Raw genomic sequence first — 57,498 nt, forward strand, 5'->3', positions numbered from 1 at the left:
CAGATTCGTTGTAACAGGTGATTTGATAATCATCGCAAAGCCTCCTTTATCAGCTTTTACGATGATACCATTTGTACATTTTTATTCCGGAACTTTTGTACATATTTAATTATGACATAGCACCTTGGAGAGTTGACCCCTACGAATCAGCACCTCTACTTCTTCTATGGGTAAAAAATTGGAAGGATGACAGGAAATGGAGAAAAAAGTTGAAAGAAAGCTTGGAAGGGTTGCGGAAGGGGAAGGGGAAGGGTTATGGAAAGGACTGACCACGGAAGGACTGTGGGAAGGGTTACAGAAGGATGGATAGTAGAGCGGGGGATGGTAGGATAGGCGGTAGGAAGTGTGCAAAGGGTACGGGTTAGGACTTGGTACATATAAACTTGACACTTTTTGCACACTTTTACCGTTACCCTATCCTACCCTCTTTACCCCTCCCCTAACCATCTGACAGACAGGGGCTATTTCACCTACCGAATTTTCGTTAACTTCACAATCATCTTTGTTGACTAATTCCTTGACTAAAAGTTGACTTTCTTGACTAAATCGTACCACCCTAACCATCCGACAGACAGGGAATGGTTAGCATACCAGTTCGGTTGGGAAAGGTAGGTATTGGTACATCTGAGTCATTGCGTAGCAATGACGAAGAATTAAAGGCCGTAGGCCGAATATATAGATTTGAAACTTTTTGCACACTTTTACACCCCCTTTTCTTTTCCCTCTGGCACCCTGATAACCTCGTATGTACCATACCAAAAAAGTGTGCAAATTCTGTCAAGTTTATATGTACCAATTCATGGGTACTGGGAACCCACCTACCCTGTACCTTGTAACCCTTCCTACACCACCCTTAGATAACCTCTATGTCTTACCTCAAAAAGTGTGCAAAAAATGTAAAGTCTATATGTACCAAGTCATAGACCTGTGGATGCCTGCATACCAAATCATAGAACCAGTCCATACAGAGCTTACAGACCTTCCCCAAACTACCCGTCCCTTTCCTTCCAAAATTTACGCATAGAAGAACTGGTAAAGGTTGTCCCGTTGGAACCAAGAAGGGAAGAAAAGAAACCATGAACAAGGATATGGAAACAGCACTCAAAGCATTACATGACTGGCACAGGGAAGCCTATCTCCCATCCAGTAGTCCCTACTTCAAAGAAGGAGGGGAAGGTCGTCACATCTATGAACACTCTGTCATAAGACCCATGCAGATATTGGACGAGTTAAGTAACAAGCAGAAGTTTCTGTTTATGGAACTGGTACCGGGAATCACGAGAGACCTTCAGAAGGATTTTGATGTCCTTCCACAGTCTCAGCATGGACTGTACTATCCTAAGCACCATTGGAAGGAGATTGAGTCCGAATATGTAAAGACCATAGACATCCTAAACAAGCTCCCGAAGTGTGCAAGTAAGAGTGAGGTGTTACGGGAACTGGAACCCTTACATAACTTCCAGACCAGTACATTAACCCAACTGATTGTACGAGAAGCAGGTCATGAAATGGTGGAACGGTTGGATGCCAAGAAGGCTGAACCTGTGGAGACTGAGGACGAAGAAGAATCTCTGTCAAAAATTTCCTGAATTTCTGTCTGTTTCATAAAAAATTACGCATAGAAAGTATGTAGAAGAAAAACAGGCACAGAAAGGACTCTTTTGCGATGTATGGAGCTTGGCACGTCCATTTTGAATCCCCGAACGACACGGGAAATAATCTCGATGTCATGTTGGATGAGTTTGAGAAGGTGGGGGCAAAGAAGGTCACCGTCACAGAGCATGATGTCTTCACCTCTTTCGTGGAGCTAAAGGACAAGTGTAAGGATCGGTCGGTCAAGGTTGTTCCCGGGGTAGAAGGAACCATGACCGATGAGATCGGTGGATTCTCCCTCCACAATGCTCACATGGTGTTAGTCGCAAAGGACAAGGTGGGCTATCGTTCCCTGTCCAAAATCATCACAGAAGCCAACAAGCACTATTCCCTGCACCCGGAAGACAAGCGTCCCATCATCACATGGGCTAATCTGGAAAAGAACGTTGCCAAGGGGCACGTTTTCTATTCGTCTGCCTGCATTCAGGGAATTTTCGGACAGATCGTAAAGGATTCGAATATCACCAGAGAGGAACAGACCGAGAAGGCAAGAAAACGGTTAGGACTGTCCGAGGAAGAAATGGAACACATCTATGCCTTGGAAGAACAGTTGTCTGCCAACAAGAAAACGAAAGCCTACAAGGACAATCACAAGCTCTATCTCCATTGCAAGCGGTATGAAACAGAGATGGAACGAATTGAGAAACTGCCTTCTCTGTCTATGGAGCAGGTTGATAATCTGTGCTCTCTGGCCTACGAGAAGTTATGTTCCATCTTTGGGAAGGACTATGTGTACTTCGAACTTCAGAACCATGGCATCCGATCTGAGCAGCAGATCTATCCTGCCATCGTTCGGTTACTGGAAAAGTTCCATACCGACAACGTTCTTCTCACGAACGACATCCATGTCGGAAAACTGCACCCGACCGAAGAGGACTTCCTACGGAGAAATGTGGCTCAGTACAGTCGCTATCATGTGGTCTGGGACATTTCCGATGGAGACCGGGAGCTTTACATCAAGGATGATCCTGACCTGATGGATACCATCCGAAAGCTTCCGGACGTACCGGAAGAAATTGTTACAAAGGGCATGGCAAATGTCGAGAAAGTCTTATCCGCTTGCGAAACAGACTATCTGTACGAGAAGTCCGAGGAACACTACCCGAAGTTCTCTGACCACCCGGAAGAGGACTTAAAAGCCATGGTCGAGGTTGGAAAGACCGTTCGATTCCCGAACGGATTCCCGACCGAAGAATATGACAAGCGACTGGCTCATGAACTGGACATCATCTGTGGCATGGGATATGCCAGTTATCATCTCATTGTACAGGACTATGTGAACTGGACAAAGAAGTACGGCTACTGTGTCGACTTCTTCCGTGACCATGGAATTGACTTTACCACCGACCTGACCAATCGAACCATTAACCTTGATAACACATCCGTCACTTATCAGGGTATCGTTCCGACCATGGAAGAACTGGATGAAACCATCGAAGCGTTCCATATCCCGGAGCAGGGAATCAACATGGGACCGGGACGTGGTTCTGCGGTCTCCTCTCTGGTCTGTTACCTTCTCGGAATCTCTGACGTTGATCCTGTGCGGTATCATCTTCTTTTCGAGAGGTTTTTGAACCCCGAACGAAAGAGTATGCCGGACATTGACTGTGACTTTCGCCCTGACCTCCGGGGGAAAGCCATTGAATACACGAAGATGAAGTACGGGGAAAACTCCACCTGCAAGATCATCACAAAGACCTATGGAGCATTGGCAGGAAACATTCGTCTGGCCGCACGGTATCTGGGAACCAAGGAATACAACAACCTTCCCCTGACCGACCGTATGAACGTGAAAGAGAACGTTTTCTTAAAGCCATGGTATAACGATGCCGACCGGTTGGCAAAAGCCATCGACAAGGACGGGAATATTTCCGACACCGCATCTTTTAACAAGCGGGAAGAGGACATCTACCATCTGGCCACGAACCTGTCCGGACTGTTTTTATCCTTTGGTCAGCACGCCGGGGGAAACATTATCAGCCGGGACGACATCACGGACACCATGCCCCTGTTCTGGAACACGAAGAAACAGAACTTCTCCACCCAATGCGTCCATGATGAAGCCGAACAGGCAGGATTCTTAAAGATGGACTTCTTAGGGCTTATCAACCTGAATCTTCTGACGGACATGATGGAGCTGACCGGTGACAACTCGATCATGAATCTGGCTAGACGGGAAGAACTACTGCAAGACCCGAAGATCTATCAGGACATCTTTTCGACCGGAAACACACAGGGCATTTTCCAGTTTGAATCGAATGGCATGAAAGAACTCATGCGGGAATTTCAGCCGGAATGTTTTGAGGACCTGATCCTTCTGGTTGCCCTCTACCGCCCCGGTCCTCTCCAGTACAAGGATGAAATCGTGGCAACCAAGTGGTATCGGAAAGGACAGGGGAAAAAGCCAAAGAAGGCTATCGACATTCCAAACGACACCTTGAATCAGATTCTGGAACCGACCTACGGATGTATCATCTATCAGGAACAGGTCATGCAGATTTTTGAGTTCTTGGCCGGGTATAGCCTTGGTGACGCTGACCTTGTCCGCCGTGCCATGGCAAAGAAAAATCTGGACAAGCTTACCATTGAGCGGGAAGCTTTCCTGCATGGAGATGAGAGCCGAAATATCAAAGGCGTACAGGCAACGTTCGGACTATCGGACGATGACCTTGCCCCTTACAATGCCCTGTTCGATCAGATGTTGGACTTTGCATCCTACGCCTTCAATAAGTCCCATGCGGCCGCATACAGTCTGGTATCCTTCTTCACCGCCTACTTTAAGTGCTATCACCCGGGCGAGTTCTATGCGGTTTCCCTGAATCATGTGGCCAATCTGGACGAGGTCGCTCCCTTTGCAGCAGAAATGCCTTCCTTTGGTATGACCTTGGCACAGGCAGACGTTCGATACTCTCATGCAGACTTCTGGTTTAACGGCACGGACACGATTTATTTTGGATATGCCAGACTGAAGGGAATCAGTAAAGACCTGCAAATTGACAACGAGTGCCAGACCTTACGGGAGTTCTGGATCAAGAACAAGCTGACCTTACCGGTGCTTACTACCCTGACCAAAGCCGGGTATTTCCGTTGCTTTGGAAAATGGAATGACATTCTTTCCTATTTCGAAACGAATGTTCCGATCGGTCTGAAACGTTGGAAGGTCATGCAGTCGGCAAAGAATGAAGAAGAACGGGATCAGAAACTGGACAAGCTTCCGCACTTGGAAGACTTCCAAGCCGAGCCTGTGGTCGAGGAATCGGTCAACGACACACGAACCCGATATGAGAACGAATACCTGACCATGGGACTGGTCTTTCCCGACAAGGAAACCAGAAAGCGACTGTGCCTGACCGATGCCTTCCCGGAAGGAAAGGACCGAAAGCAGGTCGGTGTGGTCATCTGTTTTGTGAATAAGGACAAGCCGATCCATTCCAGAGGAAAACTGATCTATGAGGTCTATCTCATGGATCGAACCGGAACGATCAAGAAGTACCTGTCGGATGAAACCTACGATGCAGCAGACGGCCTGTTTGAGCTGACTGGTTCTCCATGGTGCTTGACATGGGGAACGAGCATTCGGGAAGAACTGCCGACCGAGAAGAATATCCTCTTGAACGGAACAAGACATACCGAGGGGTATCTGAGCCGTTTCGAAATGACGGATGCTCTGTGCCGTGTGAAAAGCGACAAACAGAAGACACAGAAATATCATGTGTTCTACTCCATCGGGTCATCGGTCTATCCCATCGGTGTCACCCTCTCGTCTTCCGAGTGGATGAAACTCCGGCAGATCCTTCCGAACAAAAATCAATGCGATTGTACGTAAAAAAGTGCGAACCGTTTGGTTTTTTCATAACTTTTTATCCATAGAAGTAATGTAAGCAATAGACAAGATAAAAGAGGTAAACGAAATCATGACGAATAGAGAACGTATTGAAGCGATGGATGTCAGACAGTTGGCAGAGTTCCTTTATGACCTGATGAAAAACGGTGCAAGCATTTGCCCCGAACCGGGTTGTGATGGATATTCCTGCGTAGACTGCATGGTAGACTGGCTGAAAGCCGGGAACAATCCCAAGAAGGGAGACGTAAGAAAGCTGATCGGAAGTGACCGTCCGGACAGTTACTATCTGGTGGTACAGGCTCTGGACAAGAAGTCCAAGGTCATGTATGTCGATGGTTCCTTTGCTTGGGTATCGAACGAGGTCTTTCTGGTCGATGAACCGACCGACATGAAGGCAAGTGAGTTTTTGCAGATGGTTGTCGAGAATATGTGAGTTGAAAGAAAAAGGGGTGGACATTATGGTAGACGTGAAGCAGGGAACACAGAAACCGGCACTTGGAACGGTGCGGAAAATCAGGGGATGTAAAGGTTCGGAAGGCTATTACATGATTTCTGATGTTTATGATACGGGTTCCAAGGTACGCTATTCGGATGGTCTAGTCGGTTGGGAAGACAATGACACGATCCTGTCAGACGAGCCTTCCGACATGACCATGCTTGACTTTGTAAGACTGGAAATGGAAACCGTATAGGCAGACATAGACGAGCCTGCCGGTATAAGAGAAAGGAAACAGAATTGAACCTTTCCGAATACAATCAGGTCAAAGATCTGACCTATCTGGATTATTGCAATTATCTGCAAAAAAAGTATGGTGTCGGTCTTTCGGACTACTTCACACCTTCTTTTTCTAAAAATCCGAAAGTTTCTCGAACGAGGGATGGACTGTTTGCTCATCACAAGATGGAAGATACCATGGTGCTTTTGTCTACACCCGAGATTGCAAAGCTTTGTCCGTTTGCATGGCAGACCAAAGAGAATATCGTCTACTGTGACTATTTGGAGCATTTACTTCTGCACGTTCTGATCTGCAAGTACCCATCGCCGCATAAGGTCAAGAATGCCGATGTCGGAATCGGTGGTGTGATTGCCTTTCTTGTACCGGAACTGAATGATCTGTATTCCGGATGGAATACAACACAGGCATGGCGAAAAACCTGTCATGATAAGGTACGAAACGAAAAGGATGTCTATCTTTCCATTCTAAAGACTTTCATTGACTGGGAAACAGAAAATGATTCCTCTTTCGATGTTACCATTCTGTGCCGAAGTGGAAATGCACCGTATGGACTTTGGCAGGAGAAAAAGAATAAGGCAATCTATAGTGAAATCAAAGCACTCGCTCCAAAGAAACGGAAGAAAAGGGAGAAAACGCTATGAGAATTTCTTACCACGGGCAGACCAAAGACTGTAACTTCAGAGTTGCCGAAATTGACTTTAGTAAAGAAGAAGAAAGCATGGTCAGAGAAATTTCTGACATTGCCGATCGGGAAACGGGTTGGAAGAAATGGTCGTTCTTTGATGACTGTGCTTATGTTTCCGTAGACGATAAGAAAGATTACGATGATTTCCGAGACTTCTATTTGGAAACCAAGAAAGCACTAAAGAATCGTGCCGATCGGGACGCACACGACCTGACGAGATAGAAAGTGAATGTCATGAAATATATTATCTGGGGAGAATTTGTCTGGGGTGGAAATCATCACGTCTTCACGGAAGAATATGAGGACAGAGGAGAAGCGGTACAGGAAGCCGACATTATCTGGGACGGTCTGGCTGATGACGAAAAGGAACAAATCGTTTCCCTGTTCGTGTTGGAGTCGGAAAATCCCGACATTAACGCCATTAACCACTTTGACGGCGATGAAGTCAAACGGTACAAATAAGAAAATGTACAAAATGTAAAAACTACAAAAGAGTACATTTTGAAAATGTAAAAAGACGGAAGGAAAAATCATTATGACTGCATTTCGAAACCTTTTGTTGGCAGGACTGTTTGCCTGCGTTTTTGCTACGTTATTTTTGGACAATGAGTCCTACAACTTTGCTCATGACCGGGTGACCGACATCCTGTCGGGAAAAGACCATGCAGGAGACCTTGTATGAAACAAGTCACCCTTATGCACAAGGACACGGAAGTTTGTACCTTTCTTTTGAATGAGTCGGGGGTTTGCAGTCGCATTCTTTCGGTTGACAATCCTTCCCATCTTCCACCCAATTTGACATGGTTGGATTCGGAAGCGGATGTCAATTTCTGGCTATCGAATCGGCGACTGTCCGACCATCGTGCGGATGTGCAGATGTTACAGGATTCCGGGGTAGTAAGTTCCAAGGACTTCACTCCGATCCATTATCTGTCCCTGTACGACTGCTATTGGATTCGGTACAACCCAGACGAACGATTTGAGAATGTGACATTATATCAGCAGCCTGTGATGGATGATGTGTTCTCCTTTATGGAGGATCATGACGAATCACAGGATGTTGTGCTGTCCAGAGATACCGGAAACCTGACCCTGCCCTACCATCGGGAGTGCTACTGCTTGCAGGATGAAGACGATGCCAATATCTTCTACTTCCTCTTTCGAACAGAGATCACGGAGCAGCCGGAATATCTGCTTGGCAAATATCGAGACTTTGTTCCAACGGTCGATGGGGATTATTTTGTCCTGTACGATAGCGTGTACTTCCGCTTTCGGAACATGACCAGTCCTGCCATGGAATACATTTCGGCAAAGGACCTGTTTGATGGATATAACCGAAACCCCTTGTACAAGGGATTGGAACCCGAGACCATTCTGTTTCGGGCGATTGATGACGCAAAGATTCCGGACGCACGGAAGTTTTTGTCCGGCATGATCGCCATGGACGATAAGTACCATATCAGGCGTGACCTGTCCACGTTCGGTTATTTCCGTGATCCCGACACCCTACAATCCTTCGGATTTGCACCATTATTTTTGTGGCCCTAGGCGTGATTCTATCAAATCACGCCTAGGAAAGGGACTTCCCTTTCCATGACAAGGAGAAATCATAATGACAATTCATGAAGCAATCAAACAATATACCTTACAGAACCTTGGTCTGACGGCTGAGGAATATGATGCCTTAAAGGACCAGACCTTCGGCATGAACGAGAAGGTCAAGAAGAAATTCTATGCCATTGTAAAGAATTCTGACCACATCGACATCTTAGGCGACTATGACTGTGATGGTGTGACATCCACCTACATCATGTACAAGCTGATGACGAGTACTTTCCATAAGGACACGGGATTTTTGATCCCGAACCGGATCACCGATGGCTATGGCATCAAAGAAAGCCTGATTGACCGTCTGTATGAACGGCGAAAGGATGCCATCGAAAAAGGGGAAACCTGCACCATTGTGACGGTCGATAACGGCATTGCAGGGGCAGAACCCATTGCCTATGCAAAGAAACTGGGATTCCGTGTCATTGTGACCGACCACCATGAACAGGGACGAAACGAAGTTCCAAAAGCAGACCTTTGCATTGATCCAAAAGCCAAGGACTGCAATCCCTTCGACTATGACGGTTATTGCGGTGCAGGAGTCGCCTATAAAATTGCAGAACAATTCGTGAAAAATCCGAAATTCTTACGACATCTTCGTGCTTTTGCTGCCTTGGGTACGGTCGCCGATGTCATGGAGCTGACGGGAGACAATTACAAGATCGTGAAAGAGGGACTGACCGAACTCTCCAATAAGATTCTTCCGACCCCCTTCCGGCTCTTGGCAGAAGCCTACAACCAGATGCCGAATCGGGAATTTGAATGGGAAGACATTACTGAGAAGGACTTTGGATTCCTGTTTGGCCCGATCATCAACGCCCAGTCCCGCATGGACGATAGCGGAGCGGCCAAGGCAGAGAGCTACCTTCTGCACCCGACCAAAGAGGTTGCAGAGCAGATGGTACAGGTCAATGAAGCACGAAAGGACCTGACCAAGACCCTGTATGCCGACATTGAAAAGAACATTCAGGAAACAGGCTTGAAATCCCCCTTATGGGTTTACGTTCCAAACATCAATGAGGGAATCATCGGTATTCTGGCCGGAAATGTGACCGAACGGTTCGGTGTCCCCTGCATTATCCTGACCGACACGCAGGATGAAAAGGTCTTGAAGGGTTCAGCACGGTCGATCCCCGGATTTAACATCTTTGACTATCTGTGCGGACTGCCCGAGGACTATTTTGCAGGATTTGGCGGTCATGCCGGTGCCGCCGGATTGTCGGTCTATCGGGACAAACTGGAAGAAATTCAGAATCTCCCCGACTTGTCCGTTTATGCCGAGCATGACCATCTGGAGCCGGACTTCACCATTAACCAAGACGAGATGGAAGAATGTTATCAGGCACTTCGGGAGTTTGCCCCCTTCGGACAGGGCAATCCTGCTCCCCTCTTCGGTGTTCACATGAATCCCATGGAAAAGAAACCCTATCTGTGCGGAAGTGACAAGAATACTGCCCTCTTCTTTGGCGACCATGGAAAGGTGACGGTGTTCCGATATAAGGAAATGCTTGGTGACTTAAACCCAGACAAACCATTCCTTGCCGTTGGAGAATTGAATGCAGAACGGTACAAAGGCAATAAGGGAATCAATCTGATCGCCAGCGAACTGGAAGACGAAAAGGTGTTGGAGAAGGTCAGGGAGTCAAACTTGCATATACGTTGATGTGCGTATATAATAAGAACAGAACAAATTAATCTGTTTTTTAGAAGGAAACAACATGCTTTACGCCGAAAAATTGGATGAAGAAACAAAAGAGGATTACGAGACCTATCGAAACGCCTTATCTCGATATCAAAAAGACCCAAGTACAGATATGCACTATGAGCTTTTGTGTGCTTATCAGGATCTCTTTAATGATCTAAAAATGCTTCGATCCGTTCATCGTATTTCAGATGCGGAATTTGAAGCGCTTAGAAGGGAAATTGATAATGCGTGAATTTCTGAACAATATTAATGCTCACATCATGAAAGAAGAATTCAATATATATAGTGGATCGGAAAAGAAGAAAACGCTTTTGATGGATGATGGTCAACGATATATGTTAAAATTCCCAGACCCAACACGAGAAAGGAAATTGCGGCTTTCTTATATTAATAATGCTGTTTCAGAATATCTTGGATGCCATGTTTATCAGACAATTGAAATTCCTGCTCAGAACACATCGCTTGGAATCTATACCACAGAAGCGGGAAAGCAAAAGATTGCATGCTTGTGTCGAGATTTTAGAAATGATGGAATTGTTCTACACGAGGCAGAAAAATTAATCCTATCTTCTATTGATTCTGATGTGCAAAACATTGTGACACCGTCCACGGTAAAAGAACTTCTAAAGAAAACTGTAAATGATTGGCAAACAGCATGGAAAAGGTATTGCGATATGACGATTGTAGATTCCTTAATCGGAAACACGGACCGTCATAATGGGAATTGGGGGCTTGCAGAATATCCAAATCATACAATTGGCATGGCACCCGTCTTTGACTGCGGATCTTCCTTTTCTCCTTTGCTTTCCGATGAAGAGTTATCTGAAAAGGTAGCCAATCGAGAAGCACTCACAGTAAAATCTGCACTACGAGACGAAAATACACACAAGAAATTATCCTTTGCCGAAATCTTAAACGGTCGTGAGCCAGAAATTCTTCGAGCAGAACGAAGGATTATTCCAAAAATTTCTCTTCGGGCAATCAACGATGTGATTGACAGTATCCCTTATATTTCCGAAAGGAGAAAGGAGTTTTACAAGTCGTTGGTTTCTGTTCGATATGAGAAACTGTTGATCCCGGCCTTGGAAAAAGATCTGTCTATTCAAAAGACGGACGAATACAAACAATGGAATTCTAAAGTAATTGCTAAGATTTTTGAACTCCATATTTCGGCACTTTGCCAATTGCCCGAAAATTGTGACACACAAATTACTATTAATCATCACGATTTCGTTGCAAGGCGAAATGGTGATTATCTCTTTCTGATGAACAACCAAGAAGAATGCAATGGTCTCATTCGCCTTACAAAAACAAATTTAAATATCTGTAAATTTGTTCAATGTATGAGAAACTTAGGATGTCCAATTAATATCCACGACATCATTTTAGAGACAAGAAACGAAGCTTCGAATGTTGAAAAATCGGAATGTCAGAATGTAAACGCAACAGGTACTGTTGAAAACAGGGTAGATACCATTCCTACTGCTTCGGCATGCGATCTGCTTGACGAGGAGGAAACCATCGATATGGACGATATCGAGGAAGAACGATGACGAGCCCGTTAAAACGAATCCTATCCGAAAGAGGGATGTCACTAAAGAAATTTGCGGAACTCTCGGGTCTGTCCGCCCGATCCTTAGAACCCTATCTGGCGGGAAGGAAAGACTTCCGGAACGCCAGAGCTTGGCAGGCTGTTCGTGTTGCAGATGCCCTTGGCATTGACATTCATGAACTTTTTTGTGACAAAGAAGAAAAAAGATCCCATGAACTTTAGTTGTGAGGGTGCCGATACCGGGGAAAGAGAGGGATCATTCTGATCGCCAATGAACAGGACGAAGGCCCTCTTCGAAAAAAGGAGAAAGATACATGACAGAACGAGAGATTTTGGAAATGCCAGAGTATATTCGAGACGCAACGCTTCTTTATATCAAACGGAGAAAATATGCAATAAATCATCCGGAATATACCTTGACAGATTGTGATTATGTAGACTATCAGACGGACATCAACAATGCAGAGGTCAATGATATGATCTCTTCGGAAGAAGCATGGCGTCTTCGGGATGAGGTATTGAACGGAACGTATGACAAGGATTGCGAGAGAAACGACCGATACGACAAGAATTCGTTTTGCGATGGTATAAAGATGCAGCACTACAGAGACCACATGGCAGAATTGGAACAGGAACAGGCACTAGATCCTGTGACCTTGGACCGGGGAGACCCTTATCGGAATGTGCGGGATGATGACCAGAACGGTCAGTATGACTACATGGAAGACAGGGACAAGTAAGACAAAAGAGAGGTTTTACACCTCTCTTTTCTTTATGACCGATGGAGTAACGATTCGTTACCCCATGACAATAAAAAAGAGGGACCCAACTCGTCAGGTTCCCTCTAGGTGGTGTCCGAAGACCGCCACCGCAATTCCAATCCTTAATATAGCACAAATTCAGGCAATGTGCAAGGTACTGCCCCATCAAAAGAATCTTTGATCCAGTTTCTCTGCTGCGTTTGGAATAGACGCTTCATGGAGCGGAGAGAACAATTTTGCCAGTTCCTTTGCCGGGCATCGGTAGCTCATGACTCTGGAAGACCGATTGTATTTCCATTGCCAGTAGGTATAAATGTCCGCCATCCAATGCAAGAGAACATCATCTGCTTTTTCGCCCGGATCACAAGCATCCAAAGGAACGCTATGGTAGACCTGTTTCCATCCCTTCATGAGAGCAGACCAGTTTCCCTCATCCATTTTTTGACGGATGTCGGAAAATCGAAGGAAAGCGTCAATTTGCTGATAGATGTCCAAGTCGTTGATTTCGTTCATTTGAATGAACACCAAACGAATCAGATTCATGGTTCCTTCCAGATATTCTTTTGGATAGGCCGGATGTTTTCCACCGGTTTCACATAACAGAAGTCCCATATTATCGCTCCCTTTCTTCTTCTGATGTCTCTTTATCTTCCTCTTTACTTCCAACTTCCCCTTTGATTTCCGGGGCATAATACTTGTAAATTGGATCATATACAAAGTGTGTTTTTACAGCTTCCTGTGCCGTAATCCCGCTTGGCCGGAAGCCATTTAGAACAATCTGAGATGATCGGTTTCGAAGGAACCGGGAAACATCCATTCTGGCTTTGACTTCTGCTTGGTTTTGATAACCCTCAGAGATGCCGAATTTCTGATAACCACGATATTCCAAAGCATCAAAAGCTTTTTGACTTTTAATGAAATATTGCAGTCCAAAATGCCCTTCCCGAAACAGTCGATCCATTTCGTCTACATTGATTTCATTTTGTAAAAAAGCATCCACAATATCAGAATAACTGTCATCTGCACGATAACCGACTACGATGTCTGCCTTAGACAGATCGGCCCTGTATTGATTGGATAGCTCACGTCCCAAGAGCATGGCTCTTTCTCCTCTGGCACCCCGATTTGCCACAATTTCCGCAATCCAAGATAAAGGACCATACTGATCCAGATTAACTACATTTAATTTGGTTTCGTCTACCTCATAAGCATTGACGTATGCAACGGTAGAACTATAAGACATAGCCCAAGCGACTGCCTGTTGAAAGTCTTGTGTGGTATAGAATCCGGAACCATAATCGTTATCCTGTTTTCCAAAACCAAACAGCGGTTTCGCTAAAACATGGTCATTTCCGTGATAAAGAATCATATATTTCCCTTTCTTGCTTGAGTTCCTGTTGTCGTGCTCTTTCTTCCATCAGAATCTGTCCTAACAGGTTTTGTCCATGCCAAGTTCCATCGCTTGCCTGCACCATACCCCAAGTCTTATCATTCCAAGTGTTTCCTTCGATTAGAATGACGTTTCCCGTAGCACAGAGCCTGTCCGACAATTCCGGATGCTGACGAAACTTTTCATGAACCAAGTCTCGCATGACAGATACTTTAACCTTTTCCCAGTCGTGTCGAAGAGGGATTGACCGTCCGAACCGCCGGGCGTCTCCGGGAGATAGAGAGGAGAACTGCTTTTGTAGTTCAGGGTCAGTCGTCTTTTGTGCCTGAAAAGCCACTTCGTTGCTCGGATAGGTGATTCCGTGATAAAGGACAGGGGCAGGATAATAATTGGACAGAAACCAATACTGATCTTGAAAGGTGGTAATAAGTTCCATTCAAGCACCTCATTTCAATTTGGTCATTTGTCATTCAATTTCGTCATTTGCCACGAATATGACAAAATTAAACTTCGTCCTTTGTCTCTTCGTCCACAAACGACACCTTCAACCTGCACCCGAGGACTTCCGCAATCCGTTCCAGTTCGGACTGCTTGAAGTCGCACCGTGTCATCTTGTTGGACAGATTCTGTCTGGTCTGCTTGGTTCCCCTTGCAATGTCCCCCATGGTCATGCCTTTTCTGTGTGCAAGGAATCGGATCTTCTCCGATGTGTTCATTTCCATGTGAATTACCTCACTATTACAAATTGTTTGAAGGAATCTTCATCAATCACAAACTCAGCCGTTTCACCAAGGCGGTTTACGTCCCTTGCGATAATCTGCATCGTTTGGAAAAGGGTTTTTTGTGATGCGACATAAGATTGGATTCTCAGATCGTCAGTACGCAGGCGGATGTTCTTTCCCTTTTTATCCATTTTCGTCATCGTAATTACCATTGCTTGTGCCATCCCTTCTGTTTGGCTATTTCTTACACCTATTATTCTACATGATACACTTTATAATGTCAAGTTGAAACAGAACCTTTCTTTTTTTACCATTTCCTTCCCGCTTTAAAAAAAATAAAAATAAATTCGTAAAAACCTGTCATTTTCTTCTTTTTTTACGAATAGAACAAATGAAGAGAAAGGCACAGAAAGGAGAAATGGTATGAAGAATGAAGCAGTAGAAACCGATGATTTTGCAAAAGATTTTAGTGATGTTCTTCTCGATCAGATCGAAAGCTTTTTACAGCGTGTGCCCTTTCCGGCGTTTTACAAGGCGATTTCAAAGCGTGTGATCGGGCAGGACAACCTGATCCATGTTCTGTCAAATACCTATCATTATATCACTAGCCTGCTCGATGACCTTCCATCTACCGATCATATGCTGCTTGCGGCACCGTCCGGATCGGGAAAGACCGAAACCTATCGGGCATTGCGGGATTACTTTCAAGAGGAGATTCCGAATCTGCCGATCTTCTTATTTGACATGACACAGTTAAGCCCGACCGGATTCCGCGGGGCAAACAAAAACGAAATGCTTGGCACGCTCTTCAATCTTTCGAAGGCTGCACAGACGATACACCCCGCTGCGATCTTCTTTTTGGACGAAATCGACAAAAAGATGAAACCGAACTATGACGGATTCGGAAAGAACGTCAATGCCGATGTTCAGGACGATCTTCTGACCATGTTGGAAGGATCGGCGGTGACGGTGCAGCGTGGAACGATCTTTACGGATAAAGTCCTTTTCATTGGACTGGGTTCCTTCGATGCCTTTCGAAAAGAGCGTGAAGAAAAAACGGCAAAGGTTGGTTTTTCTGCACAGGATTTGTCCGAAGAGGAAAAGCATTTCACCTACGTCACACGGGAAAATATGATTTCTTTTGGTGCATCGCACGAGCTTTTGGGACGGTTCCCTCTGATTGTAAATTATGACCGACTTTCCGAAGAGAGTGTCAATGAGATCATTGCAAAGGAAGTGCATACGCTTTCCAGAAGTTATAGGCGAAAGATCTCTTTGTCTCGTGCTTTTCAGCAAATGTTATTGACACAGGCAAACTCGTCTTTTGGATGTCGTATGATTTCCAGTTATTTGAAGGAAAGCGTTTTATGTGCGTATGAAAAAGAGCTTTTGTCGGGCAAACAGAATCCTGAACATACGGTTTATCATCTGCTTTCCGAGCACGAAGCGGAAGTGATTGCAGAAACGGCGGAGATACGGAAGGAATCTGGTGAGAGTTATTTATAACCCGTGTGGGTGGTGAGAAAACCAACGGTTTCAACCGTAGATGATAGCCAACTCTTTACTTTCCGTCTGAAGACATTGCCATTCTTCTGCATTTTTCCATAGATTTTACGCATAGAAACATTGTAAGGAAAAAGTTCGACTTACAGTCTTTAACTCTGAGCCTTTGCAAAGCAAAGACTCAGAAACAAGCAAAAGGAAGACAAACAAGCAGAATCGAACATAGATTAGGAGAAAATCAAGCTATGAAAGTAAAGACAACAAGAAAAGCGATTGTAAACAGTTCCACAAACATTCGTTGTGCCGGGTATTGCGATCTGGAAGCGTTGCTCAGGAATCATGAGCCATTTGCATATACGACAGGCGTGTATGGTTGGAACTTTGACGCCTACGATGTGTACGGTATCACCATCTGCACGGGCTATCGGAATATGCCGGGCAAACGTCTGGAAGGCATCGAAGAGTATGAGAACAAGGCAAGGGCTATCTGGTCAGACCATGAGCATTACAGGGGAGCTGACGGATATGAGCGTCAGAAAGCCGATGTGGAAAAGTTACTGGAAGAATTTTGTGAGCGGAATCTGGGAAGAACCCATGAGGAAAGTGAAGAAGAAGACGAAGAACTGGAGCGTTAAAGCAAGCGATAAAGGCGAATTCAAGCGATAAACCGTAAAACAAGCGATAAGGGGAGCTACACCATGAATGCAATGAATACCTACGGCTATGCCGTCTTTTATAAAGTGGGGAAACCACCCCTGCACGTTGTCGCAATCTATTCCGAGATCCATATTGCCTTCAATGTCTTCGACAATGCTCGGGACGCAAGCAATTACATTCGGGACAACTGCAACAATGTGACCTACAATCCTGACTTTGACTTTCAGAGCGACTTCGGTGATTTGTTAAAAACTTACCAGAATGCAGACGAAAGTCAGTTGTTCAAGGGTACAAACAACCAGTTGTACATTCACAGCAGGTCATTGGAAGACGATAAGGAAGAAATGGAGAGATAAAACATGGCATACGAGTATGACTACAAAGAAACGATTCGACAGGATATTCGAGAATATCTTTGTGACAATGAGGAAATCAATTCTGATACTGATTTTTAGGAACTGGAAGATCGACTGAACGATGACCTGTTTTGTGAGGATTCTGTCACAGGAAACGGTTCAGGATCTTACACGTTTAATCGGGAGACAGCAAAGGAATATGTAAATGAGAATACCGATCTCCTACAGGACCTGTGTGACGAGGGACTCGTTACAAAAGAGCAGCTTGCCGATTGGTTCATGAATGACGAATGGGAAGCTATGGATGTCAGTATTCGTTGTATGCTTCTCCCGGAGTGCATCCATGAGGTTCTGGAAGAACAACAGGAAGAACTGGAAAATACAAGAGATTGATTGAAGAGGTCAAGGCGATTCCGTAACAAGAGGGAGTGTTATCTGGCACTCCCCTCTTTTGTGCAAAGGACTGTCTTGGCTTACACTTCTGAATGAATCATAATAACTATTCTATTCCATCTTTCGCAAAGTTCTTTCCGTTTCAATTTGACAAGTTATATAAGGAAATGCTATTATGTATGTATTGAAAGGAACGTTGAAAGAACAACAAGAAAGCGAGGGGCAACATGAAAGTGACCGTTACTGTGGACTACATGAAACAGGCTTTTTTTGAAATCGGTTGTGATTCCTATTTTACCGATGATGGGATGAAAGCATTACTGGAACATTATGATGAAGATGCCGAATTCGATCCGGAAGAAATCTGCCGGGACTGGACGGAGTATGGAACGAATGCCGAGTGTTCGTTTAATGATTTAATTATCGACTATGGGTATCTGTACACGGTCACAGAATGGGAGGAAGACGAACTTGACGATGACGATATGACTCCCGCATCTATCAAAGAGTTGTATATGGGAGCTTTGATTGATCGTCTTGGCGAAAAGACAGATGTGTTACATCTTCCAAATGGCAACTACCTTATTTTTGATTTCTGACGGAAAGAAAAAAACAGTATGAAGTACGGTATCTATAAGCTCACGGAATCAAACTATACAACATACTGGGAATACCCGCTTGATCTCAACGAAAAGGCGGAAAAGAACGGGTTTGTGAAGATTGGGGAAACGGATACAAGGCTTGAATCCATGAAAGTAGTACATAAGCTATACAAACGTGCGTATAAACAAGCAAAGCAACGTCTGAATTGTATCAATGCGTGCTGATAGAAAAGGAAGAAAACGAAATGAAGTTAGTCATTGATATACCAAAGGAATTCGAACGGGATTGGGATAACGACAAGTTTCAGGATTGCTTTGGTCGAGTGCTTGCAGATCTAAAAGACGCATCTTTTCTCTCCGGTAACTACGAAAAAGAAACCCTTGAAATGCTCCAATCTGCCTTTCGTAATGCCAAGGAATACGATCGAAGCGAAGATGTATTGATAGAAAGAGATCGATAGAAAGAGAGACAAATTATGACTATTCAGATTACTGGAACGAATGATATGAACTCGGTATTCAACGACCTTGAATTGTTTACAGATTCGTCAGACTGGTCACTCGTGGACTGGTTACTGGCAATCAAGAACAAAGAGGTTGCCTTTGATCCGAAATATTGTGCCGTTAGGATCAACCGCGAATGGCTTAATGTCGTGAACGGCGGGAAGTTGGCACCAAACCTTGACACCGTGATCTACAAGGTAAAGAGCCTTCCTCCTGCTTTCGGTAATCTTCCAAACAAGTATATGGGAATTGACGTAAATTCGGATGAGAAAGAACTGTTTTTCAACACGAATTACGTCACAGACTGACGGTACAAAGAAAACATTGACTGGAACTGCCCTCGCAACAGTTCCAGTTTTCTTACACTTTCCCGTATGCTACAAAAAGTTTCTCTTTCCTTCTTTATCCATTTTCTTTCCGTCTCAGTTTGACAGGTTATATAAGAAAATGCTATTATATATTTGTTGAGAGGAAAGAAAAACGGTTGATTCCACAGAGAGGACAGACAAGATGAAAAATCAGTCCGTGTTGTTGGCGAAAGAAACTGAAGATGGCTACATTTCGCTAGGAACAATCACACTCATGCCAGACAGGTCGAATGACGCTGATAAAACCGACAAGAAGAACAATGAAAGGCAGATGTCAGAATAGATTTCTGACGGAATGGAGTGATAAGCGAATGTAAAGAGGTCGGCATCCCGACATTAACACCGAATGAAATAGCAAAACTGAAATTCATAGAAGGGAAAGAGTAAATGAATGTATGTGGACTAGAGACAGGCGAAGAATGCCCCATTTTGTCGGCAGGTCGAGTGAATGAGTGGTGCATTCCTGTAGTAAGTGGCTATCGTTGCGAGTATTACGAAATATGCGAGTACATGATTAACTATATGAAAATGAACGGAAATATCCAGAGTGTACGGCAAGGAACTGACAATTAAAACAGTTGACCGAGTAAAGAATGCGATTCTGGACTACAAAGCCGAAACCGAGGGCGAGTGGGATGATGATGGATGCCTTGACGCTGCACAAGGTCAGCTCGAAAAGGAAGGCTACAAGGTCGAGTGGATCCAAGCAGATGCAGAAATCTTTATCTGATAGAAAAGGAAGTAAGCCATGCAGTATCGTATTTTCAAAAGAAGCCTTCACAAGAATTGGAAAACCGACTGGGAAGATACCGGAGATGTCATAGAATCCGAACGGGGAAGGGCAGCCATCACCAAGTGGATAGCCAAATGGATAGACGAATGCCCGAAAGCCTATGCACCCGGAAAGATCACTTACGGCGAGAATCGTTGTTGGATGGAAGTTAAGAATCGAAACACCGATCACCTTTTAGACGATGGATTCTTTATGATGGAACTTGCGGTAAGAGTTGCCTGAATTGGAGAAAAACTGATGAAAATTCGTATTGATGAAACAAATCACATTGATTTCGATCGTTCGGTGCTAAAGGACATCGGAAGATTTGCAGACCTGCCAAGTTGGTTATTGGCGATCAAAGACAATACAACAACCTTTCATCCTCTGGACTGTGCCGTCATTAACGGTCAGAAGGTCTTGTGGGTGGTAAGGGCAGGTCAGGTGACAGAGAACATAGACGAGGTTATTCAGACGGTCAAAAGCCTGCCTGCCGATCACCGTAATTTTCCGAATACTTACACGGAAATTCTAGCAGATTCCTTTGAAAGAGCATTGTTTTTCAATGTCAAGTTCTGATGTGCAGGAAATCCTGCCTTTACATTCAAACGTGTATTGTAACAACTGTCCTCTTCTGTTTTTCACCATTTTCTTTCCCTCTCAGTTTGACAGTTATATAAGAGAAATGGTATTATATATCTGTCAAGAGGGGAAGGAAAGGATGCTGAAATGTTGAGATACAGATTTACCGATGGTTTCGAGTGCACAAGCAAACTGGATCAGTCAGAACTTGCCAAACGAATGAACAGACTGGATCATCTGAGGGTGCTGACCGAGGAATACACCGAAGGGGAAGGCAAGACAATTTGTGAGAAAGCACTCAGAGCCTATCACAAAACAAAGAACTTCACCGGGATCATTCATCTGACGATCCATGAAAAAGACTTCCTTGGATACCTGTTGGAAGGGGAACGAACCAAAGAGGACATAGAAACCATTCAGTTTTATTTGAAGGAATAGAGGGAAAAGATATGAAGTTTGTCAGTAATGCAGATTACAGAGAACCTGTGGAGTCCGGAACCATCTTCTGTGCAACGGTCAACGGAATCACGGTTATCATTCATCGGATCATTCACCTTGACGGTTGGTTCCTATCCTGCCACCCGCTCGGGATTGACGACCGGAAATTGGAAGCCGAAACGCTCTCCGGTGCTATTGAAGAATCGAAGGGGATCCTGACAGAATATGTTCAGAAGGTCAACGACTTCCTGAAATGCTACACTTCCGAAGAGTGGGAAATTTCCAGATACTAAGGAATACAAAAACTCATCTGACACGTTTAGAAGGAGAATCCGGTAATCGCATAGCGACTACCGGTTTTTTATTGCAATATTCAAGGCAGTTGTAAGGGAAAAGAAAGACACGACCTTAATCGTTTAGAATGTCAAGTATATGTAAAGATAAAGAGAAAATGGAGATTCGCACAAAAATTGTCAGCTGATGCAAGGTGAGTTGCTATGTTATGTTTGTAAAAAGCAATATGCCTTTTACAATGGAGCTTATGACAAGAAGGTTGTGAATTGATGGAGGAAAAATAATATGGCAGAATTCACAGTAATAGTCAACGGCGTAAAGAAGGCAGAATTCCCAAACATCTTCGGTGTCACCAAATGTGTCAGAGGATTGATAAAGGACCAAAAGGTGGATGCACATTCCATCACAGTCTTGGACTCCGAGGGGCATGAGACATTGCAATGTCTTGTGGATGGATGCCAGAGAGCGTTTGACATTGAGGAAGCGAAGATTGGTGGAAAGGTCGTAACTGGTCTCAGAGCGAGTGACGGAAGGCCTGTAACGGGATTTGTTCTCGGAACAGAACCGGTTCTTTACATTCTTCCAGAGGAAGAGGTTCGTAAGGTTTGTGACTCAGATGAACCACAAATGGAGATTAAGCTTACAGCCGAAATGATACTGGTTAACAGTATCATGGTATAATAGACGGTTCTCAACTATGATGAAAAAGAGATAGAGGAAAGATAAGCACAGAAACAAAGGGCGGTCGGTATGACTGCCCTTGTTTTTATGCACTCTTCTATCCCCTCAAAGCTCAATATCCGTAATAAAACAGTCGTTCCGCTTCCTCAAAGGACAGGCCATACCGGGGATAGTTCAAGACGGCAAGCGAGGACTCCGGAAGATATTTCCATACCGTCCATGGACCATGTTCGTAAGCGTTACTCTCTGTACTCTCGGTGTCCTTTTTTGACCGGGCCATGACACGCATATCCCCGTTTTCATCCTTTCCTGCCTTGATGTCTGTCCAGTCATCCATTCCAACCTGCTTAAAAATCGGTTTTACTTCGTCATAAAGGTCTTTCATCATGATTGTCTTTGTCCTTTCCTAGCGTTCTAATTCTTCTTCTTTTTGCATCAGGCTCTGTTCCGTGACCACCGACACCCTTGCCCCGGTTGTCCGTGTTTCCCGATAGAGGGCGTCAATGAGTTCGCTCTCCGGGTGGGTAGCCTTTTCCCCGCCGTAGGTCGCATCCATGTTAGCTTCCCCGTCACGATTGGAGAACCATGTGAGCTGCCACTTCACGCCCTCATGCACCGAGGGTGACAGAATCACGGAGTCATCGCCACGGTCAAACTCCAGAGCAAGGAACCCGGGCAGGTCGAGAATGGACTGCCATAGAGCTTTCCGTTCCTCTTCGATTCGGTCGGCTTCCTCCTGCTCTTCTTTTGTACCATGGAAGTACACACAAGGATCCGATCGATCGGCAGGGATCAGGAATGTCGTCTCCTTGGTCTGGGTCTCCTTTTCTCGTGTCTGCTCTGCAATTTCCGTAATCTTTTTCACCAGTACACGAGGTGTCGTATTGGCATAGATTCGTTCTCCGAGCCATGTGCCATGCCTTCCATTCACATCGTTTATGACCTTGATTCCGATACCACCCCACTCATGCAGGTTATGGGAATAGTCATCCAGTAGGATGTCATTTTGTCGGATGCCGCCGGGAATGTACTTGGCCTTCGGTACTCCGCAAGGGCAGAAGATCCGATGTGCCTTGTCAATTTCCGGAAGGTCAAGGTCAATTCGCTGATTCTTCTCTGCCAAGGCATAGGGATTTTCCTTGTCGGACAAGACGGCAGACAGGACAGAAACGTCATACCGATCGTCCTTTGCAAGCTCCCTGACTGCCGAAACAATGTTTTTCTGTGGTTTCAGCGTGAGGTAGTAATACTTTTGAAAGATGGCTTCTTCCGGCACGTTCTTTCGCCATTCGTAAAGCGTGCCATCCATGTCAACGAAGATTCTCTGCTTTTCCATGCCTTACCCTCTCTAAAACTTCCGTGGATTGGGATAGACCCGACAGACCACCCGGCCAATGATGTCCTTCCCCTTGACAGGTCCTATCACCCGACTGTCTGTACTGTTGTTTCGGTTGTCTCCCAGAACGAAGTATTCATCCTGCTTCAGCTCGATCGGTTCTTCTGCAAGACCGGGGTCGGCGATGGTGTCCTTGCCATAGGATTCCTTCAGGCGGTTGCCGTTGATGTAGATCACCCCGTCTTTAATCAACACCGTCTCCCCGGGGAGACCGATCACCCGTTTTATGATGTCGTAGTGCTTGTCCTTCCCTTTCGGAACAACAATGATGTCGAACCGCTCCGGGTGATGAACTCTCGGTGTGATTTTCTCGATAATGAGGTTGTCGTTATTCTGCAAGGTGTTCTCCATGGACTGCCCTGACACGATTGTTCGCTGCCCGATGAATCGTACAATCACCAGTCCGATGACGACAATGAGCACACACTCCAATAGGGGAAAGAACACGTCTTTCCAACTTCGTTCTGATTTCTGATTTGTTTCCTGATTCATTGTTTTTTTCCTTCCTACTTCTTCTATGCGTAAAAAGTTATGAGAAAACCAAAAAGAGATACCGAAATCGTAGAAATTATGTGTAACGGGAATAAGAATATGTGTAGCGGGTATCAGAATATCTGTGAAAACATAGAAATATTCGTGATACGCATAGGAATATGCGTGACGGGTATAGAAACGTGTAAAATACGCATAGCGATATTCGGAACACGCATAAATGGGTAAAAAAAGAGCAACCAGAAGAAAAACTCTCCTAGTTGCTCTCTTACCTTACCCAAACAGAACCGTTAGGTCATATCGGTAATGGACCTTTAGCTTCCGTTCCGGGATCCGCTTGCCGATCTCCTTGGCATCGTCCCGATTGATGCTCTTCTTATGGCAGAGCTTGGTAAAAATCAGAAAGGTGGTCGGACGGATGGCATAGGTCTCTCCATACTTTCGGAAATGAATGATGAGATAAGACAGGGCATGACCGTCTGTCTCTGCTTTCAGTAAGGCTTTCACCTGTCGCAGTTTAATAACATTATTGTCTTTGTCACCAAAAGATGCTGACGTACCGCCCACGGACTTTAACTCTACGCAGCACATCTGGCCGTTTTTACAAAGCACGGCATCGTAGGGGCTTTTGATAGAAAATCTGAGGGTTCCACCCGAAGACCCGTTACGGGTTCGAACACTATGGTCGTTCCCTTGGCTTTGAAAGTCGAACCCGGTTGCACTATCATGCAGCCTTAAATAGTACATCCCATTCGCCGAATGCTTAAAATCCTCTTCAAATAATTTGCCGATATTTCTCATATTTGACCTATTCAGATGTTAACAGCCACACGCAGATGACGGGGTCTTGTGCATTATCGAAGAATGACCAATATCCGTCACAAAAAGCGTCTGCATAAATGTAGTGCCCCTTGACGCAGATAAAGGCGTCATCTTCCAAGGTGGTAAGATATTCCCGAAGAGTTGGGCGTTCATTGCGTTTGAAATACAATTTCTTTTTGACAGGGAAAAACTTCCTTACCATGCGGTTGAACCCATCCAAGGACAAATAGCCATCATCCCTCAGTTCATCCGAATAATACTTGTCAAGGTCTGAGCTTTCGCTACGCAAAGGCTCAAAGTCAATAACAACCGAAGGTAGATACTGCTTTTCAATGCAAAGCGAATGCGAAGAGTAACTCACAGAAGAGCAGCTCACAAAGCGAGCATAAGCATTGGCACAAGCGTTGGCACACGCCATCGCAGTCACGCTGCATGGCGTTCCGACCAAACAGTTATCGGGGGTAATTCTCCAACAATGCAATTCCTTATCTCCTTTCTCAAGAACGAACTTTCTTTATGATTCCAAGGACGACAAAGACGACCATCACACCGATCATCTGAGCTTTCGCATAGCGAAAGCGAAGAATTAAAGACCGAAGGTCGAATATCCACTTCCCGGTCAGGGGAAGAAGGATCTTTCCCCTTCGGTTTTCTGCCTGCACGGTCTTGACCTTGGTCGGTTCGCTCTTTGCCTTTGGCTTTACCGTCTCCTTCTTGCTCTGTTCATACCGGATCGCCTTGGCGTCTTCATCGGACACCAGTTTGTCTCCCAAGGCTGCCTGTTTCTTTAAGAGCTTTGCTCCTTCGGTCTGTAACCACTCATTTGATCCGGCAGCCGCATACAGACCATAGGTCTGACCTGCAACGGGCTGAATGGTCTCCTGATAGTAGAGATTCCCGCCGTTGAATCCGTTGGACTTGGTGAAAACGGAGATGTCATAGTCGTTGAAGTAACTATCTGCCGGGATCTGAATGATTCCCTTACAGACATGGTTTTCCATATCATAGTCCGTGAAATGAGAGAAAGTATAGAGAAACCGAATCTTTGTCTTTTGATCCTGAAACGAAACATAGGTGTCGCTTGAATCAAACAGGTCAGAGTCGGGGTCTAAGTACATGGTGAATCCGATATTGGCACGGTCCTTATTCGTAATCGGGAAGGTATTAAGGTCGATACTGGGGTCTTCCTGAGGGAGCTTTGTGCCATCAATGCCATACTTCGATAACTCTGCATTGTACTCGGCATCGCCTGTCTCTGCATGGCTCATGACAGGAGAAAACAGGCAGAGCATTAAGACCAATGCAGGAAGAATGGCTTTCCATCTACTTCTTACTGTCATAAAAATTCTCCTCAGCTCTCGTTAGTATCTCAAACTCTGCATCATCGGTACTGGGAAGTCTAAGGTTCACATAGTCCAGAAAATGTGCCTGCTGAATGGCAACCGGGTAGGAAAAGAAAACCATGTCTAAAACGCCATTCCCACGCAGACTGTACACATCATCGTAGAAGGTACCCAGTCGCATGGTACGGAATAACTTCAGTAGTTCCTTTTCATGGGTAACCGCAAACTGCATCATAGCAGGAGAGGACGCATCGGGAAAGAGAATGGAAAACACCCATTGCACGGCCAGATTGGCTTCCACAAGGTCATGATTCATCTGCCAGACTTCCTTGGACTTGGTATGTTTCAGCGTGTAGAGATACCGCTCCAGAGGATTCTCCGCAATCTCCACCGAATACAGTTCGGGAAACATCTGTGCCAAGAGGTACTGCTTTCTCTGCCCCGTGTCCATGGCAGGGAACTTGACCAGACGGACATACCGCATGAGACCATAGGTTTCCAAAAAGGATTTATCCAGAAAGGATTCTACCTGCTCCGGTTTGAAATGCAGAATATTTAAGAGGGCATAGCGGAGACTCCAAACGGCCTCCGCTGAAGACAGGGTGTTGATCCGCTCCTTCTCGCCCGTGATGGCTTTCTCAATATTTAAGATCAGCGTCTTTTCTTTCTGCATCCCTTAGCCCTCGCTTGAGAAGAAACTATCCGGGATGTCAGGGATGTCATCATCTGACTCGGTGTCTGCCGGAGTTTCGGAAAGCTTTTCCGCAAGGTCTGTTTTCTTCTCGTTCCAAGCCATTCCAACGCCCGTTTTTGCGTTTGTTGCAGTTTCCTTCTTCGGTTCGGAAGTCGAAACTTCTGTTTCGGAAACATTTGTTTCCGATTCCTCTGTCTCTGCCTTTTCCTCGGCTACGACAGGCTCTGTCTCAGGCTCGGTCTTGGACTCGGGTTTCTGGTCCTTCTCTGCGAAGGGGTCGATCGGCTCATGGACAGGTTCCGGTTCGGGATCCTTCTTGACGTGCTCTACCTCGATCGGCTCTTTCTTTTCCTCTTCTGTCATTTTGAACTCGGCAGTTCCGTCCAGAACGGCACCGGGATGAATCTCTACTGTACCAAGGGCGGTTACCTTGCCCTGAATATGGGCGGATTCGTTAATCACAAGATTCTCGTCTGCGGTCAGGTCACCACGGAAGTCACCGTACAGATGAACGTTCTTGGCGTGGATGGTTCCGATGACGGAGGACTCTTCGGAAAGGACAACGGTGGTGTCACTTGTGATGGTTCCATCGACCAGAGCCTTTCCAACGTAGAGGTCGTGACAGGTCACATCACCGTGCAGTTCAGAATCGATCCGGGCAGGCTTTGTAATGTCTACGGATACCTTATTGCCCTTGATCACAAATCCTTCGGTCATATAGGTAGTAGGCTCGATGATTCCCTTGGCTCCCTTCGGGGTGTCCAGAAAGTCCGGGAATGCCTTCTTTTCCGGATATGCCTTCTTCAGGAAATCCGAATTGATCGACATCGGCTTGGATTCGGTGTTGGCAAACGGATTATAAGTTCCGTTTACTGGTGTTCCATTGACAGGTGTTTCAGTTGCTCCATTGGTAGTATTCAATGTGTTTGTCTCCTTCTTTTCTGTGCTATCAGAGATGGACTTTTTCACCGGTGTTGCGGTGTCATTGTTGAAATCCATCATGTTGCCAAAAAAATTCGCCATGATACAAATGATCCTTTCTTGATCCTTTTTTACGCTCTTTCTTTTCTATGCGTAAATTCTTACGAGAATGACAGGAATAACAAAAATATTTTTTATGCCGATTCATCTTCCGGTTCGTCCGGGTGCAGTTCCTCTTCCGAAAGCAGACCGTTCTCTCCCAAAAGGAATCGTGCTTCCTCTTCCTTGTCGATGATGGCAGAAGATACATTCTTCTTGTAGAACAAAAGCTCATGTACACGCTCGTCAATCGTGTCTTTCGCAATCAGCGTATAGATGGTGACATGGGACTTGGTACCGATTCGGTAGCATCGGTCAACCGCCTGCTCCTTGGCAGCGTCCGTCCACGGTTCATCCAAGAAGATGACCGTTGTGGCCTTGGTCAGGGTAATACCCGTTCCCATAGCTCCGGTCGTTCCGATCAGAACTTCGGGGTTGGGATTGTTCTGGAACTTCTCTACGATCTCCATACGATCGGTGTCCTTGGTATCTCCCGTAATCATCTTGCAGGAGAAGTCTTCTCCCTGTGCAGACAGTTTTTCATCCAAGAACCGCTTGAAGTCATACAGGGGCTGTTTCCATGTACAGAAGCAGACCACGGACTCCCCATTCGAAAAGGCGTTCTCGATCAGGTCTAAGGCACGATAGAATTTCTCCTGAAGACTCGGATTCTGAACATCCGAATCCTGAAATTCTTCTGATTCGGACTCCAAAAGCAGGGGGTCTAAGGTGCATTGACGAAGGTGGAGAAGAACGGTCAAGGGATTACTGTTCGGATTCTTTTCCATGACCGTATTGAAATCCGCTTCTGCCTGTTCCTGTACCTTGTCGTACAGTTTCTGGTGTTCCTTCGACAGCTCCACGATCTGGTCTTCATAGGTCTTGGGCGGAAGGTCTAAGACCTCTTCCTTGGTTCGCCGTAACATAAGCTTATCCATGTTGGAGTCTAAGAGGGACAGATTCCGCAAATGCCCCTTATGGTCCAGATAGAAGTCCTTGAACATAGAATAGCTATGTTTCTCAAATCCCAACCATTTCAGATAGACGTAAACATCGGTCGGATTGTTCATGATTGGTGTTCCCGTCATGGCGATCCGGCACTCCGGCTGAAGTTTCAACAGTCCACTCGTCTGTGCTGCCTTCGGGTTCTTACACTTATGCACTTCATCCGCAATCACCATATTGATCTTGTTGTCCTGAATGAGGTCGGACAAACGGGAGACTGCCTTTTTATCCCGCAGGAACTCAATATTCGTAATGAGAAAATAGGGAAGATCATCAATGTCGTCTAAGTCGCTCAGTCGTTTTTTGACATCGTATCCGACCTTGCCATCCCGTTTTGTGTACGATCCCAGAACGTGTGCTCCCTCATAGGTGTGCTGTTTGACTTCATTCGCCCAGTTCCATTTCAGGGTGTTCACGCAGCAGACGATCAGGCAATGCTGATAGCCAAGCTGCTGCTTTCGAATGCTTGCAATGGTGGCGGATTCCAGAGTCTTTCCCAGTCCCTGACTGTCGCAGAGAAGAAACCTGTCATGGGACAGGCCATACTCAATTCCCTCTTCCTGATAGGAGAAGGGCACGGTCTTCCAGTCAAAGTCCTCGTCAAAGGCACGGAGGGGTTCTTCCGGGTAGGTCATGATCTGTTCGAGAGAGAAGTCCTTTGGCACCTTCCACTCGTAGGTGATCTGATAGCGACATCCGTTCCAGTCCTTTGTCTGGCAACCGGAATAGGTTGACCGAACATCTTCATAGTCGCTTACCGACCGGAAGGATTCTCCCTTCCTATTGTTACCCAAATAGATGTCGTAGTTGTCCGACAGAACATCCAGAAAATGCTTGGTAAAGGTTTCCTCTTCGCAGTCCACAAGAACCGTGAATTTATAGTCGGATTCTGACTTATTCGGTGTAATGGTAAAGGTGACATGGCAGTCTTTTGTCTCAACCACGCTTTGCCGTTCTCCACCGGAAACGTCAAGGTCTAAGTGGTCACGAAGGGTGGGAAACAGAACGGTCTTGGTCGGCTCGATTCCTGCTACGTTTCCGCCATAGTCCTCCCAGTAGTAGATCCCGCTCTGCGGAATATAGCCCGTCCAGAACTCTTCATCGGTAAAGATGGTACCGTGATGGGGAACATAGAAGACCCGCATCAGGTCGTCCTGATGCTTGATGGCCCAATGGTAGAGATTGGTTGCTGCATCGATCGAGAAGGTCAGTACACCAAAGAAACATTTCTTGGTCTTTCGGATCGGCAGAAAGTACAACGAACCATTCCGATACCGCTCCGGTACCGGGTGGTCATCATTCATATCCATTAAGCTAAATTGTTCCGTTGAATGCTGAAACATCCAAAATTTCAGCCGTATCTTGTACAAATATATACTCATTTTTTATCATCCATTCATTACCGATTGGTCAGGGCATAGCAAAGCTCGTCCTGTGTCATTGCCCGAATCATGCACCGGGAATAAATTTTTCCCTGATCGTCATACAGACCGATCGAATAGGCTTTGTGTTCCAATGCAGACCGAACCGCTTCGTTCTTGTCTTTGGTTACGGTATGCTTTGCCTTCCATCCGTCCTTGGTCTCTGTTACGTCATAGAACAGGACATAGTTCGTGTCGGGGATCGGTTTCAAACGATTCAGTTTGTCCATGAGTTCGCTCTGTTGCACAACGATTCGCTCCCTTTCTTCTTTTTTTCAAAAAGCCTTACAGTTCTTCTATGCGTAAATTCTTATGGAGATGACAGATTTCTTTGAACTTTTTTGAATTTTTGCTAAGAAAAACTCCCACGGTCTTAGCCGTGAGAGTTTGTAAGCTTAGTTGTGGCTTGTCAATGCTTCTTTGATTCCACTCAGTACATACAGAGCACATGGGATGGCAATGGAATTGCCCCACATCTTATACTCTGCACTATCGCTATGAGGACTTTTCAGCCACTTTCGAATCTGATTGTCGGTCTTAGGCTTGGTCGCATGGCTGACCAAACGGCGGTGTGTCTCAAAGACATCCCTCCAGAAGGCCATTTCTTCCTCGGTCGGGTCATCCGTTCCAAGGTCATCACACCAATCGTCCGGGAATCCTTGCAGTCTTGCACATTCGGTCGGGGTGAGCCTTCGGACGATATATTCCGGCTCTTTGGAGAATGCTACCGCATGACGGTCTATCGTATTGAGCGTAAAGCTGACATCTTCATTGATACCGCTCCCCTGTGGGCCATTCTCGTCCTTCCTTCCGATCATGGAACCCTGTACCGCTACCACGGCGATACCACCCTGATTGCAGGCAGGATTCCCACCGCTCGTGTCAAGTGTCCGTGACGTGGAAGCTTCGTAGACCCCGGAATGAGGGTTGGAAGAAAGCATACCCTTACTCTGGTCAGAACTGATACCATAGCACTTAGTGGAGTGGATCTTTGACGTTTCTACTACAAGTGGCTGATTGTTACCGCCTGTTCCGTACCTTGCCACTACGGTGTCAGCGGTGGAAAGCGGCCCCTTATAACGACCGTCCTGTGCATGGTTCTGATACAGGGTCGCATCCGGTACACCAATGCAATAACCACAAGGATCGTTTAAGCATGAGCCTGTGTCAGGAGAGCCTTTTCTAACACTTCCGGCAGTTTCTTGCCATGCTTCTTTGCTCTTTCTAAGATTCCCTGACACGCCTTCGGACTCAAACAGTATCTTTCCGGCACGTTCTCCTCCAAGATCTGCGACAAGGTAGATTCGTTTTCTTCTCTGGGGGACTCCCCAGTATTGAGCGTCAAGGACACGCCATGCAACGGAGTAACCATCTCCCACGACAAGTCCTGCATGGTTCCATTTTTCAGGTTTAGGAATTGATACGTCCTCGTCTTTGATTCGGCAGATGTTTTCGAGGACACATCGGAAGTCCTCTCCGTGGTTAGATGAAAATGCTCCGGGGACGTTTTCCCAGACGATATATTTTGGATATTCTCCATTTGTTGCTCTCCTCATTTCTTTGATAATTCGCATTGCTTCAAAAAACATGGAAGATTTTGGTCCGCTTAACCCTTCTCTTCTTCCAGCGATAGACAAATTTTGACACGGACTTCCGCACGTTATAATGTCTACGGGTTTTAAGTTTGCCCCGTCAAGGACGGATACATCGCCATAGTGCTTGACCTGTGGCATTCGTTTGGTCGTTACCCGAATGGGGAACGGTTCGATCTCGGAAGTCCATACCGTCTTGATCCCTGAGAAACTTCCGGCATAAGGGAATCCCCCTGCCCCGTCAAAAAGAGAACCGAGTGTTACTTCTTTCTCTGTTTCGTTCATTAAGCAATTACCTTTCTGTTTCAATCTGGCTAAAAGCCCTACAATTCTTCTATGGATAAAAAGTTATGGAACAAACAGATTTCTTGAAAAATTTGTAAAAAAAAGAACGACAGAATTGAAAAAAACAATTCCATCGTTCCTATAGTCCGTTACCAGATTCTGCTGCTTAGAATCCGTATCCCCGATTACTCTCTTCTTCCCATTTCTCCCTCAGATCGTCCGGCAGGTCGTCACCCTTCTCTACAACGAAGTCTGCTTCATGCGACAGAAAAATACCATAACCGCAATGGTCGGTACAGTTCCAATTACGGACATAGTCGCCATCGCCATCCAATCCGTTCAGAATGTCAGAAAGAATGTCCTGCTCTGTTGGAAGTGTGGTTTCATCTGCCGTGTCCAGTCCGGCATCCAGAATTTCGTTTCTTCTTTTCTGCATTTCGTTCAAACATTTGGCTACGACTGCTTTTCCGTTTCTCGTTAATTTCATTTGTCTTTCTCTCCTACTATTAGCGTTCCCACTCGCACTCTTCTTCGATGTCGTCCCGAATCTCGGTACTCTTCAGGTACTCCTCATAGTTCTCGTAATGATATTCTGATTCTGCCTGTTGAGTGGTATTGTTCTCTTCCTTTGCATCTTTCATAGATTATACCCCTCTTCCAGTTCATCTGCCAGTTCATGACACAAATCTGCGGGAGTTTTTCCTGTCTTGTCCTCGGAATACATTTTGGCATCGTCAAAGAAGGCTAAAGTCGTATCGGTTCGATTCATGACCACATCTGTCAGCTTTGCTCCACCAAAGTTCGCACGAAGAAGGTCGGTGTCGATGAACTCGGTCTTCTTGAATTCGGTGTCGGTGAATCCTGCATTGATACAGGTGGCATCCTCGAACGTAGAGGAAAGGAAGTATCCCCTGTCCATGTCTGCAAAATAGAGATTGGTGTGGAGAAAGTAGGTGTCCGTAAACTCGCACTCCAAAAGCTTTCCCTGATAAAGGCTCGTGGACAAAAGCGTTGCTCCGCTGAAATTACAGTCTTTAAGGTGCGAACAGTCCATCACGGTACGGTTCAGATCCGTATGCACAAATCGGTTTCGTTCTCCACTCAGGAAGGAGCACTTGGCAAAGGTCAGATTACACTCGCTCATGTCACAATCCTTTAGGATGGAATTCACAAAAACGGCCTTGGACAAGTCTGCCCCATGAAAGTCAATGCCGTTTAGAATACAGTTGGAAAAGTCTGCTCTCTTGTTCTCCCAATGCGGGACGTTCTGTGCCAGAAACATCTTATGTTCGAGTAACTTCCGATCGACTTCTGCCTGTGTGAGTTCTGTATATGCCATACCTTACTATCTCCTTCAACGTTCGTAGTCATAATCTTCTCTGTCCACCTTGTCTACAATGTCGGGTGGTGTTTCCTGTCCTTCCTCTCCACGCATATATCGGGTAATGGAAGCCATGCTCTCGATTTGTGCTCTTGCCTTCTTTGCCAGAGCATCATCCATGTTCGTGACACCGTAGTAACTCTTTTCCGTTCTGCCATAGTCCAGTAGGCACACGAGCTTGTCAGGATAAACCATGCCGTCTTTATCAAAGAGGTCGGTACTCCGGTCAGCTCCTAAGAATTCCAGAATGCTCTGACACCGGGTTCGATTACTGATGACATGGTCATTCTTAGGTGGAAGTCCGATGGAATACTGTAAGCCTGTCAGCGTTCTTCTGACACGATCCAAGGCGTTATATTCCCGACTGGTAATGGGAGCGTTCTCCCCTGCATGATAAATCTCATCTAAGGTCATAAATCTCACCTGCACTCCCGATCTCGTATTCCGGTTCTACTTCCGGTGCTTCTTCCTTTGCTTCCTTGCCGAGAAGGGACTGGATCAATGCCTGATTCTTCTGGTCTCGTGCTTCTGCATTCTCCTTATGGTCCTTAAAGTGTTTCTCTGCACTTGCAAAAAGTTCTTTAGATTCTCTAAAGTCTCTCTCGATCGACTTGCTGAGATGCTTCTCCAGTTTGTTTCCCAGATTGGCCGCCATAACTACGCCTGCCAATGCGTGCTTGGCAAGGGACTTGACCCCGCCTGTCATCTGCTTAGCAGCCTGCTTTGTCTTATGGAGCACCTTGGTAATGTCCTTCGTCAGGCGTTCCCCAAGGTCACCGATCTTCTGGGTGACCGCCTTCTGCAATGCCATGGCCGTGCGGTAAAGGCTCGACTGCTTTAATAACCGTTCCGAGGTTCGCTTGACCGTGGTGACGGTGGTAAGTCGGACATCGTTGGTCAGAAAGTGTCCCTTCGCCCCCTTCATGGTTGTATGGTCGTCCATCTGCACCGTTGCCATCTTGACTTTCTCCATCATGGCATCGTGGAAGGTTGCCTTCACAAGGCTGACCTGATTCATCCGACTCAGGGTCATGTCTGCACGGGTGAAGTTACAGCCTTTCAGAATGACCTTCTGGAAGGTTGTATTTCTGAGAACGGCATCCTGTAGAACCGCGTTCTGAAGGGAAGAATTCTGAAAGCTTGTCTTTCCGATGAACTTTCCCTTGGGCGTCTGAATGGCTGCCTGTGCATGGGTCAGGTCTGCACCGATCATGGTTACCTTCCGAAAGGTAGAATTGGTGAGCTTGGCGTCTCTCAAGTCTGCTCCGTTCAGATTGACCTGTTCCAGATTGGCGTTCTGCATCATAACGCCTTCCATCTTGGCATCTTTCATATTGCTCCATCCATTGATGGTCGTTTCATTCAGGTCTGCTTTGGTCAGGTCTGCTTCCTTACAGAACACGTTGGTCATCTGTGCCCCATGCAGGTTCGCATTCTGAAGGTTGGTCTGATACAGCAGCACATTAAACAGCCGGACATTGGATAAGTCCATATCGTGCAAGTCCAGTCCGGACAAGTCTACATTCTCAAAGCTTGCACGGACACCGGAACGCTTGGCATCGTCCAAGACCTTCTGTACTTGATCTTTCGTCATTTTCTCCATCGTAATTTCCTCTTTTCTTTTACCATTCACATTTTTCTCAACCTCCAAAAGCAAGGAAAAGGCTTTCAGAACTACTTACACATCTTCTATGCGTAAAAGTTATGGAAAAATGTTTGTTAGAACGAAGAGACACGGACAAATGTATCTTTGTCCGCAAGTTGGAAGAAAATGGAAGCCAAGGACGATCGTGTGTGGACAGGTGCAGACGGTATGACGGCAACCATACGATATATCACAGATCACAATGGATATACCTATCAGCCAATCGGAAATTATTGGGTTCATGGATCGCAGGTGATAGGAGCTTCTTTCTTGGTAACAAAGTCGTGGCAGATCTATGTTGAATTACCGCAAGGCGACAACGATTCTGGACACGCAGTAGCGATTGTAACCTATTTCAATGACGGCTATGGTCACCAAAAGAATCTTGTTTGGACTTTCTATGATGAAGGTACAAGGTATACCTTTGCAGGCTCACCTGTCAACTCGATAGCACAGCAGCAATATCAACATTACAACCCGGGTGGTTGGGAACTTGATGGAAAGCACTATGACTATGCTCATTACATCTATTGGTTTGATGATGATACGCATACTTCGTATAATGACGACTGGAATAATGGTTCCCTGATAAGTCACACTCCGGTACAAGGACCAATGTATTGGAACTGGGTATATACCTATCATCCGACAGGATATTATCGCTACATCGAATCAGACTGCTATGCTTATGATACGAATGGAAACATAACATCCGGCATCGGCTTCCGGTATCGACTTCTTGGATCTGTTTTGTTCGATGAGAATAATGGAACCGGAAAGTCTTCTAAACAGAACTATCAGTTCGGTATGGACATCATTGATCCAAATACAAAGAGTATGCAACTCGGAGACCGAAATATCGTAGCACCTACCAAAACAGGATCCACCTTCCTAGGATGGGGAACGGAAAAGGATAGTTCTACCATTTACTCAAAGTGGAACTGGAATCCTTATCCTTATTGTGATAATGCTGACGACACCATGACGCTCTATGCACAATGGGTAAATAACGAAATAACTCTAAATTAAAAAAAGCGAACAAAAAAAGAGAGGGAAGAAAACCCCTCTCTTTTTTGTCTTTTATTCGCCAAGAGTAATAGACGACTTGACCCATTGTGCATACAGGCTCAGATCATGCCATGGAATATGTACGCTACTGTAAACAGTATTACTATCTTTTTCTGAAGAATAGCCAAGGAATGTGTAGCCATTTCGACTCGTTCTTGCATCAAGAGACATATAACCAGAACTACCGGGAGTGTGAGAATCGGAGCCGATACTATTTACATACCACATACTTTCGTCCACATCGCGATCTCCACCATTCGCCAAGAAATGAATGGTCGGATTCAACGTGTAATTGTTGAATGCTGCAAAGCCCTTATCATCTCTGTAGATATGAGTCGTTCGAATATCGGAATGATCATAGTGACTGGAAGGGAAGTAAATCGTGTAATTGTACTCCAGCCCATCAATTGTCCAGATGTAATACTTGTCATTATTGTCATTAGCACCTGTTGCGTACCATGTTGCAAAACCGGGGTTCCAGCTTTCAAAAGTAGGAGCACGCCAGTTCGCATGTCTATCATCGACCTTTAAGAAAAAGACGCCAACAGGATAATAGTACCGCGGATCGCCGCTTGTTCCATAGTATACATCGCCGATTGTTGTATAGTACAGCCCCATATCTGTCCTACCTTGTACAACCGTATCGTTGAACGTACCCAATTCTTTCCATGTTGCGGACAAAGATACATTTTCATGATAGTTGGCACTAATGGTCACGTCTGCATACCGATCACTTCCTCCATTCACCGTCCATCCGGCAAAGGTATATCCGTCTCTGGTCGGTCTCGGGATCTTGTTCTCTGTACCGTAAACGTGTTCTTTCGGCTGATCGCTAATCGTACCACCATTCAAGTTGTAAGTGATGGTATAGTTGTGCGGAGTCCAGTTGGCACTATATTCCTTATCCCCGGTAGAACCCTTCGGAATGGTTACGGTATTCCCTTTGTCTGTTCCAGTCCAACCGTTCCAGTCATAGTGATCCTTTGCCGGAGTCGGAAGATTCCAGTCGGAAGACTCTATGGTGTAGGTTTTGGTAAACGTATCATTCCCTGCACTCCCCCATGTACCATCCGTAATCTTACCACCGTTCAGATGGATCTTTACCGTATAGGTAATCGGCTTCCATTGTGCATACAGAGTAACGGTTGCCTTGTCTGTTGCGGTCAGGTTCTCTACGCTCTGCTTATCGCTATAAGCCGTTCCGCTTCCGTCTGCCTTGGTATTCCAACCGATGAAGGTATATCCCTTGCGGCTGAATCCGTTCGCTATCAATGCTTTGGCTTCGTCATAGGTGAAGGACTGTCCTGCCGTATTGCCTGTTCCGCCATTCGGAGAAAAGGCAACATTGTAGGTATGCGGAGTCCACTCGGCATACAGAATGACGTTACCACCGGCCGTCTTACACAGATCCTTGACCTTTGCCTGATCGGCATAGTGGTCTCCATTGCCATCAAAGTCGGTGTTCCATCCGGAAAAACTATAGCCGGTTAAGGAGAACTGATTCTTCGGCAGGGTGTAGGTCTGACCGAACTTCATCATGCCGGTTTTTTGCATACTGCCCTGTGTGGTTTCCGGAATACTGGTAAAGAAGATGTCATACGTTCCTGACCAGTTCGCCTTCAACGTAATGTCTCCGGTCGACTTCGTTCCAATCGTCAGGTCTTTCATTGGACTGTTCGAATAGGTCTTTCCTTCACAAGTGACCGTCCATCCCATGAAGGCATATCCGCTCTTCGTGACGTTCGGGACTTTCACGCCCTTTCCGCAGATATACTCACTCGGAAGAGGATCCTTCGATGATCCACCATCCAGTTGATAGGTGATGTTGTTATAGTAGACCTTGACGTTCTTTCCCTGCATCGCCGTGGTCGAGTCTTCATACACCGGAACTTTCGGTACCTGTTTGGTCTCTGTCACCGTCTTCTGCTCTCCGGGAACATAGACCTTCTTTGTTCCATGCTTTGTCACCGTCCGGGTACTGTTTCCGCCAAGTGTCACGATTTGTACCGGATTACTATGGTCAAGCATGGCTTCCTTTCCGGTCCAGTCGGTCGTCTTGGAATTGCTCCATTGGTCGGCTGCCTTGGCATAATACAGCCATCTTCCTTCGGCGGTCTCGGTATAGGTCTTTGTCTGCTCTGATGTCTCTCCGGAAAAGTTGAAGTTTTTAATGCAGGCAACTTCCCCGGTCAGAACGTCCTTCCGATACAGGCTGACGAGTTTCAGTCCGGAACCACGATCCTTTGCCTTGACCGTTACCGTCACATCTCCACGCTGCCATGTACCAATCGGGGCAGCAGAAATGGATACGGTCGGCGGTTCCACATCCCGCCATTCCTTATGACCGCAGTCCTTACAATGGCGTTCCTGCCAACCGGGTTTGTTCGGATCGTCTTTCCATTCCGTAAAATGGTGATTGTCCGTCTCTTTATGACCGCAGTCCTTACAGTTCCTATGATGGGTATAGGCATTGTCCGAAACCCAAGGACCATATTCATGCTGCCCGGTTTGCAGAGGATTGTTCTCAGATTTATGGTTACATCCGCCCTGATTCGTAGGTCTGGTACAGATGCGGTAATGATAAGCACCATCCGACCGATCCATCCATCTGCTTGGCTGATGGCCAAGAGCATTCGTCTCATTTCCTCGGGTACCGTCTGAATAAGGGGTATAACCACCCGTGGTACAGGTTGCAGGTACCGGGGGCAGGGGGTGAACGGCTCCCCCTTCCTCAGTTGTGATACCGGTCAGATAGTCATACGTTGTACCATTGGCGTAATAAGCACCGAATCTGTTTTGTGTGTACTTTCGAAGAAAATTTTGTAGACTGGGCCTATTCCAATCCCAACCGTTCGCTGCACCCGCCGCAACCGCATCTTTGAGACTGTGTCCTTTTCCTACATGGATATTACTGGTCTCAAACGGCAGGTTTCCGCTTGTACGATACGGTCCGAAGTCTTTCTGATTGCCCCAGTCAAAAGCTCCAACGCCACCTCTGGTAGAATGAAAATGGGTGTAGATGCAGTTGTGAGCCGAATCATAAAGATAGTCCACCGTATAGACGTTTCCCGAATTATAGCTCGCTCCTCTACCGGGGTGAGTCGTTCCGGAATAAGCGAACGTGGTCGCAGGAGCAATGAAAAGCACCAAAAGCAGTAACAGGTACTTCCACGAGAACCGTTTCTGTTTTTCTTGGCACGAATGAATCTTCATTCGTATCTCCTCCTTTCTGTCAGCGTATTGATTCCTCTCTGACCGCATGAACACGGCATTCGGGGTGGGACAGGATGTCCTCTTCCTCTTCCTTGTCTTCTGATTCCGATTCCAAGGTCTCGGTTAGGTCCATGTCCTCTTCTTCCTGCATGACCTCTTCCTTCTCTTTCTCGGTAATGGAAGGTGTCTCTTTGACTCCTGTCTCTTTGATCTCGGTCTGCCCGTCATGCAGTTGTTTTGCCAGACGGTCTCTACTGTTCCTATTCTCCAACCGTTCCTGTGTCAATGCGGTATGGTAGCCGATCGACAACAGAATGGCATCCTGCACGATCTGAGAGGGATCCTGATACCTACGAATGACCGTTCCATTCATCAGCAGGGTAGGTTTCTTACCCACCGACAGGTCAAAGGACAGACCGTCTTTATAGACCTTTTCTACCCGATGCAGTTCTGCACGGATGTTGTCGATTCTTTCTTCTGGGATATTGGTTCTCTTCATGGCAAAAATCCTTTCTGAAAACATTTCTGAGCCATTGCGTAGCAATGACGAGGAGTTAAAAACCGTAGGTTGAACGTCTCTATTTCTTCTATGCGTAAAAAATTCTTTTTCTTTCCGTTCTATGGTTAAAAAATAAAAAGAAAAAACTTGCTACAAAAAAAGAACCCTACCTGTCGGCAAGGCTCTCTTCTCTATGGAATACGGAATATGCTTTCGTAATTTCACTCCAAGGACAGACCATCACCATCTGCCTTTTCTTCCTCAGAGGTTTCCAACTCCTCATTCTCGGTTTTCATGTCTTTGATATTCTTCTCTACCCACACCTTTTCATGGCTATACGCTCCACAAAGATGCGAGATTTCTGTACCACACTCAGGACAGACAGGTTTTCATGTTTTCATTCCATCGACGGCACAGCCCCAACAACCAACCTCTTCCTGTACTTTCATTGTTTTTGCCCTCTTTTCTCTTTCCTTCTCAGAATGTCGTTAGCGTTCGTAATCTTCGTCAATATAGTCTACGCCTTCCTCAAGTTGGATCGGCTCGTCATAGTCTGTACTGTCCGTTACACCCCAACCATTGAGATAACCGTCTTTGTCTGCGAAGAGGTTGACATCATCTTCAATGGCTTCTACATCAGGGAGGGCGGTTTCTTCGCAGGTATCTAAGCCTGCATCCAGAATCTCTTTCCGTTTTTCTTCCAGACCGGCAATCCATGTTTTAACGTATTCCTTGCCTTTTTCTGTTAATCTATACGCCATAACAATATTCCTTTCTTTTGACAGTTCTAGCGAACTAATTCTCTTTCCATTCTTTCTATGGCTAAGATCTAATAAAAAGTTCGACTTGCGGTCTTTAACTCTGACCCTTTGCTACGCAAAGGCTCAGAAGGTCTGCTAGAAAGGCAAAAAAAATAAGACACACCGAAGTGTGCCTTATCCTTCTTACAGATGGTCTCGTTCGCTTTCTTTAGTCTAGACCTCGTCCGTCTAGTTCTTCCAAAATAGACGGATCACCAAGTTGTTCAAAAGAATTCCACCCATCGTCTTGACTCGGCGGAACGAACTCTTTTGCACCAAAATCCTCGTCTTTGCTCTCAATCCTATCATCTATTCGGTCTGGAAAAACGGTGATTCGTTTCTTCATCATTTGCGGATTGTCATAAAACAAATTTAATATCTTTTTCTGAAATTCTCGATTGATGAGCGGAACGGAAAAAATGATGCTATATCCATTCAGCGATGCCTGCCGCAACCGTGCAAACGCAATCGTCCAGATTACATCTTGATTGTCACACGACAAACCGGCAGCTTCTCTTTCCCTTAAAATCTCATTCATGGAGATCATTGTAAAAGCTTTCTCCTGATTTTTCGTTTGCTGCGGAATTAAACCGTCAAGAATTTTCTTCTGCTCAACAATCCATTTGTTTTCCTGATCGACTCCGTTGATTGGAAAGAGTGTGTTTTCAGGAGCAAAACGGTATCCTTTCGCCAATAAGTCTTGCTTTAATTGGCTCTCTTTCTCCGTCTTTTGCTCACAAGATAGTCCTTCAAGGCAATAAAACAGGCTTGAATTGGCTTCCTTTTTCATCTCCTCATACTTTTTCTCGACCATCTTTTCGTTGTAAAAGGAGAGTTTCTTACCGCTCTGCAAGTCATGAACCATATCAACTTTTGTCTGATAATTCTGACAAATACAGCTTGCATAAACCTCTGGAAGACCGGCCTTTGTATAAAACTCCATCGCCTGATCTATGGAAGGAAGACGATCTAAATCTACCACATTTGCATCTTTCACATTGGAAAGCATTTTTTCTTCTGTCGCATAAAAACTTGTAATCGGTCGTTTTAATAATTCAGACCGCTTGTATGGCGTTTTTCGATCATCCTGATAGAACATACTGTTCCCGCTATCAAAAATGGGTGCCGGACCAAGAAACTCCAACGTGTCCGGATCTCGTAAGACGCCAAAATTGCATAAGTGTTCGTCTTCATTACTTAATAGGAAATCCGTCAACGTTTGATAATCCATAAAACGCTGAATCACATCGAGATCCAAACCATGTTTCACACAAATGTTGATATAGGACTGATAATAATTCACGTTGTTTGGAATTTTTTCGCTATGTAGAACTTCATACGCCGGAACGAATTCTTTGCGATCGGATGTAAAAGCCTTGCACTTACAAAGAAGTCCGCCATCTTCCGCCCGCTCTGCCCGATAAGAAACAAATGGAATGTCGGTTTTTTGCATCGTGTGAAGTATTGTAGCAAACACTTCATTCGCCGCTTGCTGACCAAAATGGGTAGTAGCCTTTTTTACTAGAACAGGTGGGCGAAAATTAAGATCCCAATACTTATCCATTTGCCCGCCAAGCGATGCATTCACATCATAAGAAGTATCACTATGCAATGGAACCTTATCAACATTGACATAAGTTAGATTCGTTAACTTTACATCTTCATATTCCAAGTTAGAATTTATCGGACAAATCCAATAAGCATCCGTTACGCTAATTGCCAGATTTTTTGCCAAATATTCGGAAGAATCCAAATACCCGGCACGGCGAATCATATCCTGCATCGTTTTTCTCGATGCCGGGACGGCTCGCATTTGCCACCACTTCCTAATTTTTGTTAAGTCGCACGTTCCTAAAAACGGTGCTTTGTCTGCTTGCATGGATTGGTAGCCTTCTATTTGATTCGTTGTGTCGTCCAAAATTAAAGACGCAGTCTGATCGTTTTTGTGCATCAAAATGTATTTCTTTTTCATAGCATGGATTCCGTTTCTTTTTCTGACAAATAGACATCGATCAGGCATTTTGTCATCGCATGGTAGGCTTGTTCGAATCGTTTTTGATTATACTGTCCTGTGTCCAGAAGTATGGTTTTGCCGTGGTCGGTAATGTACAGATGGTCCACACCGTCATCAGCAATCCAGACATAGGAAATCCCGCGATAAACGCCTTTATTACCGTCAAGAAGTGATTTCATAGAATCTCCTTTTGAGCGAATAAGACATACCGAAAAGTATGTCTTATCCTTCTTACAGATGGTCTCGCTTAATAAGTAGAACCATCCATATTGAAACCAGGTGTGCCAGGAATCCGCTTTCCATCTGCACCCTTAATCCAATACTCAAACACATGATCGCCAAACGTACCTGCAACAACCTGTCCACCATGAGCGTCAGCATAGTTACACGCCGCTTTATACCCCGGTGTGTCCCACGCACCTGCAAAATGGTCTTCATTCGATTCTGCTGACGGTGCAGGGGCAGTATCTGTTGACTGTGCATTGTTCTGAGGGGGCAGGTGACGGGGTTTGAGAAGATGTATTGGACTGTCCTTTGGTCTGTTCCTTCTTTGCCGACTTCTGAGCTGACTTCTGTGAGGAAGTTTGTGCAGACTGGGTAGCCTTTTGTGCCTGTTCTTCTTCCGCTTTCTTTGCAGCTAAAGCCGCCTGTTCTTCTGCCTGCTTTTTTGCTGCGTCCACGCTTGCGTAGGTCGCCTTCACCTTCGTTAATGCCGTATAAGCGTCTCTGTACTTTCCGTCTTTATAAGCCTTGTCATAGGCAGACAGGTTGGTTTCCGTGTCGGTCTTATTGGCGTCTGTATAGTAGGTGTCATACTGGTTCGGGTCAATCCCTGCGACTTCTGTATGCAGGGTGTCAACGGCGGTCTGTGATGTCTTATAGGTGTCTGCAATCGAAGAAGTCAAGGTATGAAAGACTTTTTCTTCCTTTGCCGTCAGGTTCTTGTCCTTGATTTTCTTCTCAAAGGCAACAAGTTCCTGTTTCTTTCCGTCACGGCTCTGATTCATGGTCGCATCGTCTGGCACGGTTCCGTCTGCATTGGGATAGAGTGCGTTCTCTATCTGTTTCTCTGCCGTGTCATATTCCGACTGCAATCTCTGGAATCGCAAGTTCTTCGCCTTTTCTTCCTTTGCCTGTTCTACGGCAATGGCTTTCTGTTTCTGCACTTGGTTATGATGATAAACACCAACAAGACCTGCAACAACAACGAGTGCCACCAAAAGAATCCCGATGATTACCTTTTTCTTCATGTTATATCCTCCCAGATAAGTCTTACGAAACTCTCTCTTTCGTTTCTTTCTAAGTCTATTATACCGCAGGAGATCCCTTTTCGACAAATTGGTACGGAGATAACTTTTTGGTAATCATGTACTTATTCTAGTGAGTTACTGAACCTTGACTAGTTTCTTGACGGGTTGTCCGTGGAACACGGTCAGATATTGATTTGGATCCCTTGTAAACACCACATAGTCAACCACCATCTCTACCACGTCTTTATCGGTATTATGATACAGTCCATTCGGATCGGTGTCACATAAAGCTTTCATGTCGCCTACGATACATTTCACGATCGAGTCATCATCCAGTACCACATCGACCTTATCCCCTGCTTTCATGCCATATCCCTGTCCGATGGCAATACAGATTCGGTCACCAACCATACGAAGTCCCGTTACAGGGTCAGACCAAGCATCCGCTCCGTTTAGTACGGCATACTGCTTGGTTCCCTGATTGGTGACGGCTGTATAAGGCATATAGGGGTGAGCTGATCGGTTGGCTACCATTGGCACATTGCCCTCGGCTGCGTCTGCCAAAGCTTTTTCCCTTGCTTCCTCTTCAGCTTTCCGTCTCGCTTCTTCTGCCTGTCGTTGTCTCTCGGCTTCCTGCCTTGCCGCTTCTTCCGCTTGTTCGAGTGCCAGTTCTTCCTGTTGTGCTTGGACGGCTTCCGCCTGTCGTTCTTCCATACCTGCCTTCTCCCGACTCTGCTCTTCCACTTCGGCCGAAGTGGCCTTCACATCGACATTGGACATGGGGTTCTTACCGGAAACGGCAACGGACGGGTTTTTCGTCTTTGTTCCCGTCTTTCCAATCAGCACGGCAGAATAGGCACTCACGCCTGCCACCCGGCAAGCATTCGGATGCTCCGGTTTACTTTGCATGGAAAGAAACGCTCTCCCTGTTGCAAGGGTACAGGTCGCCAAAAGACAGGCCGTAAACATCTGCTTCCGTTTCTGCTTCTGCTGTTTTCTCCATGCGAGATAGTAGATTCGTTTTCCGTTTTTATCGTAATGTGGTCTATATCGCAAACAGTTCTCCTTACATTCATGTCATGCAATCGCTCCTTCTTCGGCAAAAGACCACAAAAAGGTCTGTCTCCGAACAGGATTCTTCGCAATCATCTTCTTTAATTCGGTCTCGTCTCCCAAAATCAACACGCTCGTTTTCGCCCGTGTGACTGCCGTGTACAAGAGGTTTCTCGAAAACATTCGGGAAGTCCCATTTGGAATACAAAGGATCACCCGGTCATATTCCGAACCCTGCGACTTATGAATAGTCAGGGCGTAGCCTAGCTCCACATCGTCATACATTTGCCCTTTAACAAAGACGGTCTCTCCAAAGTCGATCTGCACACTCATGCCAAAGGCATTGACTGATGTGACCGTTCCCGTGTCGCCATTCACATAGCCGTTCTTTCGATTGTTCCGGGTAAAGAGAACACGGTCTCCCACCTTGTAAAACCGAAGGTCACAGTCGGGGAAAAGCTTCCGCTTGATCCGGTGATTGATCCTTGTGACAAGGTCTCTGGTCGGACAAAGAACCATGGTATTGTTCACGTCATACCGATCCAGAATCAGGTCCATCATTTCTTCATCTTCACATTGCACAAAGGAAAAATTTTCGTTATAGGACAAGCCAACGATTCCCTGCTTGATCCGTCTGGCATTCGTCACGATCACATCCCCGGAACGATGGTTCTGTTTGAGCCTTGACAAAGGTACTTTCATGTCGATCAGGTCATGCAGGATGTCTCCGCATGACACCGCTTCCAGTTGGTCAACGTCCCCTACGATCAACAATTTCCGGATCCGTACATACCGCATGAGTTCGTAGAAAATGTCCAGAGGGATCATCGAACCCTCGTCAATGATGCAGAAGTCGATGATGTCGGGGTTCTCATAGTCGTGTTGGAAATGCTCCCGTAAGGCAAGGTAATGGATCGTGGTCGGATTGAAACTTCCACCCGTACAAATGTCCATCCGCTTGGCTGCCTTCCCGGTCGGGGCTAAAAGGACAACCTCTTTCTTCTCGTACTGCTCCTGATACTCCCGCAGGATGAAATTGATCGTGGTTGTTTTCCCCGTACCCGGCCCTCCGGTCAGAATGGAAAAGTCCGTCTGCATGACCGACTGAATTGCATTATTCTGCTCCTCACACAATTCCTCGGACGGGGTGAAAACAAAGTCTCCCGTGGAACAGGCCGTCTCCTGCAAGAGCCGTGTAGCCTTATTCGCAATGTAGAATTCCATATTGTGATTTTTCTGCAATCCGATCCGTCTGCCATCGAAGTAGAATTTATGGTCCACGTCTTTGGTCAGGTTGAAGTAATGGATCAGGGACACCATGTAGTCCTGTGTCATGTCACAAAAGACCTTTACAAGCTGCGAGATGAAATAGTGAATGTCCATCCAAGTATCGCCCTGTTTCTCCGCATGATGCAGAATGGAATACATCCCGGCATAGACTAATTTCAGTTCATCCTCAAAGTCCTTTGCCAACAGGAACTGCCCCCGATTCCCCAAGAAGTATCGGAAGGGAAACTGATAGTCTGTAACCAGTAAGTACGGATCTTCCAAAATCAGCTCCATGGGGTCTGTCACATCCTTCAGGTAGGTCTCTACCAGTTTGGAAAAGCTTGCATTGTTCGAATAGTCACCACCATACAAAGCCGTGAAGAACTGCACGGCTTGTTCCATCTTTGTCATCGTCTCACCTCGAAAATTCCAAAATATCCTTAATTCCCTTAATTCCCTAACGAGCGTTCGTAAGCATCGCCCTCTGTGGCTTGGTCTTACAATCGTTCTATGGTTAAATTTTGTGACAGAAAACCAGTTAGAAACAAAAACAGGACAGGTTCTTTCTCGAATCTGCCCTGCGTGTAGAAAGGTACTGTCCTTGTTTCATTCATTCCCAATACTGCCCGTATTGGTCATTTCATTCCCGATATTTGTCATATCGTTCGTATTACTACTCGCGATATTTGTCATATCGCTCATTTCATTCGCGATAATTGTCGAAATCAAACCCCGTCAGCACACGAAGGAAGTCGGGGTATTTATCGTCTGCAATCTCCATGTCCAGTTCATTCGGGGTGACGGTACGGTTCCAGTAGTTCCCCCGTTCCTTATCGTAGGCAGACACGAAGATCGGTATCTGCATCTTCCGGCAATATCCTACAAGGTCATTGACCTTCGTTTCCAGTATCTCGTCTGTTGGTCTCTTCAAGTGTTTCCCTCCATGTCTCATTCATCACCACCGATGATGTTGTTAAACAAGTCCAAGGACTGATCGGCTAGTGTCTGTTCGTCCTGTCCTTCTGTCTGGTTCAAAGATGGTCGTTCTGTCTCTACAACCGGTTCTATCTCTGTCACGGAAACCTCTGACGGTTCCTTCACAGATTCCTGTACGGATTCCTCTACAACGTGTTTCCTTGGCAGGTTCTTCTCCTCTGTTTCTCTCACGGGGGAAAGATTCGTTTCCTCGGTTCGGGATTCCTCTTTTTGTAACCTCGGCTTAGAAGGTCTCTGTCTTGTTCCGCTTTGGTTTGGGACACTCCTTGGAACACTCTGCTTGGTGACCTTCTGCAACGGTTCTGAGGTCAGAAAGGACAGGCACACGTCCCACAGGGCATGACGGAGAAGGATCCGCACCACATTGCTCTTCTGCCCCTTGGGAAAGGCAGACAGGTAAGTCTCCTCTTCCGGGGTGAGCCGTATGGTAAAACTCGTCCTTGGCTCTTGCCTGCTCTCCGGGTCAATGAGCGGTTGCGGGAGGGGTAGGTCATGGATCGTACAGTCCATGACTTCCCTTACCAGTTCCTGCGGACTGGGACGTACCAGACAGGCAAACAGTTGAACGAGGTCAGCATCCCTTCGCTCATTCAGGTACAGTCTCATACGTTACTTTGTCTCCTTCTGGGCTTTTTCCCATGCACGCTTCTGTGACTGGAACCGATACATATAGTATCCACGGCAGTTCGAAAAGCTGAACGGTAAGGACTTATCGTTCTCATTTCCTGCAACGATTGACAGACCGGACAGACCCTGTAACATGGTCTTGATCTGCTCGAACCGGGACTCTCCTGTACCACCTGTCACAATGAGGTACTTATAATTCAACAGGTTGTCAAACTCTGTCATCAGGCGGTCAATCGACTTATTGCAAATTGCACGGTTATTCTTTAACAGCTCTTCCGTGAAGTTCACTTCCTTGGTCGAATAGGTTCGCCTGTCAAAGTATCTGGCGTTCCCTGTCTCCAAGAATTTCTGGAACTCGAACACCTTGAAGTTCGTTCCGTAGGCTTTGTTCAGCTCATCAATCGTCTTCTGGAAGACTGCCTTCATGCCTGTGTCGATGTAGGTCTTATGGTTAGCATTGACACCGTTTCGGATCACGAACTCATCCTCGGTATTGAACCCGATGTCGTAGATGATGGCAGAACTGGACAGGATCCCTACCTTCTCCCGGATCGGATTACCGTCCTTGTCATATACCGAAGAGAACAATGTGCCCTGTGGCTGCTCAATGACTGAGATATGATTCTTTGGTAAGGTCAGGGCAATATGGATATAGTCGGCATTGCCTACCTTCAGGTCAAAGTCATACTTCCCCGACAGGAACTGAATCATCTCGTTCTTGTCTTCTCTCGCATAGGTACTGGGCAGTCCTGTCTGCACATAGATCTCATTCTTCGGATTGGTTTTTATCATGCAGATTCCAAGCCCTGCCGCAATGATGGTTCGAAACAGTTCGGTCTGATACCGATACCGCTGATACAGGAACTCATCCGTGGTCTCATCCAAGTCTTTCTGGTCGATCATGTCCTCTGCAAGCTCTCCAACCGCCCAGAGCTTATGTGTGAGATTGTCCCTGAGCAGAATGGAATCGGGCTGTAACTCTCCAACCACCCTCGCATTGTCAGGGATCTCCTTGGCATAGGACGGAAAGATACACCCCTTGTGTGGCCCCATCGCCTTGACTGCACTATATCCCCCGTCAATCGCCACGACCGTCTGATGGGACTCCTCAGGTAATGAGGGCAGGTTGACATTGAAAATACCGGAACGTGTCTTAAACTCTTTTGCAACTGCCATGTCTTTATTTCTTTCCTTTCTGGAAACTTGATTTTTTCTTCTCAATTCTTTCTATGGTTAAAAAATTATGAGGATGACAGAAATTTGGAAAATTTATTTTGAAACACAAAAAAAAGAGCACCTTGTGTTCAACAAAGCACTCTCTGAGGAAAAAGAAAAGGCATCCGCATAAGCGAGTGCCTTTCAGTTGACAACTAACCAAATCGTGGGGGATTAGGGACTTGGCATCTATGTCACAGATACATCAGCTTTCGAGGTGGATTCATTCCTGACATATCGTTTACAGTTTGTTTATAGCTCATTATTCCAGTTTGTCAAGGGAAGATAGAAAATATTTCTAAGACACTACCTGTTGTACCCTTGGAAGGTTGATTCCTACTGTTTACCATTCCTGTACGGTAGGAATGGAATGGATGGTTATTAGGACACTCCCTGTTATACCATTGAATGGTTGATGGATACTACCTACCAGTTCTGTATGGCAGGATAAGGGGTTACAGTCTTTGAGACACTACCTGTCTTATCCCTTGGAGGGTTAGTCTAACATTACCAGTTCTTTTAGACTAAGCTTATGGTTGGTCTAACCTTCCTACTCTTTTTGAGCTATCTGAGCCTTTGTTTGCAAAGGCGAGGAATGAAAGACCGAAGGTCGAATATCCGTACTGGATAGAACTGTCTGGATGGGATGAACTGGAAGGTTGTGTAGAAGGCTTTGGAAAGGTTCTACGGAATGGTCTGACTGGTCGTTCATTCTATCTATCTACCCCTGACCCTGTACCCATGACTTGGTACATATAAACTTGACAGAATTTGCACACTTTTACCGTACCGTCCAGAACGGTTTATCCTACCCTTTCGAATGGGTTCTACCCGTTACCCAGACACCCGTGAATGTTCCATTCCTGATACCCATGACTTGGTACATATAGACTTGAGACTTTTTGCACACTTTTACCGTATCGTCTGGAAGGGTCTACCCTACCCTTTGGGACAGGTTTTGACCGTACCCCGTACCTAGGGTACTTGGTACATATAAACTTGACAAAAATTGCACACTTTTTGAAAGGGTATCCATATCGTTTCATACCGTCTTCCCAGTACCTAGGATTTGGTACATATAGACTTTACATTTTTTGCACACTTTTTGGTATCGACTAAAAGGGTCAATTCTTACCCTTGAACTGGTTGGTTCTAGCCTACCCCTCGGTATTAGGTATTGGTACATCTGAGCCTTTGCAAAAAGGCGAAGAATTAAAGACCGAAGGTCGAATATATAAACTTGACAGAATTTGCACACTTTAGTCCATGTCCTCGGGGAAGGCTGCCATGTCAGAAAATTCCTTATCGTACCGTTCCCGATATAGGGTCAAGAGCTTATCGACATAGTGAATCAGCTTTAGTCCTTTCTTCTTCGCTCCATTCTTTAAGTCCTGTATCTCCTGTCTTGTCATGTACAGGGTCAGTTGCTTTCCGCCATTCAGGGGTTGGTAGTCCTCCATGGTAATCACCGTCTTCTCTGCATTGAACTCCGGGATCATGGTCTGGAAGACCTGCCGTACCACTTCATACACCGTCTGGTCTTTCCGTGCCGCCATCGTGTTCAGCCAGAACTTATTCTTTGCCGTCACCCGGATCTGATAGATGTACTGGGTGTCTTCCTCGGTCTCCCCCTCCTTATAGGTGCGGTATTCGTGACTGTCGTCTTCCATGGGACGTCCTGCCATCTGTTCGGGGGATGTGGGTTTCCGTCTCCTGCGTCTGGGTGAGGACACCTTGTTGTGCTCATCTGAGGACACCTTTGTGTGCTCATCTGGTGCTGCCTTGTTGTTCTCATTTGAGGACATCTTCATGTGTTCGGTTGAGGACACCTTATTGTACTCACTTGGTGATACCTTTGTGTTCTCATCTGAGGTCACTTTAATGTCCTCGTTTGATGTCACCTTAGTGTCATCAAACACATCATTGGCAGGACTGTCCTGTTCCATCAATTCTGCTCTCATCTTCTGTGTATTCTTTTTAGCCTGCGTAAGAAAGTCGTTCTTTGTCATGCCTTGATCCTTTCCAGTAGCTCCTTTGCTACGTTCCCGTAATAGGTCGTCACAGGGTCTCTCTTCGGGAGATATTCCTCGACAAACGTGGTCATCGCCTTGATCTCCCCAAATCGGTTCGTATTCGTGATGATCTGGTGAAACGGCTGACAGTCCAAGTCCTCCGACAAGTCCTGTAACTGTTGCAGCATCACCTTCGTCAAATTCGTGTTTGGCTTGGCTATGGTCAAAAGCGACCCGACAAACCGGATCCGGCAGTCCCTGTAATGCTTCTGGAACACCCGCACGTCTTTATTCATCTCCACAATGCCATTGATCCCGTCCTGATCCGGATTCGTGACGGCAAGGATATAGTCCGATGCCAGATACTCCATGTAGTAAATGACGGACCGTTGTGCCGGACTGTCGATGAGCGTAAAGTCATACCCTTCCGTTTCGTTCAGGGTGTCTGCCAGTCTAAAGTAGTCATTCGGGTCGGTATAGATCTTTGCTGCGTCACTCATCTTGGCATCCCCCGGCAGGACATCGAAGTAGTCTCCATGCCGTACTGCATCAAACCAGTCCGTCTCTCCATCCAGTACCGTCTTTACCGTTGGCATTCCCTTCTCGTAGTCATTGGCATAGTTTGTGATATTCATGGACGGGTCAAAATCGACTACCAGTACCTTTTTCCCAAGCTTATTCAGGTTATAAGCAAGCTCGATTGTCGTGGTCGTCTTTGCTACCCCACCCTTCTGATTGGCTATCATAATCGTATTCATCGCATGGTTCTCCTTTTCTCTGCATTCCATTTTACCAAAATGTGCCGTGTCAGATTTACCAAACATTCATCCCCCACTTTGTCTATTCTTTATCCATTCTGCTTGTGTTTTACCCGTCATGTGGTATATCTTCGTTATGTTCTCTCTTTTACCTTCCTTTGTCTGATTTGTCATATATTTCACATGACACACATTTGTCACTTATGACAGGCAGGATATATGGAACACAATGCTTGTCTGTATCAGGCTTGTTGTATGGATAGGGTGTGGTATATGGATAGTGCAGATAAGATATGCCGTATCGGTTAGACAGGTTGTGTGTGTTGGAGTGGTAGGAAGGGATAGGCAGGTTGGATAGGCTGTATGCGTAGATGGTGTAAGAATTGGGGAATGGATCGAGAACGCTATATCGGCTTGCTCGTTAGGGATTGATAGGTAGAACGGATTATGAGGGTGAAATGGATAGATTGGGAAGGACAGGTGAAATAGTAGAGTCGGAAGGGGAAAAGTGAAAGGGCAAAAAGTGTGCAAAAAGTGTCAAGTCTATATGTAACAATTCATACGTTGCACACTTCACGTCTAATTCCCCCTTCCTAGCTTACAGTTCTGTCCTTCCAAACCATTCCTTCCAACTTTCGGATTCTGCATTAGATTTTACGCATAGAACGAGAAGAGCATATTAGTTCCAAGTGAGGTAGTACGAATATGGCAGATAATGAAAATAACAACTGGTTTGAAAATCAAACCAATGGTTCAGGGTTCAATTATGAGAACCTGATAAACCATTCAGGTAGCAATCAAAGTTCCGGTCTGTTCAACGAAGAAAACATTCAGGCAGAGAACTCTCCAAGTTACGGAGAACGACAGGAACGTGCAGAGTCGGGTGGTCATACTGAAAACCACATGAGAGGTGATTCCGGAACTCTGGTTGGTTCGGGTGCACAGGAACTCATTGAGGGAAGTGTTGCCCGACACATGGTAGGTTCTGACCGACAGGTTTATACCCATGGTGAGAATGAGGGAAACTGGACAGACGCCTTTATCAAAGAGCAGGAAGGACAGGGAAGGAACGTCTATCAGGACATCTATATGATGTATCATGACAAGACCATGCAGGACAATGCAGGGTTTGAGACAGAACGATTCCGTTCCTTTGCCGATGGAAGAGCACCGGTATCGTCTGGCAACATGATGTCTCAGAGACAGGCAGAAATCGTCTTCCGTCATCGGGAGGAAATCCAGAACAATGGCGGTGTCTTGGACATTGCTCACCTGCCAAAGAAGGAACAAGAGACAATGGCACCGGCAGTTGTCCTGTCCCAATGGGCCAGAAACGAAAAGGCAACCGGAACAGGCTACCTGACCGATGACAGTACAAGTATCGGTTATCAACAGGCACAAGACTATGTAAAGTCCAACCACATCACGGAAATCAAGTTCACCGATCGGCAGATGGGTGTTCTGAATGGTCATGCAAGAGACCTTCGAACCTATCAGATGCAGATGACCAATAATGCAAACCAATGGAAACAGTTTGAGACTGCCTTCCATGCCTATCAGAAAAAAGCTTTCCCGAACCAGACCATGACGGATGCAGCTCGTGACACCGTACTGAGCGAAATGGCAAAGCCGAAGACGACCTACAAGGAAGCCCTGACAGTAGAAACAAAGGCATGGATGAACGACCATGCCGTAACGGACAAGGCAAAGATAGGAAAAGCTGACTGGGATTTCATCCGTACCAATGCCAAGGCACGGGTAGTGTCGGAGAATCAGCATTTTGTCCAGTCTGCCAACCAGAATCCGGTCTATCAGGCATTGAGTAAGTTGCAGGAAAAGCGTGCCGAGGAAGGAACGACCAAGGTCGCAAACACGCTGACATCCCATTACAGCGAGTCCAGTCTTCGGGGAATGCGGATCGCCGCCAGACGGCACAAGTTTGAGGAAACCCAGAACGGGGAAAATAACTTCACCGGACAGGAGCTGACCGATCGGAGAAAGAAACTCAGCAATGCCCGAAGAACCCATGACGTGACCCAGTCAGCGAAGGATGCCATTCGAAAATCGGTTGCAACGAATAACCTGAACAAGTTCGACCAGAGGGAAACCGCAAAGAAGGATTTGCAGTCTGACCTGTCACAGAAAGCAAAAGAAATCGAAAAGATCAAAAACAAGAACGTTCTTTCCGATGACGACAGAAAGAAGCTGAAACATCTGCAAAGGGATTCCGCAAAGAGCGAACGGCAGATTCGAAAGATCGACAAGAAGAACCGTACCGAGTTCCTGAACGAAGGGAAGGGCAGTTACCGTGAGGTCTTAAAAAAGCAGAAGGACAATGCAGAGAAGATCGCACGAACCCATCGGGAACATCATGCTGCTGTCCGGAATCGTCAGTTTGTTGACATGGCAAACGGGAAGGGCATTCAGTCCGTTCATGCCGAGGAACGAATCCTGAAAAGGGACAAGAAGTCCTTGAGAGATCAGGCAAAGGATGCAAGACGGGCAAACCGCCGTGGGGATTTACGGAAGAAGATAGACGCAGGCGGTTCTGATGCTATCAAAGCCAGAAAGAAACTGGATCGGATGGATCAAAAGGATGTCACCCGTATGAATCGGGCGAACTCCCGTCCAAGCCGGGCCATCGGAAGAGCCAAAGGAAAACTGTCCGGACTTCGGGACAAAGTGGAAGGACGAATCGGACGAGTCGAGAACTTCGGACTCCGATTCAAACACAAATTGCAGAACAGTTGGATGGGACGTCATAATCCGCTTTCCAAACTGCGGAACGTCAAGCGGAAGGTCGAACAGAAAGCCATGGAGAAGGTGATTCTGCCTTTGCTTAAAATCTTAGTTCCAATTCTCCTTCCGATCCTGATTATTCTTCTGATTCTTCAACTTGTGGCCTTATTATTCCTCTCCATTGTGACGGCAATCGGCGGGTCTGACCCGACCAAGAACAATGCCAAGAACGAAGACAACCTTGCTCCGGGATATTATCAGGCAACGGTAACGGCCTTGCAGGACTATCAGAAGAGTTATCTGAACTACTATTCGGATGCGGCCAAGAAGGCAGCAGAAGGACAGGCAGATAGCATTGCATCCAAGTATGACGGGTATCTTGGTGCGAATACCGTTGCGGTTGATACTGCAAACATTCGTTCCATCACGAATGAGTATGGAGAACCGTCCTCTGACATTTCCGACACCTTGCAGGCTCTGACCATGGCAAGGGTACGATTCCTTGGAACGACACTCGGTGATGAGAATGAAATGCCGAAGGACACCATCACGAACATGGCCCTGTATATGACCGCCCTTTGGGTAGGCGATGAAGGAAATGGTTATGTGAAGGGACTGGCACAGCAATATGGCGGTACGACCGGACTGAATCATCAGATCGTTGTCAATCCAAAGTACAATGACGCAAATAATACCAATGCCATTCATAACTCACAGGGTGGTATCACGGATAGCGAAGGAAACCAGTACAGTTACATCTACACCAATTATGGTGAATTGGATGACAGTACGAGACCGGGATGTAACAACGTCTGGTATAAAGACGGAAGCGGAAAGGTTCAGCGTACTCCTACCAATCTCACTTGGAACAAAAATACCTATGGCGATAACGGATCGGGAACCAGTCCGAAGTCCATCGGGGTTGGCAATCCAAAGATTGTAAGTGCGACCGTAACGGAAGAAATCGAGCAGACGAGAACGGTTTATGAGAACCATACGGAAACCACGACCGTTTCCAAACAATGGAGACCCGGGGTTCTGGTTGTGTCTCCCGACACAATCCAGTCCGAGGACAATAATAACGGCGACCATTTCTTCCGTGTCAATGACAACCAATACGGTGCATGGTCCAGACTAAAATCTGGGGATGTCTTTGTTCTGTCAGATGGATCGGTTCATGTAGCCTTGAAGGTTGGACTGATTACGCACAAGAACGCAAGCAAGAATTACAGTAGTCACTACAACTTCCACTATACCGAAGCAAGTTCCGGTGATGTTGTTGCACAGGGAAAGGTCAAAAATGCGAGGGGTAAATTAGCTCCCTGTCAGTTAGGTCAGCTCTTCCGCTTGTATGATGCAAGTACAACAACTACAAAATCCGTTCCCAAACAGGAATATACCGGTACTTTCCAAGATGGCGGATCGGTCACCTACCAAGGTTCCAGTATCAAGTACGATGCCGGAAGTGGTACCTTCCTCATGGCGGACAACAGTCCGATTCCGATGACAAACGAAGCACATAAGCGTTCTCGTGTGAGCGTCACATGGCAGGACGGTGGACGAGATGGTGGTCGTTTGATCCCGCAGATGGATATTTTCTATGTGCAGGACATTCAGAACCTGATCAAGTCCGATAACTGGAAAACAGGCGATGCCCTTCCCGAAAGCAAATCGGGTGGAATCTTTCGGAAACACCAGAAACAACTGGAACAGGTCTTCGGCAAGGGATTTAACCCGGGAAATGACAACAAGTCCTATTCTCTGTCCTTCCCGAACGTAGCGGAAGATAAGAACGACAAAGACACATCCGACCTGTCTGGAAGCGAATTCTGGAACGCAGAAGGGTATGACGTTCATTCCCCGTGGTACTCACAGGACGACCGAAAGAACTGGCTCAAGAGCAATCAGCCGAATCTCACGGAACAGGAACTTACCGATCAGTCCGATCCGAACACCTTCGTTGCCATGGCTTGTGACATTGTGGGAGACCGTTCGACCGGATATAAAGACGGCACGGACTTCTGGGATGCCTTTGATGTCAAAATACAACAGGGAAGTGTCAACGGTTCTTTCTCGAACAGTCAGATTACGCAGTTGATGGGAAGTATCAGTCAGGCAGACATTTCCGGAATCAACGCCCAGTTGGGCGGACAGATTCCACCGGGAGTACAGGCGATGAATAGTTACGCTCTAAGCCGTGTCGGTCAGCCTTATGTCTGGGGTGGAGATACGGAAAGTTATGCCGACTGCTCCGGCTTTGTTTCCTGCATCTGGAGACACTTGGGATATATTGGACCAAAAGACCGATATACGACCAAATCCCTGTTCCCGATGGGGCAGACGTGGGGAGAAAATGACAGGCTACCGGCAGGAACGGTTCTGGTGAACCATGAACACACCGTCTATGTTGCCGGGTGGAATGAACAAACACAACGATACGTTGTGGTCGAAGCCATGTGTGACGAGTACGGCATTGTGGTTTCCGATGGTACACCGGGAAGAAGACTTCGGAATACGTCACAGGCAGCTCTGCATAAGGAATTTCCATCTGCCATTACAAAGTATTGTATGCAGTAACAAACGAACCGGGCTTGAAGAGATTCATTCAGGCTCGGTTTTCTTTTTTTTCTTGAAAAAAAACTTGTAAAAATTTTTCTTCTTTCTGCATTTTTTCATAATTTTTACGCATAGAAGAATTGTAAGAAGTTACGGAGAGTGGAAACATTCTCCCAACAATCCGCTCACGATGCGGAAGAAAGGAAAGAAACTTATGGATTATTGCAAGACAGGACTCAACAAATTCGGACTGATGGCTGTTGCAGGAACCGTCAATGAGGTCAAGGACAACACCGTTACTCTGACCGTATCCGAACGTATGAAGCAGGCAGATGGCAAATGGGGAACCGTCAAGAGGAATGTTACCTGTGACGTTACCAAGGCAGGCGGTACCAACGGCATTGAGCAGGGCATGGACTTCTGTGCGATTGGCTATGGCAGACCAAATGGAAACGACATGGAGATGGAAGCCAAGGCGATGGGAACCGGAAACTGCCGTGTCGAGGTTCAGGAAGTCGGAAATTCC

Annotated in this window: 64 protein-coding genes (1 of these 64 only partly in view); 30 read left to right on the plus strand and 34 right to left on the minus strand. The window is 46.1% G+C overall.

Annotated elements, in window-relative coordinates; all coding sequences use genetic code 11:
- Positions 1-1,076: 1,076 nt before the first annotated feature.
- The 14 genes from ACKX2L_RS05860 to ACKX2L_RS05925 all read left to right on the plus strand — a co-directional run bounded on the left by ACKX2L_RS05860 (position 1,077) and on the right by ACKX2L_RS05925 (position 12,524).
- Positions 1,077-1,589 carry a hypothetical protein gene (locus ACKX2L_RS05860; RefSeq protein WP_497551001.1) on the plus strand — a complete coding sequence of 171 codons (513 nt, stop codon included), beginning with the start codon at positions 1,077-1,079 and terminating at the stop codon, positions 1,587-1,589.
- Between the two features lie 77 nt (positions 1,590-1,666).
- Positions 1,667-5,479: a DNA polymerase III subunit alpha gene (gene dnaE / locus ACKX2L_RS05865; RefSeq protein ID WP_497552843.1), complete on the plus strand. Its 3,813-nt coding sequence runs from the start codon at positions 1,667-1,669 to the stop codon at positions 5,477-5,479.
- 88 nt (positions 5,480-5,567) lie between these two features.
- Positions 5,568-5,930, plus strand: a complete 363-nt coding sequence (locus ACKX2L_RS05870; protein ID WP_497551003.1) for a hypothetical protein — start codon at positions 5,568-5,570, stop codon at positions 5,928-5,930.
- A gap of 25 nt (positions 5,931-5,955) precedes the next feature.
- Positions 5,956-6,189 (plus strand): hypothetical protein, encoded by a 234-nt coding sequence (locus ACKX2L_RS05875; protein WP_497551004.1) that lies wholly within the window; start codon positions 5,956-5,958, stop codon positions 6,187-6,189.
- A gap of 44 nt (positions 6,190-6,233) precedes the next feature.
- Entirely contained in the window at positions 6,234-6,875 is a 642-nt protein-coding gene (locus tag ACKX2L_RS05880; protein ID WP_497552844.1) for an SAV1803-related protein, read from the plus strand.
- Positions 6,872-7,141: a hypothetical protein gene (locus tag ACKX2L_RS05885; RefSeq protein WP_497551006.1), complete on the plus strand. Its 270-nt coding sequence runs from the start codon at positions 6,872-6,874 to the stop codon at positions 7,139-7,141. Before ACKX2L_RS05880 ends, ACKX2L_RS05885 begins: the two co-directional genes overlap by 4 nt.
- A 12-nt stretch (positions 7,142-7,153) precedes the next feature.
- Positions 7,154-7,381, plus strand: coding sequence for a hypothetical protein (locus tag ACKX2L_RS05890; RefSeq protein ID WP_497551007.1), 228 nt, complete (start codon positions 7,154-7,156; stop codon positions 7,379-7,381).
- Positions 7,382-7,454: 73 nt separating this feature from the next.
- Positions 7,455-7,601, plus strand: a complete 147-nt coding sequence (locus ACKX2L_RS05895) for a hypothetical protein (protein ID WP_497551008.1) — start codon at positions 7,455-7,457, stop codon at positions 7,599-7,601.
- Positions 7,598-8,467, plus strand: a complete 870-nt coding sequence (locus ACKX2L_RS05900; protein ID WP_497551009.1) for a hypothetical protein — start codon at positions 7,598-7,600, stop codon at positions 8,465-8,467. Before ACKX2L_RS05895 ends, ACKX2L_RS05900 begins: the two co-directional genes overlap by 4 nt.
- A 64-nt stretch (positions 8,468-8,531) precedes the next feature.
- A complete protein-coding gene (locus ACKX2L_RS05905) occupies positions 8,532-10,190 on the plus strand; it encodes a DHH family phosphoesterase (protein WP_497551010.1) in 1,659 nt (552 codons plus the stop codon).
- 55 nt (positions 10,191-10,245) lie between these two features.
- Complete coding sequence (locus ACKX2L_RS05910) at positions 10,246-10,464, plus strand: hypothetical protein (protein WP_497551011.1); 219 nt, start codon at positions 10,246-10,248, stop codon at positions 10,462-10,464.
- On the plus strand, positions 10,457-11,785 hold the full coding sequence (locus ACKX2L_RS05915; RefSeq protein ID WP_497551012.1) for a hypothetical protein: 1,329 nt from the start codon (positions 10,457-10,459) through the stop codon (positions 11,783-11,785). Before ACKX2L_RS05910 ends, ACKX2L_RS05915 begins: the two co-directional genes overlap by 8 nt.
- Positions 11,782-12,006, plus strand: coding sequence for a helix-turn-helix domain-containing protein (locus tag ACKX2L_RS05920; protein WP_497551013.1), 225 nt, complete (start codon positions 11,782-11,784; stop codon positions 12,004-12,006). Before ACKX2L_RS05915 ends, ACKX2L_RS05920 begins: the two co-directional genes overlap by 4 nt.
- Before the next feature lie 92 nt (positions 12,007-12,098).
- On the plus strand, positions 12,099-12,524 hold the full coding sequence (locus ACKX2L_RS05925) for a hypothetical protein (protein WP_497551014.1): 426 nt from the start codon (positions 12,099-12,101) through the stop codon (positions 12,522-12,524).
- A gap of 186 nt (positions 12,525-12,710) precedes the next feature.
- Here the strand turns inward: ACKX2L_RS05925 and ACKX2L_RS05930 are convergent, their stop codons facing one another.
- The 5 genes from ACKX2L_RS05930 to ACKX2L_RS05950 all read right to left on the minus strand — a co-directional run bounded on the left by ACKX2L_RS05930 (position 12,711) and on the right by ACKX2L_RS05950 (position 14,881).
- Positions 12,711-13,157 carry a hypothetical protein gene (locus ACKX2L_RS05930; protein ID WP_497551015.1) on the minus strand — a complete coding sequence of 149 codons (447 nt, stop codon included), beginning with the start codon at positions 13,155-13,157 and terminating at the stop codon, positions 12,711-12,713.
- A 1-nt stretch (position 13,158) separates the two neighbouring features.
- Positions 13,159-13,914 carry a DUF3990 domain-containing protein gene (locus tag ACKX2L_RS05935; RefSeq protein ID WP_497552845.1) on the minus strand — a complete coding sequence of 252 codons (756 nt, stop codon included), beginning with the start codon at positions 13,912-13,914 and terminating at the stop codon, positions 13,159-13,161.
- Positions 13,892-14,371, minus strand: coding sequence for a riboflavin biosynthesis intermediates N-glycosidase (gene ybiA, locus ACKX2L_RS05940; RefSeq protein ID WP_497551017.1), 480 nt, complete (start codon positions 14,369-14,371; stop codon positions 13,892-13,894). Before ybiA ends, ACKX2L_RS05935 begins: the two co-directional genes overlap by 23 nt.
- A gap of 67 nt (positions 14,372-14,438) precedes the next feature.
- A complete protein-coding gene (locus ACKX2L_RS05945) occupies positions 14,439-14,657 on the minus strand; it encodes a helix-turn-helix domain-containing protein (RefSeq protein ID WP_497551018.1) in 219 nt (72 codons plus the stop codon).
- A gap of 5 nt (positions 14,658-14,662) precedes the next feature.
- Entirely contained in the window at positions 14,663-14,881 is a 219-nt protein-coding gene (locus tag ACKX2L_RS05950; protein ID WP_497551019.1) for a hypothetical protein, read from the minus strand.
- A 199-nt stretch (positions 14,882-15,080) separates the two neighbouring features.
- On the opposite strand from ACKX2L_RS05950, the gene ACKX2L_RS05955 reads away from it, so the two are divergent.
- The 13 genes from ACKX2L_RS05955 to ACKX2L_RS06015 all read left to right on the plus strand — a co-directional run bounded on the left by ACKX2L_RS05955 (position 15,081) and on the right by ACKX2L_RS06015 (position 21,807).
- Positions 15,081-16,163 carry an AAA family ATPase gene (locus ACKX2L_RS05955; RefSeq protein WP_497552846.1) on the plus strand — a complete coding sequence of 361 codons (1,083 nt, stop codon included), beginning with the start codon at positions 15,081-15,083 and terminating at the stop codon, positions 16,161-16,163.
- 242 nt (positions 16,164-16,405) lie between these two features.
- Entirely contained in the window at positions 16,406-16,795 is a 390-nt protein-coding gene (locus ACKX2L_RS05960; RefSeq protein WP_497552847.1) for a hypothetical protein, read from the plus strand.
- A gap of 63 nt (positions 16,796-16,858) precedes the next feature.
- A complete protein-coding gene (locus ACKX2L_RS05965; RefSeq protein WP_497552849.1) occupies positions 16,859-17,173 on the plus strand; it encodes a hypothetical protein in 315 nt (104 codons plus the stop codon).
- A gap of 620 nt (positions 17,174-17,793) precedes the next feature.
- Positions 17,794-18,165, plus strand: a complete 372-nt coding sequence (locus tag ACKX2L_RS05970; RefSeq protein ID WP_497552850.1) for a hypothetical protein — start codon at positions 17,794-17,796, stop codon at positions 18,163-18,165.
- A gap of 248 nt (positions 18,166-18,413) precedes the next feature.
- Entirely contained in the window at positions 18,414-18,629 is a 216-nt protein-coding gene (locus ACKX2L_RS05975; protein WP_497552851.1) for a hypothetical protein, read from the plus strand.
- A gap of 15 nt (positions 18,630-18,644) precedes the next feature.
- Positions 18,645-18,980 (plus strand): hypothetical protein, encoded by a 336-nt coding sequence (locus ACKX2L_RS05980; protein ID WP_497552852.1) that lies wholly within the window; start codon positions 18,645-18,647, stop codon positions 18,978-18,980.
- A 202-nt stretch (positions 18,981-19,182) separates the two neighbouring features.
- Positions 19,183-19,323 carry a hypothetical protein gene (locus tag ACKX2L_RS05985; protein ID WP_497552853.1) on the plus strand — a complete coding sequence of 47 codons (141 nt, stop codon included), beginning with the start codon at positions 19,183-19,185 and terminating at the stop codon, positions 19,321-19,323.
- 264 nt (positions 19,324-19,587) lie between these two features.
- On the plus strand, positions 19,588-19,770 hold the full coding sequence (locus ACKX2L_RS05990) for a hypothetical protein (RefSeq protein WP_497552854.1): 183 nt from the start codon (positions 19,588-19,590) through the stop codon (positions 19,768-19,770).
- An 18-nt stretch (positions 19,771-19,788) separates the two neighbouring features.
- A complete protein-coding gene (locus ACKX2L_RS05995; RefSeq protein ID WP_497552855.1) occupies positions 19,789-20,055 on the plus strand; it encodes a hypothetical protein in 267 nt (88 codons plus the stop codon).
- Between the two features lie 15 nt (positions 20,056-20,070).
- Positions 20,071-20,391, plus strand: a complete 321-nt coding sequence (locus ACKX2L_RS06000; RefSeq protein ID WP_497551023.1) for a hypothetical protein — start codon at positions 20,071-20,073, stop codon at positions 20,389-20,391.
- Positions 20,392-20,541: 150 nt separating this feature from the next.
- Entirely contained in the window at positions 20,542-20,832 is a 291-nt protein-coding gene (locus ACKX2L_RS06005; RefSeq protein WP_497551024.1) for a hypothetical protein, read from the plus strand.
- A gap of 11 nt (positions 20,833-20,843) precedes the next feature.
- On the plus strand, positions 20,844-21,125 hold the full coding sequence (locus ACKX2L_RS06010; RefSeq protein ID WP_497551025.1) for a hypothetical protein: 282 nt from the start codon (positions 20,844-20,846) through the stop codon (positions 21,123-21,125).
- Between the two features lie 286 nt (positions 21,126-21,411).
- Positions 21,412-21,807, plus strand: a complete 396-nt coding sequence (locus tag ACKX2L_RS06015; RefSeq protein ID WP_497551026.1) for a hypothetical protein — start codon at positions 21,412-21,414, stop codon at positions 21,805-21,807.
- Positions 21,808-21,919: 112 nt separating this feature from the next.
- Here ACKX2L_RS06015 and ACKX2L_RS06020 read toward each other — a convergent pair whose 3' ends face one another.
- The 16 genes from ACKX2L_RS06020 to ACKX2L_RS06095 form a co-directional block, all read right to left on the minus strand.
- Positions 21,920-22,195 carry a hypothetical protein gene (locus tag ACKX2L_RS06020; protein WP_497551027.1) on the minus strand — a complete coding sequence of 92 codons (276 nt, stop codon included), beginning with the start codon at positions 22,193-22,195 and terminating at the stop codon, positions 21,920-21,922.
- An 18-nt stretch (positions 22,196-22,213) separates the two neighbouring features.
- Positions 22,214-23,143 carry a hypothetical protein gene (locus ACKX2L_RS06025; RefSeq protein ID WP_497551028.1) on the minus strand — a complete coding sequence of 310 codons (930 nt, stop codon included), beginning with the start codon at positions 23,141-23,143 and terminating at the stop codon, positions 22,214-22,216.
- Between the two features lie 12 nt (positions 23,144-23,155).
- Positions 23,156-23,695, minus strand: a complete 540-nt coding sequence (gene lepB / locus ACKX2L_RS06030; protein ID WP_497551029.1) for a signal peptidase I — start codon at positions 23,693-23,695, stop codon at positions 23,156-23,158.
- A 273-nt stretch (positions 23,696-23,968) separates the two neighbouring features.
- Positions 23,969-24,496, minus strand: coding sequence for a PDDEXK family nuclease (locus ACKX2L_RS06035; RefSeq protein ID WP_497551030.1), 528 nt, complete (start codon positions 24,494-24,496; stop codon positions 23,969-23,971).
- A gap of 7 nt (positions 24,497-24,503) precedes the next feature.
- A complete protein-coding gene (locus tag ACKX2L_RS06040; RefSeq protein WP_497551031.1) occupies positions 24,504-24,998 on the minus strand; it encodes a hypothetical protein in 495 nt (164 codons plus the stop codon).
- A 16-nt stretch (positions 24,999-25,014) separates the two neighbouring features.
- Complete coding sequence (locus ACKX2L_RS06045) at positions 25,015-25,857, minus strand: hypothetical protein (RefSeq protein ID WP_497551032.1); 843 nt, start codon at positions 25,855-25,857, stop codon at positions 25,015-25,017.
- Positions 25,841-26,533, minus strand: a complete 693-nt coding sequence (locus ACKX2L_RS06050) for a hypothetical protein (RefSeq protein WP_497551033.1) — start codon at positions 26,531-26,533, stop codon at positions 25,841-25,843. Before ACKX2L_RS06050 ends, ACKX2L_RS06045 begins: the two co-directional genes overlap by 17 nt.
- 3 nt (positions 26,534-26,536) lie before the next feature.
- Complete coding sequence (locus ACKX2L_RS06055) at positions 26,537-27,577, minus strand: bactofilin family protein (RefSeq protein ID WP_497551034.1); 1,041 nt, start codon at positions 27,575-27,577, stop codon at positions 26,537-26,539.
- Positions 27,578-27,669: 92 nt separating this feature from the next.
- The gene (locus ACKX2L_RS06060) at positions 27,670-29,889 is read right to left on the minus strand and encodes a DEAD/DEAH box helicase (RefSeq protein ID WP_497552856.1); all 2,220 of its coding nucleotides are present in this window, start codon (positions 29,887-29,889) and stop codon (positions 27,670-27,672) included.
- 89 nt (positions 29,890-29,978) lie between these two features.
- Positions 29,979-30,248, minus strand: a complete 270-nt coding sequence (locus tag ACKX2L_RS06065) for a hypothetical protein (protein ID WP_497552857.1) — start codon at positions 30,246-30,248, stop codon at positions 29,979-29,981.
- A 147-nt stretch (positions 30,249-30,395) separates the two neighbouring features.
- Positions 30,396-31,877: a DNA cytosine methyltransferase gene (locus ACKX2L_RS06070; RefSeq protein WP_497552858.1), complete on the minus strand. Its 1,482-nt coding sequence runs from the start codon at positions 31,875-31,877 to the stop codon at positions 30,396-30,398.
- A gap of 166 nt (positions 31,878-32,043) precedes the next feature.
- Positions 32,044-32,364, minus strand: coding sequence for a hypothetical protein (locus ACKX2L_RS06075; RefSeq protein WP_497552859.1), 321 nt, complete (start codon positions 32,362-32,364; stop codon positions 32,044-32,046).
- 19 nt (positions 32,365-32,383) lie between these two features.
- On the minus strand, positions 32,384-32,518 hold the full coding sequence (locus ACKX2L_RS06080; protein ID WP_497552860.1) for a hypothetical protein: 135 nt from the start codon (positions 32,516-32,518) through the stop codon (positions 32,384-32,386).
- Entirely contained in the window at positions 32,515-33,216 is a 702-nt protein-coding gene (locus tag ACKX2L_RS06085) for a pentapeptide repeat-containing protein (protein WP_497552862.1), read from the minus strand. The genes ACKX2L_RS06080 and ACKX2L_RS06085 overlap by 4 nt, the downstream gene beginning before the upstream one ends.
- Before the next feature lie 15 nt (positions 33,217-33,231).
- Positions 33,232-33,672, minus strand: coding sequence for a hypothetical protein (locus ACKX2L_RS06090; protein ID WP_497552863.1), 441 nt, complete (start codon positions 33,670-33,672; stop codon positions 33,232-33,234).
- Positions 33,659-34,861: a pentapeptide repeat-containing protein gene (locus ACKX2L_RS06095; protein WP_497552864.1), complete on the minus strand. Its 1,203-nt coding sequence runs from the start codon at positions 34,859-34,861 to the stop codon at positions 33,659-33,661. Before ACKX2L_RS06095 ends, ACKX2L_RS06090 begins: the two co-directional genes overlap by 14 nt.
- A 168-nt stretch (positions 34,862-35,029) precedes the next feature.
- Between ACKX2L_RS06095 and ACKX2L_RS06100 the strand changes: the two genes are divergently transcribed.
- Positions 35,030-35,932 (plus strand): hypothetical protein, encoded by a 903-nt coding sequence (locus ACKX2L_RS06100; RefSeq protein ID WP_497552865.1) that lies wholly within the window; start codon positions 35,030-35,032, stop codon positions 35,930-35,932.
- Positions 35,933-35,983: 51 nt separating this feature from the next.
- On the opposite strand, the gene ACKX2L_RS06105 is transcribed toward ACKX2L_RS06100, so the two are convergent.
- The 13 genes from ACKX2L_RS06105 to ACKX2L_RS06165 all read right to left on the minus strand — a co-directional run bounded on the left by ACKX2L_RS06105 (position 35,984) and on the right by ACKX2L_RS06165 (position 51,677).
- Positions 35,984-39,184 (minus strand): InlB B-repeat-containing protein, encoded by a 3,201-nt coding sequence (locus ACKX2L_RS06105; protein ID WP_497552866.1) that lies wholly within the window; start codon positions 39,182-39,184, stop codon positions 35,984-35,986.
- 19 nt (positions 39,185-39,203) lie between these two features.
- Positions 39,204-39,683, minus strand: a complete 480-nt coding sequence (locus tag ACKX2L_RS06110) for a hypothetical protein (RefSeq protein ID WP_497550888.1) — start codon at positions 39,681-39,683, stop codon at positions 39,204-39,206.
- Positions 39,684-40,171: 488 nt separating this feature from the next.
- Entirely contained in the window at positions 40,172-40,444 is a 273-nt protein-coding gene (locus tag ACKX2L_RS06115) for a hypothetical protein (RefSeq protein WP_497550889.1), read from the minus strand.
- Between the two features lie 208 nt (positions 40,445-40,652).
- Positions 40,653-42,455, minus strand: a complete 1,803-nt coding sequence (locus tag ACKX2L_RS06120) for a HipA domain-containing protein (RefSeq protein WP_497550890.1) — start codon at positions 42,453-42,455, stop codon at positions 40,653-40,655.
- The gene (locus ACKX2L_RS06125) at positions 42,452-42,676 is read right to left on the minus strand and encodes a hypothetical protein (protein WP_497550891.1); all 225 of its coding nucleotides are present in this window, start codon (positions 42,674-42,676) and stop codon (positions 42,452-42,454) included. Before ACKX2L_RS06125 ends, ACKX2L_RS06120 begins: the two co-directional genes overlap by 4 nt.
- A gap of 255 nt (positions 42,677-42,931) precedes the next feature.
- Positions 42,932-43,747, minus strand: coding sequence for a hypothetical protein (locus tag ACKX2L_RS06130; protein ID WP_497552867.1), 816 nt, complete (start codon positions 43,745-43,747; stop codon positions 42,932-42,934).
- A gap of 135 nt (positions 43,748-43,882) precedes the next feature.
- Positions 43,883-44,803: a hypothetical protein gene (locus tag ACKX2L_RS06135; RefSeq protein WP_497550893.1), complete on the minus strand. Its 921-nt coding sequence runs from the start codon at positions 44,801-44,803 to the stop codon at positions 43,883-43,885.
- Positions 44,804-44,824: 21 nt separating this feature from the next.
- A complete protein-coding gene (locus ACKX2L_RS06140) occupies positions 44,825-46,480 on the minus strand; it encodes an ATP-dependent DNA helicase (protein WP_497550894.1) in 1,656 nt (551 codons plus the stop codon).
- 292 nt (positions 46,481-46,772) lie between these two features.
- Positions 46,773-47,000, minus strand: coding sequence for a hypothetical protein (locus tag ACKX2L_RS06145; RefSeq protein ID WP_497550895.1), 228 nt, complete (start codon positions 46,998-47,000; stop codon positions 46,773-46,775).
- A gap of 17 nt (positions 47,001-47,017) precedes the next feature.
- A complete protein-coding gene (locus ACKX2L_RS06150) occupies positions 47,018-47,671 on the minus strand; it encodes a hypothetical protein (RefSeq protein WP_497550896.1) in 654 nt (217 codons plus the stop codon).
- Positions 47,672-47,674: 3 nt separating this feature from the next.
- Complete coding sequence (locus tag ACKX2L_RS06155; RefSeq protein WP_497550897.1) at positions 47,675-48,868, minus strand: ParM/StbA family protein; 1,194 nt, start codon at positions 48,866-48,868, stop codon at positions 47,675-47,677.
- A gap of 1,298 nt (positions 48,869-50,166) precedes the next feature.
- The gene (locus ACKX2L_RS06160; protein ID WP_497550898.1) at positions 50,167-50,916 is read right to left on the minus strand and encodes a hypothetical protein; all 750 of its coding nucleotides are present in this window, start codon (positions 50,914-50,916) and stop codon (positions 50,167-50,169) included.
- Positions 50,913-51,677: a ParA family protein gene (locus tag ACKX2L_RS06165; RefSeq protein ID WP_497550899.1), complete on the minus strand. Its 765-nt coding sequence runs from the start codon at positions 51,675-51,677 to the stop codon at positions 50,913-50,915. Before ACKX2L_RS06165 ends, ACKX2L_RS06160 begins: the two co-directional genes overlap by 4 nt.
- 705 nt (positions 51,678-52,382) lie before the next feature.
- Here ACKX2L_RS06165 and ACKX2L_RS06170 point away from each other — a divergent pair.
- On the plus strand, positions 52,383-56,993 hold the full coding sequence (locus ACKX2L_RS06170; protein WP_497550900.1) for an NlpC/P60 family protein: 4,611 nt from the start codon (positions 52,383-52,385) through the stop codon (positions 56,991-56,993).
- Between the two features lie 193 nt (positions 56,994-57,186).
- Positions 57,187-57,498: the start of a hypothetical protein gene (locus tag ACKX2L_RS06175; RefSeq protein WP_497550901.1), read on the plus strand. 639 nt of this gene lie beyond the right edge of the window; the window shows 312 of its 951 coding nt (coding positions 1-312); its start codon is at positions 57,187-57,189; the stop codon falls past the right edge of the window.

The sequence above is a fragment of the Porcibacter vitabionis genome (genome assembly GCF_046263795.1).
Taxonomy (GTDB): Bacteria; Bacillota; Clostridia; order Lachnospirales; family Lachnospiraceae; genus Lachnocurva.

Coding starts and splice junctions, on each gene's coding strand:
- ACKX2L_RS05860 (WP_497551001.1), top strand. CDS start 1,077: ATGAACAAGGATATGGAAACAGCACTCAAAGCATTACATGACTGGCAC.
- dnaE (WP_497552843.1), top strand. CDS start 1,667: ATGTATGGAGCTTGGCACGTCCATTTTGAATCCCCGAACGACACGGGA.
- ACKX2L_RS05870 (WP_497551003.1), top strand. CDS start 5,568: ATGACGAATAGAGAACGTATTGAAGCGATGGATGTCAGACAGTTGGCA.
- ACKX2L_RS05875 (WP_497551004.1), top strand. CDS start 5,956: ATGGTAGACGTGAAGCAGGGAACACAGAAACCGGCACTTGGAACGGTG.
- ACKX2L_RS05885 (WP_497551006.1), top strand. CDS start 6,872: ATGAGAATTTCTTACCACGGGCAGACCAAAGACTGTAACTTCAGAGTT.
- ACKX2L_RS05890 (WP_497551007.1), top strand. CDS start 7,154: ATGAAATATATTATCTGGGGAGAATTTGTCTGGGGTGGAAATCATCAC.
- ACKX2L_RS05895 (WP_497551008.1), top strand. CDS start 7,455: ATGACTGCATTTCGAAACCTTTTGTTGGCAGGACTGTTTGCCTGCGTT.
- ACKX2L_RS05900 (WP_497551009.1), top strand. CDS start 7,598: ATGAAACAAGTCACCCTTATGCACAAGGACACGGAAGTTTGTACCTTT.
- ACKX2L_RS05905 (WP_497551010.1), top strand. CDS start 8,532: ATGACAATTCATGAAGCAATCAAACAATATACCTTACAGAACCTTGGT.
- ACKX2L_RS05910 (WP_497551011.1), top strand. CDS start 10,246: ATGCTTTACGCCGAAAAATTGGATGAAGAAACAAAAGAGGATTACGAG.
- ACKX2L_RS05915 (WP_497551012.1), top strand. CDS start 10,457: ATGCGTGAATTTCTGAACAATATTAATGCTCACATCATGAAAGAAGAA.
- ACKX2L_RS05920 (WP_497551013.1), top strand. CDS start 11,782: ATGACGAGCCCGTTAAAACGAATCCTATCCGAAAGAGGGATGTCACTA.
- ACKX2L_RS05925 (WP_497551014.1), top strand. CDS start 12,099: ATGACAGAACGAGAGATTTTGGAAATGCCAGAGTATATTCGAGACGCA.
- ACKX2L_RS05930 (WP_497551015.1), bottom strand. CDS start 13,157: ATGGGACTTCTGTTATGTGAAACCGGTGGAAAACATCCGGCCTATCCA.
- ACKX2L_RS05935 (WP_497552845.1), bottom strand. CDS start 13,914: ATGATTCTTTATCACGGAAATGACCATGTTTTAGCGAAACCGCTGTTT.
- ybiA (WP_497551017.1), bottom strand. CDS start 14,371: ATGGAACTTATTACCACCTTTCAAGATCAGTATTGGTTTCTGTCCAAT.
- ACKX2L_RS05945 (WP_497551018.1), bottom strand. CDS start 14,657: ATGGAAATGAACACATCGGAGAAGATCCGATTCCTTGCACACAGAAAA.
- ACKX2L_RS05950 (WP_497551019.1), bottom strand. CDS start 14,881: ATGGCACAAGCAATGGTAATTACGATGACGAAAATGGATAAAAAGGGA.
- ACKX2L_RS05955 (WP_497552846.1), top strand. CDS start 15,081: ATGAAGAATGAAGCAGTAGAAACCGATGATTTTGCAAAAGATTTTAGT.
- ACKX2L_RS05960 (WP_497552847.1), top strand. CDS start 16,406: ATGAAAGTAAAGACAACAAGAAAAGCGATTGTAAACAGTTCCACAAAC.
- ACKX2L_RS05965 (WP_497552849.1), top strand. CDS start 16,859: ATGAATGCAATGAATACCTACGGCTATGCCGTCTTTTATAAAGTGGGG.
- ACKX2L_RS05970 (WP_497552850.1), top strand. CDS start 17,794: ATGAAAGTGACCGTTACTGTGGACTACATGAAACAGGCTTTTTTTGAA.
- ACKX2L_RS05975 (WP_497552851.1), top strand. CDS start 18,414: ATGAAGTTAGTCATTGATATACCAAAGGAATTCGAACGGGATTGGGAT.
- ACKX2L_RS05980 (WP_497552852.1), top strand. CDS start 18,645: ATGACTATTCAGATTACTGGAACGAATGATATGAACTCGGTATTCAAC.
- ACKX2L_RS05985 (WP_497552853.1), top strand. CDS start 19,183: ATGAAAAATCAGTCCGTGTTGTTGGCGAAAGAAACTGAAGATGGCTAC.
- ACKX2L_RS05995 (WP_497552855.1), top strand. CDS start 19,789: ATGCAGTATCGTATTTTCAAAAGAAGCCTTCACAAGAATTGGAAAACC.
- ACKX2L_RS06000 (WP_497551023.1), top strand. CDS start 20,071: ATGAAAATTCGTATTGATGAAACAAATCACATTGATTTCGATCGTTCG.
- ACKX2L_RS06005 (WP_497551024.1), top strand. CDS start 20,542: ATGTTGAGATACAGATTTACCGATGGTTTCGAGTGCACAAGCAAACTG.
- ACKX2L_RS06010 (WP_497551025.1), top strand. CDS start 20,844: ATGAAGTTTGTCAGTAATGCAGATTACAGAGAACCTGTGGAGTCCGGA.
- ACKX2L_RS06015 (WP_497551026.1), top strand. CDS start 21,412: ATGGCAGAATTCACAGTAATAGTCAACGGCGTAAAGAAGGCAGAATTC.
- ACKX2L_RS06020 (WP_497551027.1), bottom strand. CDS start 22,195: ATGATGAAAGACCTTTATGACGAAGTAAAACCGATTTTTAAGCAGGTT.
- ACKX2L_RS06025 (WP_497551028.1), bottom strand. CDS start 23,143: ATGGAAAAGCAGAGAATCTTCGTTGACATGGATGGCACGCTTTACGAA.
- lepB (WP_497551029.1), bottom strand. CDS start 23,695: ATGAATCAGGAAACAAATCAGAAATCAGAACGAAGTTGGAAAGACGTG.
- ACKX2L_RS06035 (WP_497551030.1), bottom strand. CDS start 24,496: ATGAGAAATATCGGCAAATTATTTGAAGAGGATTTTAAGCATTCGGCG.
- ACKX2L_RS06045 (WP_497551032.1), bottom strand. CDS start 25,857: ATGACAGTAAGAAGTAGATGGAAAGCCATTCTTCCTGCATTGGTCTTA.
- ACKX2L_RS06050 (WP_497551033.1), bottom strand. CDS start 26,533: ATGCAGAAAGAAAAGACGCTGATCTTAAATATTGAGAAAGCCATCACG.
- ACKX2L_RS06055 (WP_497551034.1), bottom strand. CDS start 27,577: ATGGCGAATTTTTTTGGCAACATGATGGATTTCAACAATGACACCGCA.
- ACKX2L_RS06060 (WP_497552856.1), bottom strand. CDS start 29,889: ATGGATATGAATGATGACCACCCGGTACCGGAGCGGTATCGGAATGGT.
- ACKX2L_RS06070 (WP_497552858.1), bottom strand. CDS start 31,877: ATGAACGAAACAGAGAAAGAAGTAACACTCGGTTCTCTTTTTGACGGG.
- ACKX2L_RS06075 (WP_497552859.1), bottom strand. CDS start 32,364: ATGAAATTAACGAGAAACGGAAAAGCAGTCGTAGCCAAATGTTTGAAC.
- ACKX2L_RS06080 (WP_497552860.1), bottom strand. CDS start 32,518: ATGAAAGATGCAAAGGAAGAGAACAATACCACTCAACAGGCAGAATCA.
- ACKX2L_RS06085 (WP_497552862.1), bottom strand. CDS start 33,216: ATGGCATATACAGAACTCACACAGGCAGAAGTCGATCGGAAGTTACTC.
- ACKX2L_RS06090 (WP_497552863.1), bottom strand. CDS start 33,672: ATGACCTTAGATGAGATTTATCATGCAGGGGAGAACGCTCCCATTACC.
- ACKX2L_RS06095 (WP_497552864.1), bottom strand. CDS start 34,861: ATGGAGAAAATGACGAAAGATCAAGTACAGAAGGTCTTGGACGATGCC.
- ACKX2L_RS06100 (WP_497552865.1), top strand. CDS start 35,030: ATGGAAGCCAAGGACGATCGTGTGTGGACAGGTGCAGACGGTATGACG.
- ACKX2L_RS06105 (WP_497552866.1), bottom strand. CDS start 39,184: ATGAAGATTCATTCGTGCCAAGAAAAACAGAAACGGTTCTCGTGGAAG.
- ACKX2L_RS06110 (WP_497550888.1), bottom strand. CDS start 39,683: ATGAAGAGAACCAATATCCCAGAAGAAAGAATCGACAACATCCGTGCA.
- ACKX2L_RS06115 (WP_497550889.1), bottom strand. CDS start 40,444: ATGGCGTATAGATTAACAGAAAAAGGCAAGGAATACGTTAAAACATGG.
- ACKX2L_RS06120 (WP_497550890.1), bottom strand. CDS start 42,455: ATGAAAAAGAAATACATTTTGATGCACAAAAACGATCAGACTGCGTCT.
- ACKX2L_RS06125 (WP_497550891.1), bottom strand. CDS start 42,676: ATGAAATCACTTCTTGACGGTAATAAAGGCGTTTATCGCGGGATTTCC.
- ACKX2L_RS06130 (WP_497552867.1), bottom strand. CDS start 43,747: ATGAAGAAAAAGGTAATCATCGGGATTCTTTTGGTGGCACTCGTTGTT.
- ACKX2L_RS06140 (WP_497550894.1), bottom strand. CDS start 46,480: ATGACAAAGATGGAACAAGCCGTGCAGTTCTTCACGGCTTTGTATGGT.
- ACKX2L_RS06150 (WP_497550896.1), bottom strand. CDS start 47,671: ATGAGACTGTACCTGAATGAGCGAAGGGATGCTGACCTCGTTCAACTG.
- ACKX2L_RS06155 (WP_497550897.1), bottom strand. CDS start 48,868: ATGGCAGTTGCAAAAGAGTTTAAGACACGTTCCGGTATTTTCAATGTC.
- ACKX2L_RS06160 (WP_497550898.1), bottom strand. CDS start 50,916: ATGACAAAGAACGACTTTCTTACGCAGGCTAAAAAGAATACACAGAAG.
- ACKX2L_RS06165 (WP_497550899.1), bottom strand. CDS start 51,677: ATGAATACGATTATGATAGCCAATCAGAAGGGTGGGGTAGCAAAGACG.
- ACKX2L_RS06170 (WP_497550900.1), top strand. CDS start 52,383: ATGGCAGATAATGAAAATAACAACTGGTTTGAAAATCAAACCAATGGT.